The organism is Pseudomonas sp. AM8 (assembly GCF_036346475.1).
GTDB classification, from domain to species: Bacteria; Pseudomonadota; Gammaproteobacteria; order Pseudomonadales; family Pseudomonadaceae; genus Aquipseudomonas; species Aquipseudomonas marginalis.
The window spans coordinates 110,902-168,572 of the sequence record NZ_JAOTNX010000013.1; the positions used below are offsets into that span (position 1 = coordinate 110,902).

Annotated in this window: 49 protein-coding genes (2 of these 49 only partly in view); 29 read left to right on the top strand and 20 right to left on the bottom strand. The window is 60.7% G+C overall.

Annotated features, from left to right (window positions below):
• The 3 genes in view from V3W40_RS27050 to V3W40_RS27060 are tightly spaced (at most 58 nt apart) and all read right to left on the bottom strand, a layout consistent with a single transcriptional unit that may run on beyond the window.
• Positions 1-55: the 5' end (the start) of a class I SAM-dependent methyltransferase gene (locus V3W40_RS27050; RefSeq protein WP_330216015.1), read on the bottom strand. The gene continues 716 nt to the left of window position 1, outside the view; the window shows 55 of its 771 coding nt (coding positions 1-55); its start codon is at positions 53-55; its stop codon lies beyond the left edge, outside the window.
• Positions 56-113: 58 nt separating this feature from the next.
• On the bottom strand, positions 114-1,418 hold the full coding sequence (locus V3W40_RS27055; protein ID WP_065927862.1) for an ATP-binding protein: 1,305 nt from the start codon (positions 1,416-1,418) through the stop codon (positions 114-116).
• A gap of 3 nt (positions 1,419-1,421) precedes the next feature.
• Complete coding sequence (locus V3W40_RS27060; protein WP_027606419.1) at positions 1,422-2,123, bottom strand: response regulator transcription factor; 702 nt, start codon at positions 2,121-2,123, stop codon at positions 1,422-1,424.
• 171 nt (positions 2,124-2,294) lie between these two features.
• On the opposite strand from V3W40_RS27060, the gene V3W40_RS27065 reads away from it, so the two are divergent.
• From V3W40_RS27065 to V3W40_RS27095, 7 genes are all read left to right on the top strand, one after another.
• A complete protein-coding gene (locus tag V3W40_RS27065; RefSeq protein WP_065948647.1) occupies positions 2,295-3,452 on the top strand; it encodes an efflux RND transporter periplasmic adaptor subunit in 1,158 nt (385 codons plus the stop codon).
• 12 nt (positions 3,453-3,464) lie between these two features.
• The gene (locus tag V3W40_RS27070; protein ID WP_330216016.1) at positions 3,465-6,554 is read left to right on the top strand and encodes an efflux RND transporter permease subunit; all 3,090 of its coding nucleotides are present in this window, start codon (positions 3,465-3,467) and stop codon (positions 6,552-6,554) included.
• A gap of 91 nt (positions 6,555-6,645) precedes the next feature.
• Complete coding sequence (locus V3W40_RS27075) at positions 6,646-7,287, top strand: DUF1345 domain-containing protein (protein WP_053135146.1); 642 nt, start codon at positions 6,646-6,648, stop codon at positions 7,285-7,287.
• 72 nt (positions 7,288-7,359) lie between these two features.
• Entirely contained in the window at positions 7,360-8,199 is an 840-nt protein-coding gene (locus V3W40_RS27080) for an AraC family transcriptional regulator (protein WP_330216017.1), read from the top strand.
• A gap of 54 nt (positions 8,200-8,253) precedes the next feature.
• Positions 8,254-8,859, top strand: a complete 606-nt coding sequence (locus tag V3W40_RS27085) for a LysE family translocator (RefSeq protein WP_330216018.1) — start codon at positions 8,254-8,256, stop codon at positions 8,857-8,859.
• A 118-nt stretch (positions 8,860-8,977) separates the two neighbouring features.
• Positions 8,978-9,799, top strand: coding sequence for a hypothetical protein (locus V3W40_RS27090; protein ID WP_330216019.1), 822 nt, complete (start codon positions 8,978-8,980; stop codon positions 9,797-9,799).
• Between the two features lie 48 nt (positions 9,800-9,847).
• Positions 9,848-10,297, top strand: coding sequence for a hypothetical protein (locus tag V3W40_RS27095; RefSeq protein WP_330216020.1), 450 nt, complete (start codon positions 9,848-9,850; stop codon positions 10,295-10,297).
• 62 nt (positions 10,298-10,359) lie between these two features.
• On the opposite strand, the gene V3W40_RS27100 is transcribed toward V3W40_RS27095, so the two are convergent.
• From V3W40_RS27100 to V3W40_RS27110, 3 genes are all read right to left on the bottom strand, one after another.
• The gene (locus V3W40_RS27100) at positions 10,360-12,570 is read right to left on the bottom strand and encodes an autotransporter outer membrane beta-barrel domain-containing protein (protein WP_330216068.1); all 2,211 of its coding nucleotides are present in this window, start codon (positions 12,568-12,570) and stop codon (positions 10,360-10,362) included.
• 344 nt (positions 12,571-12,914) lie between these two features.
• A complete protein-coding gene (locus tag V3W40_RS27105) occupies positions 12,915-14,900 on the bottom strand; it encodes a hypothetical protein (protein ID WP_330216021.1) in 1,986 nt (661 codons plus the stop codon).
• Positions 14,901-15,044: 144 nt separating this feature from the next.
• Positions 15,045-16,997: a hypothetical protein gene (locus V3W40_RS27110; protein WP_330216022.1), complete on the bottom strand. Its 1,953-nt coding sequence runs from the start codon at positions 16,995-16,997 to the stop codon at positions 15,045-15,047.
• A 244-nt stretch (positions 16,998-17,241) separates the two neighbouring features.
• On the opposite strand from V3W40_RS27110, the gene V3W40_RS27115 reads away from it, so the two are divergent.
• The 5 genes from V3W40_RS27115 (at position 17,242) to V3W40_RS27135 (ending at position 22,440) form a co-directional block, all read left to right on the top strand.
• Positions 17,242-18,261 (top strand): LacI family DNA-binding transcriptional regulator, encoded by a 1,020-nt coding sequence (locus V3W40_RS27115; RefSeq protein WP_065927871.1) that lies wholly within the window; start codon positions 17,242-17,244, stop codon positions 18,259-18,261.
• Between the two features lie 144 nt (positions 18,262-18,405).
• Complete coding sequence (locus V3W40_RS27120) at positions 18,406-19,188, top strand: sugar phosphate isomerase/epimerase family protein (RefSeq protein ID WP_137212432.1); 783 nt, start codon at positions 18,406-18,408, stop codon at positions 19,186-19,188.
• On the top strand, positions 19,181-20,122 hold the full coding sequence (locus V3W40_RS27125; protein ID WP_330216023.1) for a sugar kinase: 942 nt from the start codon (positions 19,181-19,183) through the stop codon (positions 20,120-20,122). Before V3W40_RS27120 ends, V3W40_RS27125 begins: the two co-directional genes overlap by 8 nt.
• Positions 20,123-20,167: 45 nt before the next feature.
• Entirely contained in the window at positions 20,168-21,466 is a 1,299-nt protein-coding gene (locus V3W40_RS27130; protein WP_065927874.1) for an MFS transporter, read from the top strand.
• Positions 21,463-22,440, top strand: a complete 978-nt coding sequence (locus V3W40_RS27135; protein WP_330216024.1) for an NAD(P)-dependent oxidoreductase — start codon at positions 21,463-21,465, stop codon at positions 22,438-22,440. Before V3W40_RS27130 ends, V3W40_RS27135 begins: the two co-directional genes overlap by 4 nt.
• Before the next feature lie 70 nt (positions 22,441-22,510).
• On the opposite strand, the gene V3W40_RS27140 is transcribed toward V3W40_RS27135, so the two are convergent.
• Positions 22,511-24,136 carry a methyl-accepting chemotaxis protein gene (locus V3W40_RS27140; RefSeq protein WP_330216025.1) on the bottom strand — a complete coding sequence of 542 codons (1,626 nt, stop codon included), beginning with the start codon at positions 24,134-24,136 and terminating at the stop codon, positions 22,511-22,513.
• Positions 24,137-24,371: 235 nt separating this feature from the next.
• Between V3W40_RS27140 and V3W40_RS27145 the strand changes: the two genes are divergently transcribed.
• Entirely contained in the window at positions 24,372-25,799 is a 1,428-nt protein-coding gene (locus tag V3W40_RS27145) for a nucleobase:cation symporter-2 family protein (RefSeq protein ID WP_065927876.1), read from the top strand.
• A gap of 13 nt (positions 25,800-25,812) precedes the next feature.
• A complete protein-coding gene (locus tag V3W40_RS27150; RefSeq protein ID WP_065927877.1) occupies positions 25,813-26,274 on the top strand; it encodes an LEA type 2 family protein in 462 nt (153 codons plus the stop codon).
• Between the two features lie 298 nt (positions 26,275-26,572).
• Here the strand turns inward: V3W40_RS27150 and V3W40_RS27155 are convergent, their stop codons facing one another.
• Positions 26,573-27,499 (bottom strand): carbon-nitrogen hydrolase family protein, encoded by a 927-nt coding sequence (locus tag V3W40_RS27155; RefSeq protein ID WP_065927878.1) that lies wholly within the window; start codon positions 27,497-27,499, stop codon positions 26,573-26,575.
• Positions 27,500-27,709: 210 nt separating this feature from the next.
• Between V3W40_RS27155 and V3W40_RS27165 the strand changes: the two genes are divergently transcribed.
• Complete coding sequence (locus V3W40_RS27165; RefSeq protein ID WP_330216069.1) at positions 27,710-28,630, top strand: LysR family transcriptional regulator; 921 nt, start codon at positions 27,710-27,712, stop codon at positions 28,628-28,630.
• Here the strand turns inward: V3W40_RS27165 and V3W40_RS27170 are convergent.
• Positions 28,602-28,856: a hypothetical protein gene (locus tag V3W40_RS27170; RefSeq protein ID WP_065927880.1), complete on the bottom strand. Its 255-nt coding sequence runs from the start codon at positions 28,854-28,856 to the stop codon at positions 28,602-28,604. The two genes, V3W40_RS27165 and V3W40_RS27170, sit on opposite strands and share 29 nt — an antisense overlap.
• A 165-nt stretch (positions 28,857-29,021) precedes the next feature.
• Between V3W40_RS27170 and V3W40_RS27175 the strand changes: the two genes are divergently transcribed.
• Positions 29,022-29,342 (top strand): DUF883 family protein, encoded by a 321-nt coding sequence (locus V3W40_RS27175; protein ID WP_032887039.1) that lies wholly within the window; start codon positions 29,022-29,024, stop codon positions 29,340-29,342.
• Between the two features lie 155 nt (positions 29,343-29,497).
• Here the strand turns inward: V3W40_RS27175 and V3W40_RS27180 are convergent, their stop codons facing one another.
• On the bottom strand, positions 29,498-30,532 hold the full coding sequence (locus tag V3W40_RS27180) for an Ldh family oxidoreductase (RefSeq protein WP_330216026.1): 1,035 nt from the start codon (positions 30,530-30,532) through the stop codon (positions 29,498-29,500).
• A gap of 192 nt (positions 30,533-30,724) precedes the next feature.
• On the opposite strand from V3W40_RS27180, the gene V3W40_RS27185 reads away from it, so the two are divergent.
• Positions 30,725-35,887, top strand: coding sequence for a dermonecrotic toxin domain-containing protein (locus V3W40_RS27185; protein ID WP_330216027.1), 5,163 nt, complete (start codon positions 30,725-30,727; stop codon positions 35,885-35,887).
• A 20-nt stretch (positions 35,888-35,907) separates the two neighbouring features.
• Here V3W40_RS27185 and V3W40_RS27190 read toward each other — a convergent pair whose 3' ends face one another.
• A complete protein-coding gene (locus V3W40_RS27190; RefSeq protein WP_065927883.1) occupies positions 35,908-36,177 on the bottom strand; it encodes a PepSY domain-containing protein in 270 nt (89 codons plus the stop codon).
• 140 nt (positions 36,178-36,317) lie between these two features.
• Between V3W40_RS27190 and V3W40_RS27195 the strand changes: the two genes are divergently transcribed.
• The 7 genes from V3W40_RS27195 (at position 36,318) to V3W40_RS27225 (ending at position 42,332) form a co-directional block, all read left to right on the top strand.
• Complete coding sequence (locus V3W40_RS27195; RefSeq protein WP_074846428.1) at positions 36,318-37,313, top strand: FecR family protein; 996 nt, start codon at positions 36,318-36,320, stop codon at positions 37,311-37,313.
• Positions 37,314-37,639: 326 nt separating this feature from the next.
• On the top strand, positions 37,640-38,089 hold the full coding sequence (locus V3W40_RS27200) for a hypothetical protein (RefSeq protein WP_065927885.1): 450 nt from the start codon (positions 37,640-37,642) through the stop codon (positions 38,087-38,089).
• Positions 38,089-38,640, top strand: a complete 552-nt coding sequence (locus V3W40_RS27205) for an adhesin (protein ID WP_141606189.1) — start codon at positions 38,089-38,091, stop codon at positions 38,638-38,640. Before V3W40_RS27200 ends, V3W40_RS27205 begins: the two co-directional genes overlap by 1 nt.
• 67 nt (positions 38,641-38,707) lie before the next feature.
• The gene (locus V3W40_RS27210) at positions 38,708-39,454 is read left to right on the top strand and encodes a hypothetical protein (RefSeq protein ID WP_027606447.1); all 747 of its coding nucleotides are present in this window, start codon (positions 38,708-38,710) and stop codon (positions 39,452-39,454) included.
• A gap of 61 nt (positions 39,455-39,515) precedes the next feature.
• The gene (locus tag V3W40_RS27215; protein WP_065927976.1) at positions 39,516-40,196 is read left to right on the top strand and encodes a C39 family peptidase; all 681 of its coding nucleotides are present in this window, start codon (positions 39,516-39,518) and stop codon (positions 40,194-40,196) included.
• Positions 40,197-40,234: 38 nt separating this feature from the next.
• On the top strand, positions 40,235-40,978 hold the full coding sequence (locus tag V3W40_RS27220; RefSeq protein WP_027606449.1) for a hypothetical protein: 744 nt from the start codon (positions 40,235-40,237) through the stop codon (positions 40,976-40,978).
• A gap of 49 nt (positions 40,979-41,027) precedes the next feature.
• A complete protein-coding gene (locus V3W40_RS27225; RefSeq protein ID WP_065941235.1) occupies positions 41,028-42,332 on the top strand; it encodes a hypothetical protein in 1,305 nt (434 codons plus the stop codon).
• A gap of 81 nt (positions 42,333-42,413) precedes the next feature.
• Here V3W40_RS27225 and V3W40_RS27230 read toward each other — a convergent pair whose 3' ends face one another.
• On the bottom strand, positions 42,414-43,736 hold the full coding sequence (locus V3W40_RS27230) for a sigma-54 dependent transcriptional regulator (protein WP_027606451.1): 1,323 nt from the start codon (positions 43,734-43,736) through the stop codon (positions 42,414-42,416).
• A 344-nt stretch (positions 43,737-44,080) separates the two neighbouring features.
• On the opposite strand from V3W40_RS27230, the gene V3W40_RS27235 reads away from it, so the two are divergent.
• Positions 44,081-44,341, top strand: coding sequence for a hypothetical protein (locus V3W40_RS27235; protein ID WP_065927887.1), 261 nt, complete (start codon positions 44,081-44,083; stop codon positions 44,339-44,341).
• A gap of 65 nt (positions 44,342-44,406) precedes the next feature.
• On the opposite strand, the gene V3W40_RS27240 is transcribed toward V3W40_RS27235, so the two are convergent.
• Genes V3W40_RS27240 through gnd form a run of 3 tightly spaced genes read right to left on the bottom strand, consistent with a single transcriptional unit; the run spans position 44,407 to position 47,776 of the window.
• Positions 44,407-45,231, bottom strand: a complete 825-nt coding sequence (locus V3W40_RS27240; protein WP_330216028.1) for an HAD family hydrolase — start codon at positions 45,229-45,231, stop codon at positions 44,407-44,409.
• Positions 45,228-46,751 (bottom strand): glucose-6-phosphate dehydrogenase, encoded by a 1,524-nt coding sequence (gene zwf, locus V3W40_RS27245; RefSeq protein WP_065948661.1) that lies wholly within the window; start codon positions 46,749-46,751, stop codon positions 45,228-45,230. The genes V3W40_RS27240 and zwf overlap by 4 nt, the downstream gene beginning before the upstream one ends.
• The gene (gene gnd, locus V3W40_RS27250) at positions 46,748-47,776 is read right to left on the bottom strand and encodes a phosphogluconate dehydrogenase (NAD(+)-dependent, decarboxylating) (protein ID WP_223841635.1); all 1,029 of its coding nucleotides are present in this window, start codon (positions 47,774-47,776) and stop codon (positions 46,748-46,750) included. The genes zwf and gnd overlap by 4 nt, the downstream gene beginning before the upstream one ends.
• A gap of 226 nt (positions 47,777-48,002) precedes the next feature.
• On the opposite strand from gnd, the gene V3W40_RS27255 reads away from it, so the two are divergent.
• The 4 genes from V3W40_RS27255 (at position 48,003) to V3W40_RS27270 (ending at position 52,794) form a co-directional block, all read left to right on the top strand.
• On the top strand, positions 48,003-48,182 hold the full coding sequence (locus tag V3W40_RS27255; RefSeq protein ID WP_256097793.1) for a DUF6026 family protein: 180 nt from the start codon (positions 48,003-48,005) through the stop codon (positions 48,180-48,182).
• Positions 48,183-48,342: 160 nt separating this feature from the next.
• Entirely contained in the window at positions 48,343-50,091 is a 1,749-nt protein-coding gene (locus tag V3W40_RS27260) for a phosphoethanolamine transferase CptA (RefSeq protein ID WP_330216029.1), read from the top strand.
• A 123-nt stretch (positions 50,092-50,214) separates the two neighbouring features.
• Entirely contained in the window at positions 50,215-52,440 is a 2,226-nt protein-coding gene (locus tag V3W40_RS27265) for a TonB-dependent siderophore receptor (RefSeq protein ID WP_065927891.1), read from the top strand.
• Positions 52,441-52,584: 144 nt separating this feature from the next.
• Positions 52,585-52,794, top strand: coding sequence for a hypothetical protein (locus tag V3W40_RS27270; protein WP_065927892.1), 210 nt, complete (start codon positions 52,585-52,587; stop codon positions 52,792-52,794).
• Positions 52,795-52,896: 102 nt separating this feature from the next.
• Here the strand turns inward: V3W40_RS27270 and V3W40_RS27275 are convergent, their stop codons facing one another.
• From V3W40_RS27275 to pepN, 5 genes are all read right to left on the bottom strand, one after another.
• Positions 52,897-53,388, bottom strand: coding sequence for a GNAT family N-acetyltransferase (locus V3W40_RS27275; RefSeq protein ID WP_027606459.1), 492 nt, complete (start codon positions 53,386-53,388; stop codon positions 52,897-52,899).
• Positions 53,389-53,561: 173 nt separating this feature from the next.
• Positions 53,562-54,665, bottom strand: a complete 1,104-nt coding sequence (gene zapE / locus V3W40_RS27280; RefSeq protein ID WP_074846418.1) for a cell division protein ZapE — start codon at positions 54,663-54,665, stop codon at positions 53,562-53,564.
• Positions 54,666-54,680: 15 nt separating this feature from the next.
• Positions 54,681-55,016, bottom strand: a complete 336-nt coding sequence (locus V3W40_RS27285; protein ID WP_065927894.1) for a nuclear transport factor 2 family protein — start codon at positions 55,014-55,016, stop codon at positions 54,681-54,683.
• Between the two features lie 51 nt (positions 55,017-55,067).
• The gene (locus V3W40_RS27290; RefSeq protein ID WP_065927895.1) at positions 55,068-55,784 is read right to left on the bottom strand and encodes a helix-turn-helix transcriptional regulator; all 717 of its coding nucleotides are present in this window, start codon (positions 55,782-55,784) and stop codon (positions 55,068-55,070) included.
• A gap of 147 nt (positions 55,785-55,931) precedes the next feature.
• A protein-coding gene (gene pepN / locus V3W40_RS27295) for an aminopeptidase N (RefSeq protein WP_137212422.1) crosses the window boundary here: on the bottom strand, positions 55,932-57,671 show its 3' portion. It continues 918 nt past the right edge of the window; 1,740 of the gene's 2,658 nt are visible here — the last part of the coding sequence; its start codon lies off the right edge, out of view — the gene reads right to left on this strand; the stop codon is at positions 55,932-55,934.

The window sequence follows — 57,671 nt, forward strand, 5'->3', positions numbered from 1 at the left end:
AAGTGACGGCCTGGGTAGAGAAACCTTGTTGAGCAGACGTGTGGACACCAGTCATTGCCAATCTCTCCTCGGGTAAAGCGGGGGCACAGTGTGCGCCTTCCCCGGGAGATTTTCTAATCGGCAGCCGTGGGCAACCACACCCGGAACCGTGCGCCGCCCAACGGCGAGGCCAGTGCGGTCAGGGTGCCACCTTGGGCCTCGAGGGCTCGCCGGCTGATGGCCAGGCCCAGGCCAAAGCCACCGGTGGAGCGGTCGCGGCTGCGGTCGAGGCGGTAAAAGGGCTCGAAGATACGCTCGCGCTGGTCCAGCGGAATGCCGATGCCATCGTCATCCACCCAGATTTCACAGCCTTTGGCGCAGACCTTGACGCCCACCTGAATGCGCTTGTCGCAGTAACGCGTGGCATTGCGCAACAGGTTCTGCAAGGCACGGGCGGTGAGGCGCGGGTCGAGGCTGAAGCGTTCCACAGCGCAGTCGAGTGCCACATCGATGACGATCTCGGGGTTTTCCAGCTCGTCATCGACGCTGCCCAACACGCTGTCGATAAATTCATCGAGCACCACCTCCACACGCTCGGGCAATTGCGTCGGGTTTTGCAGGCGACTGTAGGACAGCAACTCCAGCACCAATTCATCCAGCTCGCGAATATGCGCAACCAGGCCATGCAGGCGCTCGCGACTGGCCTCCGGCAAGTCCTCCGACAGCGCCAGGGCCAGGCCGAAATCCAGGCGTGTAAGGGGTGTGCGCAGTTCGTGGGAGACCGCGTTGAGCAGGTCGCGTTGCTGGTTGAGCAGGTGTTCGATGTCGTCGGCCATGGTGTCGAACACCGACGCCAGGCTGCCGATATTGGAGCTGGGCGGAATGTGCGTGCGCTCGGCCAGGTTGCCCTTGCCCAGTTGCGTGGCGGTGCTTTTCAGGCGTTCGAGATCGCGCCAGTGCGGACGCAGCCAGAACAGCAGGCAGGCCAGCAACGCCGCACCGATCAGCACGTTCATCGACCAGTACAACAGGTTCATGTCCAGCGGGTCTGGCGGAATGGTCAGCTTGACCACGAACTGCTCGTTGAGCGGCGAGCTGATGTCCTCCATCCAGCCAAACTCCCCCAGGTGAATCACGGGGTTGCCCTGCTCCAGCAGTTTGGCTTCCTGCGTGGTGTAGCTCGCGTCCTGGCGCAACAGCAATTGCACTTTGAGGGGCGCGAAGTCACTGCCCAGTTGCTCGGTCACCTGGGACCAGCGCTCCACCGGCGCGCGCAGGTACTGCTTGACGATCAGCTTCTGCATGCCCCGTGACTGCTCGACGTTGTAGTCCAGGTAGCGGTGTTCGAACAGTTGGATCACCAGCTTGGGAATCAGGAAGATCGCCGCGCTGTAGGTGACGATGGTGATCAGGTAAAGACGTAGCAGCACACGAAACATCGATCAGCATTCCCACTCGGAACGGCTGAACAGGTAGCCCTTGCCCCACACGGTCTTGATCTTGCGCGCTTCACCGGCGTGGTCGTCGAACTTGCGGCGCAGCTTGGAAATGGCCACGTCCACCGAACGGTCGGTGCCGTTGAACTCGATACCGCGCAGCCGTTGCAGGATCTGGTCGCGGCTGAGCACTTCGCCAGCATGCCGGGCCAGCACCACCAGCAGGTTGTATTCGCCGCTGGACAACTCCACCGCCTGTTCGCGCCAGGTCACCGTGCGTTCCGACAGGTCGATGCACAGGTTGCCCATCAGGATCTGGTCATTGGCCACCTGGGGCTCGGACAAACTGCTGCGCCGCAGCAAGGTGCGCACCCGCGCCAGCAGCACACGCGGCTCGCAGGGTTTGGTCACGTAGTCGTCGGCGCCCATTTCCAGGCCCAGCACCTGGTCGTGGCTGTCGTCGCGGGCGGTGAGCATCAGGATCGGCAGGCCCGCCGAGTCGGCGCGCAGCAGGCGGCACACTTGCAGGCCGTCGAGGCCGGGCAGCATCAGGTCGAGGATCACCAGGTCCGGCGGGTCGAGGCGCGCGCGCTCACGGACGTGGTCGCCACGGCTGAGCACACTGACGTGGTAGCCGTTGCGTTCCAGGTAGCTGGCAATCAGCTCGGAGAGTGCGGCGTCGTCTTCCACCAGGAGGATGTTGGGCATGGTGTTTCCAAATAATGCGGTTTGTTGGTGTGTTGCAGGATTGTGCAAGGATATACGCCCTCGGCGCCCCGCGCGCCGCACCTTACATTTCTTCACAGACGACCTACATAGCTTCACAGCACCACAGCGCCGGTGCCCTTAGGATGCGCCAGTCAATATTGGGATAAGAGCATGTCGAAGAATCTGTTTGCGCCATTTTGCCTGTTGGCCCTGATGCTGGCCCTGAGTGCCTGTGACCAATCGGCCGACGAAGCGCCGCAAATGCCCCTGGCCAAGGTGCGCATCGAAACCCTTGAGGCCAAGCCCCTCTCCATCACCAGCGAATTGAGCGGACGCATCGCCGCGCCACGCATTGCCGAAGTGCGCGCACGGGTGGCCGGGGTGGTGATGCAACGGGTCTTCAAGGAAGGCCATGACGTCAAACAGGGCGACGTGTTGTTTCGCATCGATCCGGCACCGTTCAAGGCTGACCTGGACAGCGCCCAGGCCAACCTGAGCAAGGCCGAGGCCAATGCGTTCCAGGCGCGCCTGCAGGAGCAGCGCTACAGCCAACTGGTGGAAGGCAATGCCATCAGCGGCCAGGACTACGACAACGCCCGCGCCAACCTGCGCCAGACCAACGCCGAAGTCGCCGCCAACAAGGCCGCCGTCGAGCGCGCCAGGTTGAACCTGGGCTATGCCACCGTGACCGCGCCGATTTCCGGACGCATCGGCCGCGCCCTGGTGACCGAAGGGGCACTGGTAGGCCAGAACGAAGCCACGCCCCTGGCGATCATCCAGCAACTGGACCCGATCCACGCCGACCTCACCCAGTCCACCCGCGAGCTCAACGACCTGCGCCGCGCCTTCCGCGCCGGCAGCTTGAAGCAGGTCGGCCAGGACCAGGCCAAGGCCACGTTGATCCAGGACGACGGCAGCCTCTACCCGCTGCCGGGCAAGTTGCTGTTCGCCGAGATCAGCGTCGACCCGGGCACCGGGCAGATCATCCTGCGCAGCGAGTTCCCCAACCCGGACCTCGACCTGTTGCCCGGCAGCTTCGTGCGGGTACGCCTGGAGCAAGCCGTCGACAAACAAGGCATCAGCGTGCCGCAACGCGCCATCACCCGCGACAGCGCCGGCATCCCCATGGTGCTGCTGCTCGACGCCGAGCAGACCGTCAGCCAGCAGCCGGTGGAACTGGGTGCGGTGATCGACGACCGCTGGGTGGTCAGCCATGGCCTCAAGCCCGGCGACCGTATCGTCGTCGAAGGCCTGCAGCACGCGCGCCCCGGTGAAAAAGTCGAGGTCGATGACAGCCCCACACCCGTTGCCCAGGCTTCCGGCCAATAAGGATCTTTGACAATGCCGCAGTTCTTTATTGACCGCCCGATCTTCGCCTGGGTGGTCGCCCTGTTTATCCTGCTGGCCGGCTTGCTGGCCATCCCGCAGTTGCCGGTGGCCCAGTACCCCAACGTCGCGCCGCCGAAGGTGGAAATCTACGCGGTGTACCCGGGCGCCTCGGCCCAGACCCTGGATGAAAGTGTGGTCAGCCTGATCGAGCAGGAGCTCAACGGTGCCGATCACCTGCTGTATTTCGAATCCCAGAGCAGCCTCGGCTCGGCAACGATTACCGCCACGTTCCAGCCCGGCACCCACCCGGAAATGGCCCAGGTCGATGTGCAAAACCGCCTCAAGGCGGTGGAGCCGCGCCTGCCCCAGGCCGTGACCCAGCAGGGTTTGCAGGTGGAGAAAGTTTCCGCCGGCTTCCTGCTGCTGGTGACCCTCACCTCCAACGACGGCAAGCTCGACGACGTGGCGCTCAGCGATTACCTGGCGCGCAACGTGATGAACGAGCTCAAGCGCCTGGACGGGGTCGGCAAAGCCCAGTTGTACGGTGCCGAACGCGCCATGCGCATCTGGATCGACCCGCAGAAACTGATCGGCTTCAACCTCACGCCGGCCGACGTGAATGCGGCGATCAGCGCACAGAACGCCCAGGTTTCGGCCGGCAGTATCGGTGACTTGCCGGGAACCAGGACCCAGGAAATCACCGCCGCGATCCTGGTCAAGGGCCAGCTGTCCACGCCGGCGGAATTCGCCGATATCGTGCTCAAGGCCAACCCGGACGGCTCCACCGTGCGCATCGGCGATGTGGCGCGGGTAGAAGTGGGCAGCCAGGAATACCAGTTCTCCACGCGCCTGAACGGCAAGCCGTCCACCGCCGTCAGCGTGCAGCTGGCACCGGGCGCAAATGCGCTGAACACCGCGACCCTGGTGCGGGCGAAGATGGATGAACTGTCGCGCTATTTCCCGGCCAATGTGGAGTACAAGATCCCGTACGACACCTCGCCGTTCGTCAAGGTCTCGATCACCAAGGTGGTCTATACCCTGCTCGAAGCGATGGCGCTGGTGTTTGCGGTGATGTTCCTGTTCCTGCAGAACGTGCGCTACACCCTGATCCCGACGCTGGTGGTGCCGATCGCGCTGATGGGCACCTTCGCCACCATGCTGTTGCTGGGCTTCTCGATCAACGTGCTGACCATGTTCGGCATGGTGCTGGCCATCGGTATCCTGGTGGATGACGCCATCGTGGTGGTGGAGAACGTCGAACGGATCATGGTCACCGAGGGCCTGTCGCCCAAGGAGGCGACGAAGAAAGCCATGGGCCAGATCACCGGCGCCATCGTCGGCATTACCCTGGTGCTGGTCGCGGTATTCCTGCCGATGGCGTTCATGGCCGGCTCGGTGGGGGTGATCTACCAGCAGTTCTCGCTGTCGATGGCCACCTCGATCCTGTTCTCGGCCTTCCTCGCCTTGACCTTGACCCCAGCCCTGTGCGCCACGCTGCTCAAGCCGATTGCCAAGGGCGAGCACCATGCCAAGGGCGGGTTCTTTGGCTGGTTCAACAAGCGCTTCGAGCAGCTCACCGACCGTTACGAAGGCTGGGTCGCCTATGCCCTCAAGCGCAGCGGCCGTTACCTGCTGATCTACCTGGTGCTGTTGGTGGGCCTGGGGCTGATGTTCAGCCGCCTGCCCTCCTCGTTCCTGCCGGTGGAAGACCAGGGCTACACCATCACCGACATCCAGCTGCCGCCCGGCGCGAGCAAGAACCGCACGGTGCAGGTGGCCGAACAGATCGAAGCGCATAACGCCGGCGAGCCTGGGGTGGGCGACACCACCATGATCATGGGCTTCAGCTTCTCCGGTTCCGGGCAAAACGCGGCGTTGGCGTTTACCACGCTCAAGGATTGGTCGCAACGCGGCAGCGATGACTCCGCCGCCTCGATTGCCGACCGCGCCAACATGGCCTTCAGCGAGCTCAAGGACGCGATCGCCTATGCGGTCCTGCCGCCTCCCGTGGATGGCCTGGGCACCTCCAGCGGTTTCGAGTTCCGCCTGCAGGACCGCGGCGGTGTAGGCCACGCAGCCTTGATGGCGGCACGTACCGAACTGCTCGACGCCGCCGGAAAAAGCCCGATCCTGGCCAACGTGCGCGAAAGCGCCCTGGCCGAGGCGCCGCAAGTGCAGTTGGAGGTCGACCGCAAACAGGCCAACGCGCTGGGCGTCTCGTTTGCGGATGTGGGCAATGTGCTGTCTTCGGCCATCGGTTCGGCCTATATCAACGACTTCCCCAACCAGGGCCGCATGCAGCGCGTGGTGGTGCAGGCTGAAGGTGACCAGCGCAGCCAGGTGGCGGATTTGATGAAGATCCACGTTCGCAACAAGGATGGAAAGATGGTACCGCTGTCGGCGTTTGTCGAAGCCAAATGGACCCAGGGCCCGGCGCAACTGACGCGGTATAACGGCTACCCTGCCATCGCCATTTCCGGCGAGGCCGCACCCGGCCACAGCACCGGCGAGGCGATGGAGGAAATCCAGCGCCTGGTCAGCCAATTGCCGGCAGGCCTGGGCCAGGAGTGGACTGGGTTGTCGCTGCAGGAACGTTTGTCCGGCTCACAGGCGCCGATACTGTTGGGGCTGTCGCTGCTGATCGTGTTCCTGTGCCTGGCGGCGCTGTATGAAAGCTGGTCGATCCCGACGTCGGTGTTGCTGGTGGTGCCGTTGGGCGTGCTCGGCGCGGTGCTGGCGGTGACCTTGCGGGGCATGCCCAACGATGTGTTTTTCAAGGTCGGCCTGATCACCATCATCGGCTTGTCGGCGAAGAACGCGATCCTGATCATCGAGTTCGCCAAGGACCTGTATGACCAGGGCGAAGACCTGATCGACGCCACCCTGAAAGCCGCACGACTCCGGTTGCGCCCGATCATCATGACGTCGCTGGCGTTTATCCTCGGCGTGGTGCCCTTGGCGATTGCCACCGGTGCCAGTTCGGCGAGCCAGCAGGCGATTGGTACCGGGGTAATCGGCGGGATGATCACCGCGACCCTGGCGGTGGTATTTGTGCCGGTGTTCTTTGTGGTGGTCATGAAGCTGGTGCGCAAAAAGCGCTAAGGCTTTTTGGGGGACACTGTAACGGTGGCGGGCCCGCTTGCCACAACAAAAATGCGCTAAGGTGCTCACAGGTAACCATCTGTGAGCTGCCATGCCTTTTCTAGCCCGTACCCACCCTCGCCTCTCCGCCGCCGCTGTGCTCGGCCTTGCCGTCGGCATCCTGGCGCCGGCCGACACCCTCGCCAGCAAAATCCTCATCGGCTGGAACGCCGGGGTCTGGACCTACCTGGTACTGATGCTGTGGTTGACCAGCCGTGCCAGGGCCGACGATGTGAAGCGCATCGCCGAAATCGAGGACGAAAACGCCGGGCTGGTGCTGTTCACGGTGTGCATCGCCGCCATCGCGAGCCTCGCCACCATCACCTTCGAACTGGTGGGCAGCAAAGACCTGGCCACTTCCGAGCGCCTGCTGCACTACGGGTTTACCGGGCTGACGGTGATCGGTTCATGGCTGTTGATCGGGGTGATTTTCAGCGTGCATTACGCCCGCCTGTATTACACCTGGAACGGCAAGGAACCGGCGTTGCGTTTTGCCGAAGGACTGTTGACGCCGAACTACTGGGACTTCCTGTATTTCTCCTTCACCATCGGCGTGGCGGTGCAAACCTCTGACGTCGGCGTCGCCACCCGCGGCATGCGCAAGGTAGTGCTGGGGCAATCGCTGATCGGTTTTCTGTTCAATACGGCGATCCTGGGGTTCTCGATCAACATCGCCGCCGGGCTGTTCGGCTAGGCTGCACAAACCTTCTAGACGCCCTGGTGCCGTTGGGCGCTAATACCCTTACACATTCCGTCCCGGTGTTTTATGGCTGCGCATAATTGGATCGATCTGTCCCAGGACGCCGACACCGGCATCGAGACCCTGCGCGCGCATTTCGAGGGTCACGCCTATGACCCCCACTGGCATGACAGCTATCTGGTCGGCGTCACCGAACAAGGCGTGCAGCAGTTCAACTGTCGCCGCGCCCGCCACAACAGCGTGCCCGGCCAGGTGTTCCTGGTGGAGCCCGGTGAATTGCATGACGGCGACGCGCCCACGCCGGACGGCTTTACCTACCACATGCTGTACCTCGACCCGCAGTGGCTGGCGCGAGAAGTGAGTGCGGTGTTCGAAGAGGCGCCGCCCCATAGTCAATTGAGCTTCGCCACCACCTTGACCAGCGACCCGCGCCTGGCCCTGGTCACCAGCCAGGCCTTCCAGACGCTGCACAGCGGCGAACTGCGCATCGTGCGCCAGCGCGCCATGGACCAATTGCTCGAACACCTCACCGGCCAACTGTATTGGCGCAGCCGTTACCGTGAAGACCCACGCCTGCCGCAGGTGGCTCACAAGGCCCGGGAGTACCTGCACGCCCACCTGCATCACGATGTCGGCATGGGCGAACTGGCCCTGGCCTGTGGCGTCGACCGTTTCCGCCTGAGCCGCGCGTTCAAGAGCGCCTTTGGGTTGCCGCCCCACGCTTACCTGGTGCAATTGCGCCTGGCCCGCGCCCGGCACGCATTGGCCAGGGGCGAGCAACCGGCCGACGTAGCGATGGCCCTGGGTTTTGCCGATCAAAGTCACCTGGGCCGCTGGTTCGTGCGCGCCTATGGACTGACACCGGCGGCCTACCGCAAGCGCTGCTCAAACCTTCCAGACAGGTAAGCCACAGGCTTGTGAAGATGGACAGCCCTGATCTGTTCATTGGAGTCCGCCTGTATGCCATCCACCTTCCTGCCCTTCCTGTTATTCGCCTTCGTTGCCTCCATCACCCCCGGGCCCACCAATATCCTCGTACTCAGCAACAGCGCGCGTCATGGGCTGCGGGCAGCCGTACCGATCATCCTCGGGGCGTGCGCCGGTGCGGCGGGGATCGTGCTGGCGGTCGGTTCAGGCATCGGCGAATCACTGGTCCATCTGCCGCAAGTGCAAACCGCCATGCAATGGATCGGTATCGCCTGGCTGAGTTACCTCGCCTGGCAGATATTCAGCGCGCCGGCCCAGGCCATTGACACCGATGCCCCACAGAAACGCCTGGGCCTGCTCGGTGCGGCCAGCCTGCAACTGGTCAATCCGAAGACGTGGCTGATGGCGTTGGCGGTGGTCAGTGTGTTTGCCGGGCAGGGAGAGGGGCGTGAGGCGCGGGTGTTGGCCTTGTCCCTGGTGTTTTTTGCGGTTTCTCTGCCATGTCTTGGGATGTGGGCGTTGCTGGGCGCAGGCTCCGCCCGCTTAGTGGGGTCGGCCAAGGCCATGCAACGCTTCAATCGATGCATGGCGATCCTATTGCTGGCGTCTGCCTGGCTGGGGATGTGGCACCCGGCGTAGACAACCGACGAATGGCACGGGGAACCTGTTAGTTCTGACAGTTGTGCGTTCGGCGCAGATGGCGCTGAATTGAGTCGCACACCACAGCAACCCATTTAAAGGGCGCGGGGGTTGATTCATGTCAGAACAACCGATGATCAATAATCTGGTTCTAAATGGCACCTTCGCCAGGCACGGGACCTCCTGGACCGCCACGGCCACCGCTCCAGGCCGGGTGGATTTTTCACGTCAACACTGCATCATCACTGCCACGGGACGCGCGGAACAGGAGGTGCCTGCTTCCGGCGGCACCTCCTACACCTTCAGTGCCTATACGTTGATTACCCATGAGGGTGCCGGTTCTGCCCGGCTGACATTTCGACCGTCGGATACAAGTGAATCCATCGGGCTGACGGGGAACCACGGCTGGACCCACCGAACGATCACATTCAACACCCCCGCAGGCACGACCGGTATCACCGTACAACTGATCGGTGACGCCGGGGATGTGTGGTTCGATAACGTCAGGCTGGTGGAAGATGAAGGCACCGTCATCCCCATCGAACTGATCCGCAATGGTGATTTCGCCGAAAACGGCAAGGATTGGAGTATCACGGAAATTCCTCCTGGATCTGTCTCGATCCATGACAACAGGTGCCAGGCAACCCTGGGTGGATTCATTGAGCAGGTGATTACCGTCACACCAGGACAAACCTACGATTTTTCCATTGAGGCAATGACCCCCTCAGGCGGTCATGGATTCGCAATATTCGAGCTCACACCGGACAGCGTGCAGCAAATAGAACTTCGCGGCGGCGGCGGCTGGGACACTTACACTCACTCGTTGACCATTCCGGAAGGAATACCGGAGTTCACGCTACGGATTCTGGGCGAGACCGCCCTCGTGGTCGACAACCTGTCCCTGAAATTATTCACCGCCTCAGCAAACACACCCAATTAGCGCGCTCATCACACACACGGGTACAACCCATCGCAGGAGAACTCAATCATGACCACTGCAACCGTACGAAAAGCTAAATCCGAAGAAACGACTAAGCAATATTTTCAAGGCGTGATCGGCGATAAGACTTTCAAGGCAGACTTTATTGAGCATGAATGGAAAAACAACTTTTGGCTGACTGAAGGCGCCATGAAAATCCCACCGGGTGAAACATCGAGACAAAGGGTGATTTTCAAATACCACAGCGAAGACTTGCCGTCCGGTCGTCATTCAATTCCAGACACCCAATCCCCCTCTCGATACTCGGTGATTCTCTTGACCGTCAACGACACGCCCGGCCCGGCTTATGAGGCACACCAGGGTAACATCGAGTTTTTTCACGACCCGAACGACAGTACTGTCAACGGCGCACTCGACGTTGACCTCCTGGATATCCACGGCAACGAAATAAATATGCAAATCCTGTTCAACACAAAAAAGACCTCAGATGAGTCCTGACAAAACGCCCCGGATCCGGGGCGTTTTGTTAAACCTGTTTAAAGCGTACCGCCACTGTCGGATTACCAGTTATAGCGCACGCCGACATTCGCCCCCCACGGTTGATCAACATGCTTGCCCTGGCCGTAGTCGAAGTCGGCATGCACCTGCAGGTTCTGGGACAACGAGACCGAGAACCCCGCTCCCACTTCGATGCGGGAACCTGAGAGGTTATTGTCGAATGTCTGGTTGTTGACCATGACTTTGTTGTTCTTGACAAATTCATGGGCCACGCCGGCGCGCAAGTACGGCTGAAGCACGCTGCCATCGTCCAGTACGAAGTCACGCCCCACCGTTACGCCCAACTTGCCCAGTACCGAGTCGGTGTGATCGTTCTTGGCTTTCAGGCCGTTGTCCAGGCGATAACTCTTGCCTTGTACCGTCACCACGGAGGCCTGGGCGAACGGTTCGACAAAGAAGTCGTCGTCGAGTTTGATATGACGACCGACCTCCACGGACGCACCCAGCGCATTGGTGCTGTAGTTACCTTTGGTTTGCTTGCCGTCACTCAAACCGACCTTGGCATTGTTGTTCAGGCGGTTGGCCTTGACCACCCCATCCAAGTAATACCCGCTCTCTTCATCCAGCCAGGTGGCATACAGGCCCGCATAGTAACTCTGCACCGTACCCGAGGTACCCCGGCTGAGATCCAGGTCGGAAGTACTGTGACCGGCCATCACCCCCAGCAACCATTGCCCGTCGCCTACCGGTGTATCGGCACCCAGAGAGAAACCGCGCTGGTTTTGATCGTAGGCTCCGCCGTCCCCACCGCTGATTTCGTACTTATTGCCGTAGGCACGCAGCCAACCGCCGGCTTCGACACCGCTATAGCGAAGGTCTCCCATGCGGCTGCGCAGGGAGGTCATTTCGCCATACCACACGGTCGGCGCCGTATTGAACAACGCCAGTACCGAGCGGGTACCTGGGCTGACGGTACGATTGTTCGGGTCGAGGAACCAATCGTTGCCTTCCTGCTTGAGTCCATAAGACCAGGCCCCAACGTCCACCGCCCCGCCCAGCAACTCGAACTGCGCGTCACCGCCACCGGTATGGACGATATGCACCGCGCCAGGATTGCCGGGCTCTGCACCGCTACTGGCGAGCAACAGGCCATGATGACCGGTGGCCTCACCGCTGATATTCAAAAAGTCAGTCAGGCCCCGGGCAAAATCAGTGCCCATCGCAAAGGTGCCCTGGCCCGACAGGCGCTCCAGGTCCAACCGATAAAAAGCGTCATCGTCGCCGAACTTGACCACGCCGTCGGCCAGTCTCAGATCGCCGACCTGACTATGGCCGGTCATGATCCACAGGGACTCATCACCTACTTCCAGGGATGAAACGTTCTCCATGCGGCCGATCAATGAGGCCCGATCATTAAGCTTGAGATGAGCCTGGCTGCCGGACTCGACAATGACGTCACCTTGAAGCCAGCTGTTCTCGACCCTCATGTTCGCCGTGGAGTTGCCTTTTACTTCCAGCAAATGGCCATTGCCGCCGGTAAGGGTCGAGCCATTGCGTACCACAATATCCGCCACGGCGCCCTGGCCCCTGGCCCCCTGTACCAGCAGCGCAGCACCGGTGACGCCGGTCACGTGGGTTTGGTCCAGAAGCAGCGTATTGGCCCCCGGCGCATATCGGTCATAAGACATTTCCACGCCGTTGCGCCCACCAGTGATGTTGCTTTGATAGGCACGCGCCGTGGCGCTCTGCAGGCTCAACCCGAAACTGTCCGCGCCGGTACCGACTACCTGGCTATTTACGGTTTCCAGCAGGCTACCGCCGGTAACGGCGGCACCACCGGTTGCGCCCACGATGACACTGCCGTTTGCGGTTGCCGTGGACGCCTGGGTTGAGGTGGTAAATTTACCGACCACCATCCCATGGTAGTCAGCACTGGAAATCACACTGTCGTTGATCTGTGCTGTGCTGCTGAGCAAAGTGATGCCGGTCTGGAACGCGCCGGAAGCGGTGACGCGACTGGCGCCTACATTCACATTCGAGCCGCCTTGGGCGACGACAGTGCCCATGATCAAGCTGTTCTGGCTGACATTCAGGCTCGAAGCATTGGCATAAACGTCCAGTGTCCGTCCGTCTATTACGTTGAGCGTGGCATTTTGCAGCTCAAACGTATCGATATAGGCGTCATGGTCAATGGTTTCAGTGCCATTCTCGATGAGCCTGGCATGGGCCCCAGGTGCCAGAAACAATAACGTTACAACAGACGGCACCTGCATCATTGCAACTAACGGTTTTAACTTGAAAAACGAATTGATATTCACAACACACCACTCATTCAACAGACATTCCGCGACGGAACGGTTCGGCCTATTTCCAGAGGGTTGGAGCCAGGCCACTCAAGGCCGCAAAACTACAGATTGGAATTACCTGCATATGTAGGACTAATCCCAATCTATCTGTATGAATGAATGCTTGCCCCATGAGCGCATGGGTATCTACACAACTTCCAGTGAATACGGAATCTATGGCAATTAGGCTTCTGTGGTGAGCGGGCTTGCCCATGAGCGTGTGCACTGGGATATTGGAACCGAGGGGTGCGCAAACACCCCCCGTAGACTTTTTAGGCCACGCCATCCTCTTGGGTGGTAGGGGGTTGATTTTCGCAGAACACGCCATTCAAGTCCGTGAACCGAGTGCGGGTCCACGCTCTCACGGAGGGTTGCTCTCCCTCTCCGGGGATGGGAACGAAGTAGTGAAAGTCCGCCGAGTTCCGGACCGCTGGCCGTATGACAGCATAGGGGACAGTTATAGTGAATCCGTTGGCCACCATGTCTGGCGTCAATGGCGGCGAGTGGATCGTCGTGGTCTCGCCCAGCTGGCTATCGCCGGTGATATCGCTGAACACCCGCACCTCACAGCGGATCACCATAAACTCCCTGAAGTAAGTCATATTTCCGGGAACCCTGACAGTGCCCGCAAACGTCGTGCGATTGAGATCGGTACACGACCAGAATGTGGTCGCCTTGGAAAAGGTTGCCGGCTCCAGTACGACCTTATTGGCATTGACAACCACCGGCTGTGGCGCAGAGCGCTGGATGTTGTCGTTGGTCGCCCACTCCAGCGTGTAGAAGACGTTGACTGTACCGTTACCGACAGCACGAATTATCGACCAGGGTACGCTCATTGAAACCGTATCCCCCGGTCCTTCGGTCGTGATCGGCACAACGTCGAACGCATATTCAAAACTGCCCCAATACCCCCTCAGCACCGTGCCTGGCGCCGGAATAGGCGTGTCCCACAGTACGATTTCAACCGTAGCTTCCTTCTCGAAGTCATCTTCGGTCAGCTGGTTTTCCGCGTCTGGATCAGAGCCGTAGACCAGCACGGGATTGAGCAGCGGATTCTCCGGGTCGGTTCCAGGCGTGGGACCTGGCGCGGAAAAATCAATTTTGATGTCATGGGTAGGCGCATCGAATGGACTGCCGTTACGGTCGATAAAATAATCAATTGAGGTATCCAGTTCACCTGTGTTCGTACCGTAATGGGCCAGAAGCGCGGTCCTGCTGACGGGAAGCATTAACGGAAAGGGCAGATAAAAATTAACCGCGAAACGCTGTGGCGGCTGGCTACCGAGCGTCAGTTCGATTACATCGATCGTCGGCAGATTGTTGGCATATTCGCGAATAGCGACGTAAACCCCGGTCGGCTCATAAAGGTCCTCCAAGTCAAGCAGGCCATCATCAGGCAGAAGCGCCAAAGGTACATACGCTTCCAAGGGCTCTGGTTCAGCGGTCAGATTCAACTTAACGCGCGCAGGGGCTGAGTCTTTGCTGATGTTGCCGGCGAGATCGATCAATTGGTAAAACAGGTAGTTGAGTCCCGCGCGGTTGCCGATAATCAACGCCCACGGCACGGTAAAACTCAACGCGGCGGTTATGGGATAGGTGTCAATCGGCTCAGACAATTGTGAAGAGAAGTCGGGAGAAAAATACACGGCGATGCTAACGCCCAACTCGGCACCACCCGGAGCATCCGGAAAGGTGCACACCATACCGTCCGGGTTGTCTTCAATATGTTGCTCAGTGATTTCATCTGTCAAATAGCCCGGAAAACTGGGCGCAGGCGGATAGTTGGGGCGTAGAGGCTCGGTTCGGTCGACCTCCAAGGGCGCCCCCACCATCAGCGGCGTGGGGGATGCGCCTTCATAAAGGATGTAGCCGATCTCATGCTGCCCTTCCGTCAACCGGGAGACAGGCATGTCCCGGATAAAGGGTTCGTCAATAGGCTGGCGATCAGGGAATAAGGGGGTTCGAAACTGCACGCTATACATCGCCGCCCCCCAATTCGTGGAGCCTTTGCCGCGCATATGTATGTCGAGTCGGGTGGTTGCCGGATCAAGATCTTCTTCCTCCGCCAACTCTGAAATATCAAACGTTACAGGAAGCGGTTTTCTCGCATTGATCTCCAAAATCAACCCGTTTTCATTCAGGGAGTCAAAGGTAGGCAGAGGCAGCGCCAAGCCCCCTGCTCTACGCCGGGACAAGAGTTCTTTATTAACCTCGCGCGATTGAATGGCAGCCTTCTGCTTTTTACTTAACGTTGTCATCTGTATTCTCCTTTTGCACTTGAAGTCACTCTTACAGCCGGATAAACCATTGCCTCACATGACACTCATCAAGTCGCACAGCTGCTTCATCGCCACCACCAAACGCCGCAATTTATATCAGCCATCACTTTAAAGTGCCCTACACTACTTGCCCGCCGAATCCTCTCCGTCCGGACCGCAGTAACTCCCTCCTGAGTACTTCTGGTCAATCTTCGCGTAGCGTTCCCTTGACGAGCCTATGATTCTTTTCTTACGCCACAAGGTATACGTGACGCCCACCGAACTCCCCGGACTGTTGGGGTGCGGTGACCTGATCGGTTTGATTTTTTCTTCATAGTTGGATTGCTTGAACGTATATCCCTCTTGGGCCTGCTGCTCCGTCAAGCGGTGCGTCAGGGTGTCCGCAGTCAATGTTATGGCCTTGCCACCGCCTCCGAACTCTTCATAGCCCTGCCATGTCACAACAAGATCATCGTCTTTCCTGAAGGCGCCCTCAGGAAGAATCCGAATGGGAATGTGGTCCCACATCGCCGGGCTGGAGCCACAGTTAATAAACATGTTGTCATTGGCGCTGGGGTACTCGACACGCTGAAAGACCAAGGGAGGCACTACATCGACATTGACTTCAGTAAAGTTGGAAAGCTGTTCATTAACGCCATTAAATGTCGTGTAGTACACCTGCATCTTTTCATCATTGCCGGCACCGACAATAACTTCCCACGGAATATCACTGAACTCCACGCGCACGCCCTCTGCATCACCCTTATCGGTATCGACGACATAACGCGCAATCGGGTTATCCATGTTGGGAAAATCCCCCCAATACAATTCCAATACTTCGCCGGTGCGCGGGTGGTGATACAGCGGGACACTGGCATACACGCGCTTGCCCTTGTCACGACTATCAATGTGGTTTTCAGTCATGGAGCCTTCACCCCATACCGTTACCCTGGGCAGGTTAAGGTTGAGCAGTGCGGGGGCATCGAGATGGTCCTGCCCGGCGACTCTGAAGTCCCAGCGGATCAATGCCGGCGGGCTGGGCGGGGTGGGCGTGTCGCTACCGGACCGGGTAATGGTGTAAGTGGCCACGCCTTCTGCGAGTCCCAGGCCATCCTCTATCAACCTGGGCCACGGGATGACGACATCGAAAGGCAACTCGGGGACGGACTGGCGGGTAAGCACGGTTTTTCCCCATCGGACTGTGACCCGGTCACCGGCTTGCCAATTGTCGTATTGCACCTTGGCGACTACGCCGATCCGAGCGTCATGCCGATTGATCAGGCCGCTCGCCATCGCAGGAATGACAAGGGGCTGCAAATCAGACGGAACCGCCGACAACTGGACTTCCACAGGCGACTGCTCAGACCTGGGGCCGCGGTTGCTGGAGCGGTCCTGAAGCCGGATATGAACGTACTGAGTACCGTTGGGGTACAGGCGAAACAAATCCCCAGGCACAGGGAGGACAAGGGGCGTGTCTTCGAAGGGAAACTCTACATAGCCACTCGGCGCAGCGTCCGGTGGCGGGTTTTGGTCCGTAATCCAGTAATAGATCCTGTCCCAGGATCGACGACCGTTGTAGGGCGGCACTACCAGGTCAACGGTTGGATGCGTGGCCAGATAGCCTTCATCAATCAACCCCACCGGAAAAGCCGGGGACGGAGGGGTAACGTTATTGTTGGGTGGGCTCCGATCAAGCACCAGGGTCCGGAACTCCGACGTAGTCGGCAGACCGGTTTCATCAGTGATCCGATAAGCCAAGCGGACTGTGCCGTCGTTCTCCAGATAGTCTCGCGGCACACTGATCGGAAAAGGGAATGCCTTGGTAATCGGGCCATCCCACCGCTCCCGGAACGGCGGGACACCCTCACCGCCACTGCGCGACCAAACGATTTCGACAATATTGAACTCACCGGCTTGCGCAGCATCCTCCCACAGTTCCGGGATCACCACTTCCAGGTCGCTGTCGAGATATTGGTGAGGGATATACCCCTCCACGATCGGTGGGACAACATCGTCCAGAATGGGCACCCGAATATCGGCCAAGCGCAAAATGCCGTTATACAGCCGCCTACTTTCGGGGGTTTTATCAGCACTCATCGGAGCCTCCCGTCATACCCATGTCGCACACCGCCACGGCGCGTCTGGTATTCATTAAACGCTCAATGCCTGGCGTCGAATACTGTCAGAACTAACAGGTGGGTATCGCCACTTGTCGGATATCAAGCGATGCCGAGGGCATGAGACGCTTGACGAAATGAGCGAGTTGATGTCTTCTGAAACCGGTTTCAGCCTGCCAAGCCACGGCTGAAACCGACTCATCCAATAAGAAAGGCCTGCGACCGTGACTCCTTTTTCCGCCGCCCAGCGCACCCGCGTCACCATGCTCGACGTCGCCCAACACGCCGGCGTCTCCAAGGCCAGTGTGTCGCGCTTTATCGGCGACGACCGCGCCCTGCTCTCCGATGCCATCGCCCTGCGCATCGAACACGCCATCGAACAGCTCGGCTACCGCCCCAACCAGATGGCCCGCGGGCTGAAACGTGGCCGCACGCGCCTGATCGGCATGCTGGTGGCCGATATCCGCAACCCCTACTCCATTGCCGTGATGCACGGCGTCGAAACCGCCTGCCGCCGGCATGGCTACAGCCTGGTGGTGTGCAACACCGACCGCGATGACGAGCAGGAGCGCCAGCATTTGGCGGCGCTGCGCTCGTACAACATCGAAGGGCTGATCGTGAACACCCTCGGCCATCACCTCGACCAATTGCTGGAACTGCAGCGGGAAATGCCCCTGGTGCTGGTAGACCGCAAGGTCGAGCCGCTGCACAGCGACTTGGTGGGGCTGGATAACCCGGCGGCGGTGCGCATGGCGGTGGAACACCTGGAACAGCAGGGTTACCGCGATGTATTGCTGGTGAGCGAAGCCTGCGATGGCACCAGTTCACGGCAGGAGCGCCTGGACAGCTTCAAGAGCGAAATCGCCCGGCGCCCGGCGCTGACCGGCGCGGTGCTGGCGCTCGATGACGGGCTGGAACAACGCCTGCAAGCCTTTCTCGCCAAACCCGGGCCCAAGGCGGTGTTCTGTGCCAACGGCGTCGCCACACTGGCCTGCACCCGTGCGCTCAAGGCGCTGGACTGCAAGCTGTTCGACGACGTAGGGCTGATCGCCCTGGATGACCTGGACTGGTACCCGCTGGTGGGCAACGGCATCACCGCCCTCGCCCAACCCACCGAAGCGATTGGCGCCAGTGCGTTCGACTGCCTGCTCAAGCGCTTGCGCGGTGACACCGAACCGACCCGAACCCTGGACTTTTTGCCCCAGTTGATCATCCGAGGCTCAACCCAGCGCCCCTGCACGTAGCAGCTGCCGAGCCTTGGCGAGGCTGCGTCGGCGGCGTACCTGACACACCGCAAACGCAGCCTCGCCAAGGCTCGGCAGCTGCTAAGGCAGAGTCGATTAGATATTTAACGCAAAAAATGAAACCGGTTTCAGAGGTAAACAACAATGCACAAATACCCCGTCTCCATCAGCCTTTCCAGCTACGGCGCCGACCTGGTCCGCCAGCAAGGCCAATTGAGTTTTGTCGAATTGCTGGCCGCCGCCGGTGCCCGGCGCATCGAGTGGCGCGAAGAACTGCTGACCAGCGAGCAACCTGCACAACTGGCCCAGGCTGCCGCCGAGCAAGGCCTGGAGTGTGTGTTCTCATCGCCTCTGGAATTGTGGATCGCCGGCCGCGCCCAGCCGAATGCCGACCTCAACGCAACCCTGGACCGCGCCCAGGCCTTTGGTGCGCGCTGGCTGAAAGTCTCCCTCGGCTACTTCACCGACACCAACGACCTGGAAAGCCTGCACGCCCTGCTCGCCCGCCATCCGGTCAAGCTCTTGGTGGAAAACGACCAGACCCTGCACGGCGGGCGCATTGAGCCGATGCAGCGCTTCTTCACCGAGGTCGAACGCCTGGGCCTGCCGGTGAAGATGACCTTCGATATCGGCAACTGGCAGTGGCAGGACCAGTCCGCCCTGACCGCCGCGCGCCTGCTCGGCCGGCACGTCGACTATCTGCACTGCAAGGCCGTGGCCCGTCGCGCGGACGGCAAGCTGGTGGCGCTGCCGCCCGGCGCCACCGACCTGCATCTGTGGGAACAACTGCTCACGCACATGACTCAAGGCATTACACGGGCGGTGGAATTCCCGTTGCAGGGCGATGACCTGGCCGACGTCACCGCGCAACAGGTCGCAGCCCTCGCCCTCCTTGGCCAACCCCGTGGGGAGAATGCCCATGTCTGAGATCGATATCCTCTCGTTTGGCGAAACCATGGCGATGTTTGTCGCCGAGCAGACCGGCGACCTGGCCCAGGTGGCACAGTTTCACAAACGCATTGCCGGCGCCGACAGCAATGTCGCCATCGGCCTGTCGCGCCTGGGCTTCAACGTCGCCTGGCTGAGCCGGGTGGGCAATGATTCCCTCGGGCGTTTTGTGGTCGACACGCTGAAAAAAGAAGGCCTGGATTGCCGGCACGTGGCGGTCGACCCGGCGCACCCCACCGGCTTTCAACTCAAGTCCCGCGAAGAAGCCGGCGATGACCCGCAGGTGGAGTATTTCCGCAAGGGCTCGGCCGCCAGCCATTTGTCCACTGCGGCCATCAGCCCGGCGCTGTTGCAGGCCCGCCATCTGCATGCCACCGGCATTCCGCCGGCCTTGTCCGAGGCCACCCGCGAGCTGTCCCGCGAGTTGATGACACAGATGCGCAAAGCCGGTGGCAGCGTGTCGTTCGACCCAAACCTGCGTCCGTCGCTGTGGACCAGCCAGGAACAGATGATCCGCGAAATCAACGCCCTCGCCGGTCTCGCCGACTGGGTCCTGCCGGGCCTGGGCGAAGGCCGTCTGCTCACCGGTTTCGACGACCCGGCGGATATCGCCGCCTTCTACCTCAACCAAGGCGCCGAAGCCGTGGCGATCAAGCTCGGCCCGGACGGCGCCTACTTCCGCACCCAGCTGGACCAGGGCTTTGTCGCCGCCGTGCGCGTGGACAAGGTGGTGGACACCGTCGGCGCCGGCGATGGGTTTGCGGTGGGCATGATCAGCGCCCTGCTGGAAAACCTCAGCTTCCCCGAGGCGGTACAACGGGGTAACTGGATCGGCAGCCGCGCCGTGCAAAGCCGCGGCGATATGGAAGGCTTGCCTACCCGCTCCGAATTACCCACCCGATCCGTCGCTTGACCCACACCCTGTTGCCACAACTACAACAAGCTCAGGAGCAACCTTATGGACACCGTGAAACTCGCCACCCGCCGTTGGTGGTACATCATGCCCATCGTCTTTATCACCTATAGCCTGGCGTATCTGGACCGCGCCAATTACGGCTTTGCCGCCGCCTCCGGGATGGCCGAGGACCTGATGATCACCCCCGGTATGTCGTCATTGCTGGGTGCACTGTTTTTCCTTGGCTACTTCTTCTTCCAGGTGCCGGGTGCGATCTACGCGCAGAAGCGCAGCGTCAAGAAGCTGATTTTCGTCAGCCTGATCCTCTGGGGCGGGTTGGCCACCCTGACCGGCGTGGTGTCCAACGCCTACATGCTGATCGTCATTCGCTTCATGCTCGGCGTGGTCGAGGCCGCCGTGATGCCGGCGATGCTGGTGTACCTGTGTCACTGGTTCACCCGTGCCGAGCGCTCGCGGGCCAACACCTTCCTGATCCTCGGCAATCCGGTGACCATGCTGTGGATGTCGGTGGTGTCCGGCTACCTGGTGCAGCATTTCAGCTGGCGCTGGATGTTTATCATCGAAGGCCTGCCGGCGGTGCTGTGGGCGTTTATCTGGTGGAAACTGGCGGATGAAAAACCCGCAGATGCCAAGTGGCTGAGCGAACAGCACAAAAAAGACCTGGAAAGCGCGCTGGCCGCCGAACAGGTCGGTATCAAGGCGGTGAAGAATTACGCCGAAGCGTTCCGTTCGCCCAAGGTGATCATCCTGGCGCTGCAGTTTTTCTGCTGGAGCATCGGCGTGTACGGCTTCGTCTTGTGGCTGCCGTCGATCCTCAAGAAAGGCCTGCAGATGGACATGGTCGAAGCCGGCTGGCTCTCGGCCCTGCCCTATCTCGCTGCCGTGATCGCCATGCTGGCGGTGTCGTGGGGCTCGGACAAACTGCAAAAGCGCAAACGCTTCGTATGGCCGCCACTGCTGGTTGCCTCCATCGCGTTCTATGCCTCCTACGCCCTGGGCGCCGAACATTTCTGGTGGTCCTACACCCTGCTGGTCATTGCCGGAGCCTGCATGTATGCGCCGTACGGACCGTTTTTTGCCATCGTCCCGGAAATCCTCCCCGCCAACGTCGCCGGTGGCGCCATGGCGCTGATCAACAGCATGGGCGCCCTCGGCTCGTTCGGCGGCTCCTACCTGGTGGGCTACCTCAATAGCAGCACCGGCTCGCCCGGCGCCTCGTACCTGCTGATGAGCGGCGCGCTGATGCTGTCGGTGGTGCTGACGATTTTCCTCAAGCCCGGCGCCAGTGACCGTGAACGCGCGCCCATCTCGACCCTCGAATTGAAGGTGAAAACCCCATGAAAAAGTCTGTGGTTCTGTACAAGAAGCTCTCCGCACCGTTAATGGCGCGCCTGCATGAACAGTGCGACGTCACCCTGATAGACGCACTGGACGAGACTGGCCTGGCCAAGCTGCGCGATGCACTGCCCAACGCCCACGGCCTGCTCGGTGCCAGCCTGCGCCTGGATGCCGGGTTGCTGGATCTCGCACCGCAACTGGAGGCCGCGGCCAGCGTGTCCGTGGGGGTCGACAACTACGATATCGACTACCTGACCCGGCGCGGCATCCTGCTCAGCAACACCCCGGACGTGCTCACCGAAACCACCGCCGATACCGGCTTCGCGCTGATCCTGGCCACCGCCCGGCGTGTAGTGGAGCTGGCCGACATGGTGCGCGCCGGCCAGTGGAACAAGAATATCGGCCCCTCACACTTCGGCAGCGACGTGCATGGCAAGACCCTGGGCATCATCGGCATGGGCCGCATCGGCGAAGCCTTGGCCCAGCGCGGGCATTTCGGTTTTGGCATGCCAGTGATCTACCACAGCCATTCGCCCAAGCCGGCGGTGGAACAGCGCTTTGGCGCGCAGTACCGCAGCCTTAACGATTTGCTGCAACAGGCCGATTTTGTCTGCCTGACCCTGCCGCTCACGGCTGAAACCGAAAAGCTGATCGGCGCCGAACAATTTGCGCGGATGGGCCCGGAGACGATCTTTATCAATATCTCGCGGGGCAAGGTGGTGGACGAGGCCGCGCTGGTGGAGGCCTTGCAGCAACGTACGATTCGGGCGGCGGGGTTGGATGTGTTCGAAAAGGAACCGCTTGATCACGGCTCACCGTTGCTGCGTCTGAACAACGTCGTGGCGACGCCACATATCGGCTCGGCGACCCATGAGACGCGGGAGGCGATGGCCAAGTGTGCGGTGGACAATCTGTTGCAGGCGTTGGCGGGTGAAAAACCGAAGAACCTGGTCAACCCAGGGGCTTGGAAACAATAAACACATGTGGGAGGGGCGGTGCGACGATTCGACTTGCCCCCTCCCACATTTTTGCCAGTATTCCAAATACTTAGATAACGAACCTCGCCACCATCCCATTCAAATCCACCGCCAGGCGCGACAGCTCGTGGCTGGCGGCACTGGTCTGGTTGGCCCCCGCCGCCGACTGGGTGGCCAGGTCGCGGATGTTGACCAGGTTGCGGTCCACTTCGCGGGAGACCTGGGCCTGTTCTTCCGACGCGCTGGCGATCACCAGGTTGCGTTCGTTGATCAGGCTGATGGACTGGGTGATCTGCTCCAGGGCCACGCCGGCGGCGCGGGCCATTTCCAGGGTGTCCTGGGTGCGCTGGTTGCTCTGTTGCATCGACTGCACCGCTTCACCGGTACCGTTCTGGATGCCGGCGACCATCTTCTCGATTTCCTGGGTCGACTGCGCCGTGCGATGGGCCAGCGCCCGCACCTCATCCGCTACCACCGCAAAGCCGCGGCCGGCTTCACCGGCGCGGGCCGCTTCGATGGCGGCGTTGAGCGCCAGCAGGTTGGTCTGTTCGGCAATCGCGCGGATCACGTCCAGCACCTTGCCGATGTCACGGCCCTGGGTGGCCAGGCCTTCGATCATCGCGGCAGTGTTTTGGACGTCCTGGGTCATGGTCTGGATCGCGCCAACGGTTTCCATCACCCGGTCGCGACCTGACCGCGCGGCCTGGTTGGACTGGTTGGAGGCCTCGGAGGTGGACACTGCATTGCGCGCCACTTCTTCCACCGCCGCGGTCATCTCGTTGACCGCCGTGGCGGCCTGATCGATTTCATTGTTCTGTTGCTGCAGGCCCCGGGACGCTTCCTCGGTCACGGCGCTCAACTCTGTCGCCGCCGAGGCCAGTTGCGTGGCCGAACCGGCAATGTGCTGGATGGTCTGGCGCAGGTTGGTTTGCATGGTCGACAGGGCGTTGATCAGGCGCGCGGGTTCATCGTTGCCATTATCTTCAACGACGCTGGTCAGGTTGCCACCGGCGATGGTTTCAGCCACCTGAACGGCTTTGCGCAACGGCGTGACAATGCTGCGGGTCAGCAGCCAGGCCAACAGCACCGTGAGCAGTGCAGCGCTGACCGAGACCACGATAATCCCGGTGATGGCGCTGGTGTAACTGTGCCCTGCCGCGTCGCTGGCTTGCTTGGCGTTGGCGGCATTGATCGCAATCAGCTTGTTCAACTGCTCGCCCATCTGGTCGGTGCCTTCCTTGATCCGGGTATTGATCAGGGTCCGCATCTGCTCGACGTCGCCTTGCTTGGACAGCGCCAGCATGTCCGCCTGGGCCTTGAAGTAGTTATCCAGGGTGCTGACAAACGTCTTGTACAACGCCGCTTCCTCCGTACCGGCGGGTAATGCCGCGTAGCCGGTCTGGGCCGTCTTGACCTTGTCGACCAGCACGCCGATGCGGGTTTCGGCTTCCTGCAGGCCGGCCGGCTCGCGGTTGACCAGCACCCGAAATGACAGGATACGCATGCGCAGGACGTTCTCCGTCATCTGGGCCAGGTACGTCACGCTGGGCAGCTGGTTGCTGCTCATGTCCACCGAGGCCTGGCGGATCAACGTCATGCGGTTGGCCGCAAACCCGCCCAACACCACCACTAACAGGGCGATGAAGGCGAAACCGAGGGAAGCGCGAGGGGCGATATTCAGGTGACGGAGCGACATAAGGGCGATCTCGAAATATAGAGTGGCGGCGCGCGTCCATGCCACGAAACGATCAGCCAGCGTCAACGCACTGCCTGACACCGGCCATCACTGTTGTTTTTGATAGATGGGCCTATAAGCAGTATCGGCAGGAATCGGGGTTTTATGCAGGGTCTTTATAAATATTTTTTTACACTTCTGACGCTGGGCCGTTTCTGGCATCCTGCGCCTCCATTTTCTGACCCGAGCCCTCATTTTGTCTGACGCTCAAGCCCCCCGCCCCCGCTATAAATCCGACCTGATCTACGGCCTGGAGGATCGCCCGCATTTCAGTGCGGCGATATTTGCCGCGTTGCAGCATGTGCTGGCCAGTTTTGTCGGCATCATCACCCCGACGCTGATCGTCGGTGGTGTGCTCGGTCTGGAAAGCGAAGTGCCCTATCTGGTGAGCATGGCGCTGTTTGTGTCGGGGCTCGGCACCTTCGTCCAGGCGCGCACGTTCGGCCCCATTGGGTCGGGGCTACTGTGCCTGCAAGGCACCAGTTTCTCGTTTATCAGCGTGATTCTCAGCGCGGGGTTCATGGTCAAGGCCCGGGGCGGCGGCACCGATGAGATCCTCTCGACGATCTTTGGCATCTGCTTTTTCGCGGCGTTTATCGAAGTGGTGCTCAGCCAGTTCATCGGCAAGCTGCGCAAGCTGATCACCCCGGTGGTGACCGGCACCATCATTACCCTGATGGGCCTGTCGCTGATCAAGGTGGCCGTTACCGACATGGCCGGCGGCTTTGGCGCCAGCGACCTGGGCGCGGCGAGCAATATGGGCCTGGCAGCACTGGTGCTAGTGACCATCGTGGTGCTCAACCGCTTCAACAACCCGTTCCTGCGCCTGGGCTCCATCGTGATCGGCCTGACCTTGGGCTTTGTGGTGGCGTGGTGGATGGGTCGTGTCGACCTGGCCGCCCTGCCCCACGTGCCACTGATCAGCGTGCCGGTGCCCTTCAAGTACGGTTTCTCGTTCGACTGGGTGGCGTTTATCCCGGTGGCGGTGATCTTCCTGATTTCGCCGTTGGAAGCAGCCGGTGACCTGACGGCCAACTCGATGATTTCCCAACAGCCGGTCAAGGGCCCGCTGTACATCAAGCGCATCAAGTCGGGCCTGTTGGCCGACGGCCTCAACTCGGCGATGGCGGCGACCTTCAACAGCCTGCCAATGGTGACGTTCGCCCAGAACAACGGCGTGATCCAACTGACCGGCGTGGCCAGCCGCTACGTGGCGTACTTCATCGCGGGTTTGCTGGTGCTGCTGGGGCTGTTCCCGATGATCGGCGCGGTGCTGCAACTGATGCCCAAGCCGGTGCTGGGCGGCGCGACCCTGATCATGTTCGGCACCGTGGCGGTGGCCGGCATCAAGATCCTCGCCGAAGCCGGGCTGCACCGCCGCAATGTGCTGATCGTGGCGATCTCCCTGGGCATGGGCCTGGGCGTGGCCGCCGTGCCGGAAGTGTTGCGCGACCTGCCCAAGGCGCTGCACAACATCTTCGAGTCGCCGATCACTGTGGGCGCGTTCTGTGCAATCCTGCTGAACATTTTCCTGCCGGAAGCGTTCATAGAGCTGCAGGAAGATGAATTTGATCCGGAGTCCTCTACCCTCAAAGTGATGCAGGACCCGGACGTCACGAAATAGGAGCACCCTTTGCATGCGCAAGCTCATGGTTCTATCGCTGCTACTGCTGAGCTTGAGCGCCTGTGCGCTGTTCCCCAACCGCGACCCGGTGAATATCAATGTGGTGGGCATCGAGCCGCTGCAAAGCCAGGACCTGGAAGTGCGCTTCGCCGTGAAACTGCGGGTGCAGAACCCCAATGAAACGGCGATCGACTACAACGGCGTGGCCCTCGACCTGGAGGTCAATGGTCGGCCGCTGGCGTCGGGGGTGAGTGACCAGCGCGGCAGCATCCCGCGTTTTTCCGAAACCGTGCTGATGGTGCCGGTCAGCGTTTCGGCGTTTTCCGTGCTGCGCCAGACCTTAGGCCTGAGCCAGACCCAGAGCTTGAACAACCTGCCCTACGTGCTGCGGGGCAAACTGGCGGGCGGGCTGTTCGGCACGATGCGCTTTGTAGACCGTGGCACGCTGGACTTGCCGAATACCGCGACCTGGTAATGACACCATGCAACCGACACTTTTTACCGAACGCCTGATCCTGTCTGGGAAATGACCCGCGAGGAATGGCTGGAAACCCAATCGCCCAAAGGCTGAGAGAGCCAAAGGTGGAAGGGGCTTGCCAGAATGCCGTTCAGTTGGCTTTTTGTAGGAGCGAGCTTGCTCGCGAAGCACTCAGGGCCACCGCGTTTATCGAGAATGAACGCGTTGCCTGAGCGTTTTTCGCGAGCAAGCTCGCTCCTACAGGGATTAACTGAACGGCGTTAGGGCTTGCCCCCTCCCACATTTCGACCGTGTTTCAGTCGGTGATATAGCGCACGCCTGGCTTGGCCCGCTCATCCACCACAAGCTCGAACACATCCGGGCGGGCGTAATGCCCCACCACGTCATAGTCGTACCGCGCTCGCACCAGGTCATCGGTGTCGATCTGCGCCGTCAGCAGCCCGACCTCCCCCACCAGTGGCCCGGCCAGGATGTCGCCCATCGGGCCGACAATCACGCTGCCGCCGGCGATCAACGGGCGCTCTGCAGGCCAGTTGGCGACCTCGATGCCCAGTGCCTGGGGCGAGGCCTGCACCTGGCACGCACTGACCACAAAGCAGCGCCCTTCATGCGCCACATGGCGCATGCTCACCTGCCACATCTCGCGCTCATCCACCGTTGGCGCGCACCACACCTCGACGCCCTTGGCGTACATCGCGGTGCGCAGCAGCGGCATCATGTTTTCCCAGCACACCGCACCGCCGATACGCCCTGCCGCCGCGTCGATCACCGGCAAGGTCGAGCCGTCGCCCTTGCCCCAGATCAGCCGTTCGGTGCCGGTGGGCATCAGTTTGCGGTGCTTGGCCACCAGGCCGCCCGTGGGTTCGACATACAGCACGGTGCAATACAAACTGCTGCCACTGCGCTCGATCACACCCAGCACCAGGCTGGCGCCGGTACGTGCCGACAGGCCGGCCAGAGCCTCGGTCTCGGCGCCTGGCACATCGATAGCGTTGGCAAAATAGCGGGCAAAGGCTTCGCGGCCTTCGGGCAGGCGATAGCCCAATTGGGTGCCAAACCCTTCACCCTTGGGATAGCCGCCGAGCAGCGCTTCGGGCATCACCACCAATTGCGCGCCGCTGCGCAGGATCTCGTCTTCATAGGCGAGGATTTGCGCCAGGGTCTCGGCCTTGCCGCCAGGCAGGGAACCGATTTGCAGGGCCGCCACAGTAGAAACGGGCATCAGGATTACTCCAAATAGGGGGGCAGTTGCTCTGTAGGAGCGAGCTTGCTCGCGAAGGTCGGTAACGATGACGCGGGAAGCCTGGATAAACGTGGCGCCCTTGCGTTTTTCGCGAGCAAGCTCGCTCCTACAGGGGTCAGGGGTTGCCCATTCTCTCGCCAGGCTCGATCATGAATAAAGCCCACCTCAGTGCTGAATGATATGAGCCAGATGAATATCGCCCAGGTCGACCTGAACCTGCTGAAAACCTTCGAAGCCCTGCACGATGAGTCCAGCGCCAGCCGCGCGGCATTGCGCCTGGGTGTCACGCAGTCGGCCATCAGTGCAGGCCTGCGACGTCTGCGCGACGTCTATGGCGACCAATTGTTTGTGCGCACCGGCCGTGGCCTGGCGCCGACGCTGCGGGCCAACCAATTGAAACCGGTGATCAGTGAGGCGCTGGAGCGCTGTCGGCAAAGCCTGGCGATGGTCAATCCGGACAACCCGAACTATCAAGGCCGCTCGGTGGTGGTGGGCCTGTCCGACGACTTCGAGATTGCCTATGGCCGCCGGTTGATGGACGCCATCGCACAGCGCCTGCCACAGTTGCGGGTAATCTTCCGCCAGACCCACAGCCAGATCGTTGCCGGTGCCCTGCTCGACCGCAGCCTGGACCTGGCGATTACCGCAGGCGGCTTTGCACAAAGCCGGTTGAGTCGGCAGGTGCTGGGAGAGGGGGATTATCGTTGCGTCGTGGACCCACGCAGCCTGGCGCCGGGCCAGGAAAGCCTCAGCCTGGATGAATTTGTCACCCGCGAGCATGTGTTGGTGTCGTCAGGCGGGTTCATCGGCATCACCGATGAAGGGCTGGCAGCGCAGGGCCTGAGCCGCCAGGTGTGCGCCTCGACCAGTCATTTTGCCGCACTGCCGTTTCTGCTCAAGGGCAGCCAGGCGGTAGCGACCATTCCCGGGCATGCGGCGCAGGCCATCGCCGAGATGACCGGCCTGCGGGTCCTGCCCTGCCCGTTGGCACTGCCGCGATACCCGGTGGAACTGGGTTGGCGCACCCAGGCCCAGCTTGATCCGATGTTGCTTAAAGTACGCGAAGCGATTGCCGCCGGCTTTACTTCGCCGCCGCCATCAGTTTGTTGACTTCACTGCGCACCATGTTGGAAAACTCCGGTGGCGACATGCCGTCCAGTTCGGCGCGGACCCATTCGGACCACCTGCCCTTGCGCTTGGCGCGCTCACCGAACAACCGCGCGGCTTCGCCCTTGGCCTTGCCCAGGTTGGTCTGCCACAGGTCATAGAGGCGGGACTTTTCATCTTCCAGCTCGGCGCGTTCGGCGAGGGTCTTGTTGGCGAGATTGAAGCTCATGTTGAAATTCCTGCTGCACAAATAGACGACATCTTACACTGTAGGTCGATTTTTCCGGATTCGGATTTCGTTCGCCAGTGCCGACCCGGCAAAAAAACTGCAACTTTTGCCACCGCCCGGCACTCCATTGTTCACTGTCACATTCACTTGCAAGGAGTCACACCCATGGCCCGCAAAACTGCCGCCCAAGCTGTTGAAGATCAAATCAAGGATCAAGCATTCAGTGAACTGACGGCCCTGATCGAAGAATCGGACAAGCTGCTCAAAAGCAGCGCTGCCCTGGTGGGCGAAGAAGGCGAAACCCTGCGCGAACAGGTCGCCATCAAACTCAAGCAGGCACTGGATTCGGTATCCAACGTGCGCGAGCGTAGCAAGCCAGTAGTCGATGCCACCGAGACCTACATCGGTGGCCATCCATGGCAGACCGTCGCGATCTCCGCAGGCTTCGGCCTGGTGGTTGGCCTGTTGTTGGGTCGCCGTAACTGACATCGTCCGTATAGCGCTATGCGTGCGGAGCAGCTGCCGAGCGCAAGCGAGGCTGCGTCAGGCGCACTGCCGATTCAAGCTCGGGGCGCGGCCGACGCAGCCTCGCTTGCGCTCGGCAGCTGCTACGGAATTGCGCGGAGCGGGATAGACAGCCTCTACGTAGCCCAGTCCCGCAGCTGGTTCAGCGCTTCCAGATCCACCATCACGCCCTCCTCCAACGACTTCGCCCGCGTGCGATGACGTCGATCCCCCGGCAACCGCCGCAGCCCCGCCGCATGCATCTGCCGCACCAGTTCCTGGCTGCGCTCGGCAAAGTTCTGCCCGGCGGTTTTGCTTGGGTCGATCAGGATCAGCAATTGCCCGGTCCAGGGTGTGCGCGCTCCCGGATGGTCGGCCCAGTTGAACTCAAAGGAGAAGTTACCGCCGGTCAAGGCCGCTGCCAGCAACTCGACCATCATCGACAACGCCGAGCCCTTGTGCCCGCCAAACGGCAGCAGCGCCCCGCCTTCCAGCACGGCTTTGGGGTCGGTGGTCGGTTGGCCAAGGCTGTCGACGCCCATACCCGCAGGCAAGCGTTCGCCTTTGCGCGCGGCGATCTGCACATCGCCATGGGCAATGGCGCTGGTGGCCAGGTCGAAGACGATAGGTGCGCCGTCGGCACGCGGTGCGGCGAACGCGATGGGGTTGGTACCGAACAACGGCCGGTCGGCCCCATGGGGCACCACGCAAGTCATGCTGTTGACCACGCTCAGCGCCACCAGGCCTTCTTCGGCGAACGGTTCGACATCGGGCCACAGGGCGGCGAAGTGATGGGAGTTGTGCATCGCCAGCAGCGCAATGCCGGCACTGCGCGCCTTGGCCACCAGCAGCGAACGGGCGGCCTGCAACGCTGGCTGGGCAAACCCGTTGCCGGCGTCGACCCGCACAAAGCCGGACGCCACGTCCGTGACGACCGGCACGGCCTTGCCGTCGACCCAGCCGCTGGCCAGGGTGCTGAGGTAACCGGGAATACGGAAGATCCCGTGGCTATGGGCACCATCGCGTTCGGCGCCGGCGCAGTTGTGCGCCAGGATCGCGGCGACGTCCGGCGAAGTGCCGTGCTTCACGAATACCGCGTGCAACAAACTCACGAGGTCGTTGAAACCGATGAGCGCTGTAGCGTTGTCAACTATCGGGGACTGGGCAGACATCTGTAGCTCCGATTTTATAATTGGAAGAGACAACAAGAATCCAGACCCCCGATTAAACAACGCCTCAGGTGCCTGCTGTCAACGGGCGCTTGACGTCTGCGGCGGTTTGATCGCGAGTTATCTACCCCCCTGCACTCCCGCGCAATCCTTAACGTGGGCGCTCGTAAACGTCTATCTGATGGAGAGTGCCCTATGTCGACGGTCATCCCGCCCTACTTCTTCGACGAGTTCCTGCTTCCCGTAAAACGCAAGGAGCCGACACCACGGGAGCGTGCCCTGGGGTTCACGGTCAAGGACCTTGAATGGTTGCACACGCTGTACTACGCCACCGACGCAGCCCGCCAGGACCCCGCGGTGCAAAGCAACCCCATGCACGTAGAACGGTTGTTGATCAACCCCGGCGGTCAACCCGCCATCCCACTGGCGGGCGCGTTCATGATGAGCCCGACGCCGGACGACAACAAAGCCGTGCTCTATACCCCCTACGGTGGCCTGGAACTGTTCGACAGCCGTGCCGGCCTGCTTGGCGAGGTGCAGGAACGCTTGACGCAACCGAGCAGGCGCAGCGAGTTGCTCCAGTTTCTGTCCATTGCCGAACGGGACGCGTTGCCGATAAACGTGCGCCTGACGCTGACCACCGCCACGATTGCGGACGCCGTGATGGCCGACCAACGGAGGATCATCCTGGCTAACCAGCAAAAAAATGTACGGGCGATGCTCGATGAACTGCGCAAGCTCCCCGGTCTGAACGACATGCTCGACACCTTGCTCGGCATCATGGCCCGCTCCTATTTCCCTGGGTTGAACCCGGCCGACACTCGCGTGAACTTCTTCAGCCGCCCGGCCACGGGCGAAGAGGCCCGCTGGGTCGACTCGCTTCCCTTGCGTGATGCGTTGCTGCGGTTTTATGTCAGGCATGCCTGGCCAACCGACCAGACTCATTCGTTCTTCAACATCGGCCGAAACACCACAGCCTTCAGCCAGCAGCAACTGGCCGAGGACCAGCAGCGATGGAACAGCGTGGTCGAGCAAACCAGCGGCATTCTTTCCAAGCTATTGAACAGCCTGCTCCAGTCGTACTGGAACCAAGAGGTCAACGCGGACCAGTCGCGCCAACGGTTTTGCGCCCGCGTCATGAGTGACAAATGTCGCGCAGACCTGCTGTTCAAGCATCAGGACATGATCCTGAGCAGCGAAGAAAGCGAGCAACTGCGCGCGCTGTTCCTGGCAGACAAGACCGCGCGCGCGGCCTATACCCACCACCTGAACGTCGAGAGGGTGCGCATCCATGCGCCCTTTCAGCACTATGTCCATCTTGGGGGCACCTTGATGATCAGCAATGCCCACGCGTACCTCTACACGCAATCACGCGGCTTGCAGGTGCTCAAGGACATCGATGATCTGAAGGACATCCTGTTGACCATGCTCAAAACCGCAGGGCATGAAGATGAGTTGCTCAATTTCCTCTCCTTGGACGAGCGTAGCGTGTTCATTGGCAGTGATCAGATAGAAGTGACCGGCAAGCCGGTTGCGGGCGATGCGTTCCAGGAGATGGTCGAAGACATTCTCGCCAAACAGTTCGACAACCTGGAATATGCGCTGGGGCTCTATCGGCGTAGCGCAGGTGAGATCGACCTGGCCGCGCTGCTCGACAATGCCCTGGACGTGCGCACCATGCTCGACAGCCGTTTGCAGGCGCTGGACGCCGGCGGGCGCTGGTCCGTCCATCCCATCACCAGCGGCAACGGCCGCCCCTCTACCGTCCATGCCGAAAAGGCCAAGGCACAGCTGAAGACGCTGGAAACGGTCGAGGCGGCGATGGCGATGGAGCGCAGCAAACACCCGACCCTGCGCGAGTTGGTGGGCCGAGCATTGAACGTCGAGCTGGGCAAAAGACAGTTGAGCCTCAAAGCCGACAACGTCTACATCAACCGCTACGCCACGCCAGCCAGCGAGCGCGAAGAGCGATTGCCCCTGGCGTCGACAAGCATGGTGGAGCACTTTATTGCGCGCCTGGCCAAGCAAGCCGAGGCCTTGACCGACTCGCCCCTGACCTGGTTTTACGGCAAGCGCCGCTCAGGCGTCGCCAACCAACTGCACAACCTGACCACGAACAGCTTCAATGCGGTGATCGAGCAGGTCCTGACCACCTTTGCAGAACATGACCTGCGGACGCTGCCGCATCTACTCCTGGAACATAACCGCGCGCACCTGAGCCATGGCATGTTGCTGGGGCTCAGTGGCGAAGCACAACTGAGGCGATTACAAAAGAGCCTGCCGGTCGCCTGCCTCGACCTGCTGGACAGCGCCCTTCACGCCGAAAACATGACCCGACTCACCCGGCGTGGCCTCAACGGGTTTATCCCTGACGCGTTTGGCTTGACCCTCAACCTCGGGGCTGACGCCGTACCCGAAGCTCTGACCAACTGTTTTGTACTGACCGAGCGTGGTGGCACCGACCCCGACCATTCAGGGCTGGCAATGCTGTGGACGCCGCGTGCCGGCTATGAGGCCTTTGCGTCGTTCAACGTCTTGCGCGAAGTGCTGGAACAACGCTTGCTGAGCCCCACCGCACGGTTACCGCTGATCGAGAACCTGAGGCCCTCCAAGCGCATACCCCACCAGTCCTATCGGCTCGGCCCCCTGCAACGTATCGACGAGCATCTGCTGCACAATCGCCAACAGACTTACAGCGACTTCATGCGCGACAAGATCGACCATGTACTGTCGATGAAATTGAACGCTCAACGCTTTCAGGACTTCATGGACAGTTTTATCCGCCAGGCCACACCGACCAACCTGCCCAGGGCGATGGCCATTGCACGTGCCATGATCCATCAACAGGCACTGCCGGTCTGGCTGGGGATGGCGCGGCCACATGAACAAATCCTGCATGCCGAACTGCTTGAGCAATACCGCGCCAGCGTAACGGATGAGCAGGATTACCTGCACAGCCTCACACCCATGCGCGAACAGGTGGTGAGTAGCTTATCTACCTTGCTCAATGCGCGGTTTCCCGGGCAAGTGGTCAACCCCGACGCCATATTGATACCTGGCCGTATCGACCTGCAAAACCACACCCAGACCCTGACCGACTTCGCCCTGGGGCACTTGCCTGAACTGAACGCTGACGATATCCGGCCGCGATCGCGTACAGACACGCCCTTGCCAGCAGCACTCGATGGCAGCACCGTGGTGCAACTGGTGCGCCAACTGGACTTGAAAAGTCTCTACCAGACACAACTGACCACCCTGCTCAAGGGCCAGACCGAAGACACCCGTCGCCGTCGTCGATTGTTTTGTCGGCAACTGCCGTGGCAATTGCTGCAATACGCCCATGAACAAACACTTCAGGAGCGCCTGTCGGCATCAGCCTGGAGCTTTATCCAGCAAGTCTTTGATATGCCCGATGCCCTGGCGCGCAACAGCGTAAGCGGCGTCACGGCGATGGTTCGCCCGCTCGAACTGATCGCCACGCCGGGGGCGGCGCTGGTCAAGGCTCTGGGCTGCTACCTGATCGGCCCGAAGGGCGGCGCGACGGGCCCGTTGATCCTGTATGCGCCCTATAGCCCCAGCCACCTGTTGAAGGAATACGCAAATGAAGCGGCGTTCATCAGCGAATTCACCACCCCCGGGGCGCTGCAAGAGTGGGTGGTCAGCCAGTTGGAAGAATCGCAACAAGCCACTTACCGCAATTTGCTCAGCCAGAACTGGCGTCATGGGCTTTCGGAAATCCGCGTGGGTGCCAACCCGATTGTCGGCAACCTGCTCAAGCGCCTGTTCAAGGACAATATTGAGTTGCTGCTGCAGATGCTCGCCTGCCAGTTCTCTGAGTCGGGCAAGGTCAAATGGGACGGGATCACCAGCCTGTTGACCCGGGAGATTCCCAAGGGTTTGCAGTTCATGGCCGGTAAACTTGCTTACCCGCTAGTGGTGTGGCGCAGCTACAAACTGTTCCTGGCCTCCGCAGAAGACCTGCAACAGCACCGCTGGCAACGCGCGCTCAAGGCCTTTGCCGGCGGAGTGGCCGAATTGGCCGCGTTGCGCAAGGCGCTGGACAAGCTCTTGCCCCAGGACGCGCCAGTCACGGAGCCGCCCCCCGTTGAGCAGTGGTTGCAAGCCCCCGCGCCTGCTGCGGATACCCTGGCAGACCTGGACCTGACCGCACCCGCACGGACACACCTGCAAGTATTCGAAGACCACGATATTGCGCTGGCGGACCTCACCCCAGGCAAGCCTACCGGCCTTTACAGGGATCAGGCCGGCACGCGGCAGTTCATCCCCTTGTCGGGCAAGGTTTATCCGATAAAACAAGCCGGCAAACACTGGCGGTTGATCAAGGACGAGCTACCGGGCCCTTATGTGCAGTGCAACACCCAGGGGGTGTGGACACTGGACCTCGACCGGCATTACCCGCGCTACGGCAAAACGTTAAGCCGCTACGCCGGCAAACTAACCACCCGTGCAGCCGAGCGCGATGCCATCAATATCGAAGCGGTGGGCATGCGAGAGATTGCCGCGCTATCCAACTGGAAGGCCCAGTGCATTGATGAAGCGCTCAATGTCGCGACGTACTATTCGGTCAACTGCAAACGCAACCTGCTGCACTTCGCGACACATTTGGCCCCCAATAGCCGGCTCGGGCGGTTTTTCAGCGAACTGTTCGGCATCGTCACGCTGACGCCCGAGCAGGTGCAGCGAGTCGAGCGACGGGTCGACGAGATACTCGATGAGTTGACGAACCATACCCTCATCAGCCCCGATTCGATGCGGTTTGTCAGCGGCACCCATCGCTACAGCCCGCGCAACACCTTTGCCTTTGTGCTGCCCGATGACCAGGAGCAGAAAATCTATTTGCTCGACCGCTTTTTCGACCCCTCACTGGATAACTATCAAAACCGCCTGACCACGCCGTTCAACATCTCGGCCCACGCACGGGCAACGGTGCTGATTCACGAGATATCGCACATCAAATCCTTGACTGAGGACCTGGCCTACCTGGACAGCATGCGCCCGTTTCACGACCTGATTAATGTGAAGATCCAAGGTGCCAGGCTGATGCAGACCGACCTGGCCGACTTGCGTGATACCGCGCTGTCCACGCTGACGCCCGCCACGCTGTTGTTCAAAACCTGGGATGAGTTCAGCGAAGAATGGGAGGATTTCGGCAGCAGTCGGGCGACCACGCCGCAAAAAGATAAAGTCCTCGGCATCACCGGCTGCCGAACCCTGAATGAGGCACGGGACATGTTCATGAGCAATCCAGACAAACGAATCGACACGATTCTGGCCAATGCCGATTCGGTCACCTACCTGATCAGCCAACTCGGGCGAGAGCTGGATGCGGGAGCCTGAGCAGGCTCCCGGCAGGTACGTCAGTCTTTCTGGTCGCGCAGGATGTTGCCGGAGGCCCCATCGATACGGGCTTCGTACACGGTACCGTCGGACTTGCGTCCCTTGACTTCCCAGTAGCCATTGTCATCGGCTTCCGCCGCATAGACCTCGACATAACCCGCCTTGGTCTTGGCAACGTCGATGGCTTTTTCGATGGTGATCCAGCCTGCGCCTGGCTTATCGGCCAGGGCAGCGCCCGCACTAAGCAGAGCAGTGGTTGCACACAGCGCGACTAAGGTTTTCTTCAGCATTTTCGTACTCCATTGTGGGAATGTCCTGATTTTTAGGTGCTCCCAAACGAGAATAAGTTCCAATTGATGTGCAATCGCCATGACGCCTGTTCTCGCGGTCCACCTCGGGAGGTTAGAATGTGCGAAATCAGGATGAGTTAATGAGCGAAAAGTCCATTTCAGAAGCCGAATATGACGCCATCACCGACGCCGCCGCGCATTGGTGCATGCGCCTGCACGCCAGTGATTGCACAGCGGATGAACGTCAGGCTTTTGCGCAATGGCATGACTCCCATCCGCTGCACGCCTTTGAATACGCGGCCATGCTGGAAATCTGGGACGTCGCCGACCACCTGCCGCGCCACGAGATCCCGTCGGTGGTGGTGCCGTTCAAGCCGCGCAGCCGACTGCGCACCTATGCAGTAGCGGCCGCGATCTGCCTGGTCGCCTTGCCCCTGGCCGCTTTCACTGGCTGGGAAGCCGGCTGGCTGCCGAGTTCCTATGAGCGTTTCCAGGCCGCCAACGGCTTGCGCCAAGTCATTCTGGGCGACGGCAGCCAGGTGGAACTCAACCTGGGCACCGAGCTGGTCTACAGCAACTACAAGGATCAGCGCCGCGTCACGTTGAACAAGGGTGAGGCGTTCTTCAAGGTCAGCCATGACAGCGCGCATCCGTTTATCGTGCACGCAGGCGAAGGCCAGGTGCGCGTCACGGGCACCCAGTTCAACGTCTGGAAGTATGAAGACCAGGTGCGGGTGATGTTGCTCGAAGGCTCGGTGCAGATTGCCAGCGACTCGTCACACGGCAGCGTGCCCCTGACGCCGGGCATGCAGGCCAGCTACCAACAGGGCGATGCAACGCCGCGTATACAGGCAATCACCGCCAATGACAGCGCCCTGGCCTGGCGCCAGGGCAAGCTGGTGCTCGACAACCTGGCGCTGGTGGATGCGTTGCCGTTGATCAACCGCTACCTGAACAGACCGGTGATGCTGGCAGACGCCAACACCGGGACGATTCGCATCGGTGGCATCTACAACATCACCGAGGTCAATAACCTCATCCCCTCCTTGCCCAAGGTCTTGCCGGTCTATCTGACCCAGAACCAGGATGGCAACCCCGTACTCAATTCCATCCCGCGTAAATCCCCCAAAGGCTGAGCCTGCACCCCGGCCGGGGCATCGTTGCGCCTGAAGTGTCCATTTTTGAAACACTCGACTCCCCTGGACCGCCCGTGTGGTGCGGATTCATCGTTTTGTCATAGGCAGTGTTACAGCGCTGATACAGCTTGGTGAATCGTTTGTGGTACGCCGCTGTGTGTATGCCTTGGAGGCAGGTGTCTCAGCGCTGAAACAGCACTGACATCACTTCGCCCACAAACAAATCCAAGCCATTGAATAACAACGGCAAATAAAAAGCGGCACGGCTTCTGCTCTATCCCTTGCAGCGCTGTTTAGGGTCAGCGCGACGAATAAGGAATGCCGCCGTGGCCACACTCACTCAAGGTTCGATGAACGTGCTGCTGATCAGCTGTGTACTCAGCGTCGGCATCAGTGTTCCCAGCTTTGCAGAGGATGGCGTGATCGTGACAGGGCGCAACGTACAGGCTCATATGTACGGCCGCGCCGCCTTCGGTAAAGACCCCTACCCCACCACCGCCAACGCCAACCCCAGCCGGGACATCATCGGTGCCACTGGCGAGCTCAGTGATATGGATATCGGCGGCATCAGCAGCGGCTCAAGCATTGTCCGCGCAGTTCAGACCAACGGCACCTTGACCGGCCTGCACGCCACGCAAAACAGCATGTCCACCTTGGGGGCCGGCTCTGCCGCCGGCCACGGTGCGGGCAGCAGCATGGGCGGGCAGATCAGCGACTCGGTCCAGCGCGGCATGGCGCCGTTGAATAACATCGGCAGCATGCTGGGGGGCAAGTGATGAATCGTTCCCTGCTCGTTCTCGCCCTGTTGGTCAGCGCCCCGGCATTCGCCGACGACACGGCGGTGATCCACAACAGCGGCCAACAATACCAAGGTGTCGTGTCGATCAACCAGGCGGCCGGCAACCAGCAACAAATGTCCAACAGCCGCGCCATCGCGCTCGGTGGCCAGGCCACCAACGTCAACATCCAGCGCCTCGACGGCAGTGTCGACCCGTCCCTGAACGCCAAGGCGGCGATCCAGGGCAGCTCATTTACCAACGGCAACGGTGTACTGGGCATCAACCAGTCCGCCGGGGCCAATAACCAATCCATCAATGCCGTGCGGATCAGCATCAACCCTGGCCCGCAAAGCATCGATGACAGCGTCCTGTTGCAACAGAACACCACGACGCTGGCAACCGACTCAGGGCTCACCCCCACCACTGGCAGCCGCCTTGTCGTTACAAGCGACCAGGCCTTCACAGGCAGCCGAGGAGTGATTCAGGTGAACCAGAGTGCCGGGGTGGGGAACCGAGTGGCTAACACCCTGGGCATCACTATCAAGTAAACGCTTGGTAGCACTCGTTAGACCGTACCAACACTTAACCAACTAATTAGAAGCAAGGAGAAACACCATGAAACCTCAAATGGCTCTGAAACCACTGGTTTTCGCACTGGCCGCACTCATGGCTGCTGCTGCTCAAGCAGGTGGTGGCTGGCACCCTGCACCTCAACCCACCGGTGTGGTTGCCTCTGTCGTGACCGATGTGCAAAACAGCGTGGGCAACAAGTTCGATGACACCAAAACCGAAAACAACGCCTCTGCCGACGGCTCGGTAACCAGCAACAGCGGTAACACCGGGGTCAACGTACAGGCGGGCAGTGGTAACCAGGCCGACAACTCCGGCGCCATCTCCAGTGCCAAAGGTGACTTTGCAACGGTATTCGCTGTCGTCGATGTCAATCAAAACAGCGGGCTCAACAACTTCGTCAACAAAGGCACCCAGAACAACGCCTCGTTGGATAACTCGGCTAACGGGAACTCCGGCAACCTGGGTTACAACGGCCAGGCCGGTCAAGGCAACCAGGGTAAAAACAACCTGGCAATCACCACCGCTGATGGCAAAAACATCGCAGCGGCCGCCAACACCGAGCAAAACTCGCTCGCCAACAGCTACCTGAACACTGCCGCTACCAGCTACGGGTATGGCCATGGCAGCAAAGCCCAATACGTGTCCAACAACTCCAGCCTCGACAACTCGGTTAACCGCAACTCCGGCAACGTGGGTGTGAACCTGCAATCCGGCTCGGGCAACCAAGGCAGCAACAGCCTGTCGATCGGTCAAGGTTGCAGCGTCTGCGCCAGCGGCGTGCGCTTCTGATCCAACGGGGCCTTGGCAACAAGGCCCTTTTTTATTCCAGTGTCCAGCAGGTCACATGATCATGCGCCTCGCGACCCTCACCCTCCTGATGCTGCTCACCGGCCCGACCTGGGCAGGCACCATGGCGATCTCCGCCCTGCCTGGCGGTGCAGTGATCTACAAGAAGGTCGAGAGTATTCGTGAACGCCGGTTCGCCAACCTGGTGGAACAGAAAACCGATTTCAGCTGCGGTGCTGCGGCACTCGCTACCATTCTGCGCCAGGGTTATTGGCTGGATGTAGACGAAGATCACGTCATCAAAGGCATGCTGGTCAATTCCGACCAGGACCTGGTGCGTACCCAGGGCTTTTCCATGCTGGACATGAAGCGCTACCTCGAAAGCATCGGCATGCGTGCCCGGGGCTACAAAATCGCGCCAGAAACACTGGTCACCGTAAAGATCCCCGTGGTGGTCCTGCTGGAAATTCGTGGCTACAAGCACTTCGTGGTGATGCAGCGGGCCGACAAGGACTGGGTCTATATCGGCGACCCGGTACTGGGCCATAAGCGCTATTCCCATGATGACTTCGTCAAGGGCTGGAACGGCATCGTGTTCGCCGTGCTGGGTGAAGGTTACGACAAGGCCAACGCCCTGCTCGACCCGCCCACGCCACTGACCGCCAAGAACCAGTTGAATGAGTTCAGGCCCGTAGGCGATGCCGAGCTGATGGATTTCGGTTTTATCCAGAGCGACTTCTTCTAAGAAGCGCAATAAGGGGCAGGACGCTCCAGGAGCAAAAGATGAACACTTCCCGTTGGCTGACGGTCTTGTGTCTGGCAGCCTCAATGCCCGCTTATGCTTCGTCGGGGTTCAAACCCATCGAGCTCAAGGATTCGGAAATGGCCGACCTGCGCGGTCGTTACGTGATGCCGGGGCGGATCATCAGCTTCGGCATTGTCATGAGCAGCACCTGGACCAACGCCGTGGGTGACACCATCACCGGCAAGGCCAGCATGCAGATCGATTCGTCGACCATCACCCCGCAATTCTACGTACAAACCACCGGCTCGACCGGCAACGGCACGAACCCGAACACCGGCACCGGCACGGTCACCGGCGGCGCCGGCCTGGGCAGCGGCCAGGGTGTGACACAAAGCGTACGCACCGCCGGCGATGGCAACACCGCCTACAACAATGTGGGCATCACCGTCGAGAACGGTTTTGCGCCGTCCAACATCGTGCAATCGGGGCAAGTGCTGGTCGCCGGCGGTACGGTGACCGGTGACAGCGCAGCAGGCCGCGTGAGCGTGTCGGCCAACAACGGTGGCTTGCAGATGGCGATCCAGGCCAACCACAACCAGGGCAACAGCCTGCAGCAGATCGGTGGTGGGAATGTGCTGCAAGGCACGGTTCTGACTGGCAACACTAACTTCGTCAACAACATGACCCAACTCAACGTAGTGATGAACAACAACGGTTTGAACAACGGCGCATTGAACTGCAATCTGGATCAACTCAAAGCCCTACGCACGCTCGGTTATTGAACTACGCTGACCGTCGACACTTACGCATTAGAAAAGGACGGCTTATTTCATGCATCGATCGTTATCGCTCCGTGCTGTGATCTGTTTAAGTACGCTCTTGCCCGCATCCGTTCTGTATGCAGCGCCAGATAGCGACATCGAAACCCTCAAACAGGAACTCCTGGAACTCAAGCAGCGGTACGAAGTGCAGCAAAAAGCGCTGGCCGTGCTGGAGCAGCGCGTGCGTCAGGTCGAAGACCAACCGGCCACCCCGGCCCCCAAACGCCTGGCCAAGTCCCCGGCAGACTTTCAAAAAGCCAACGGCACCACCGTCGCGGGCACGGGGGCCGCGGCGGCTTCCGGTGGTGCGGGGGGCGGCGGCAGTTCCTACGGCCAGTCTCTCAAGGATGATTCGGCCCCGGCGCAAAGTGTCAGTAACCTCTATAACGAAGCCAGCGGCTTTTTCGGCAACGGCAAGTTCAGCTTCGAAACCGGCGTTACCTATGCCCGTTACGACGCCCGCCAGTTGACCCTCAACGGGTTCCTGGCGCTGGACTCGATTTTCCTCGGCAATATCAACCTGGACCGTATCAAGTCCGATAACTGGACCCTGGACCTGACCGGGCGCTACAACGTCGATAACCGTTGGCAGTTCGACGTGAACGTGCCGGTGGTGTACCGCGAGTCGACTTACCAGTCTGCCGGTGCCGGCAACAACGGCACCGCGACATCGGAACAGTCGGTGACCCGCGACCCGACCATTGGCGACGTCAACTTCGGCGTGGCCTACAAGTTCCTCGACGAAACCCCCACCCTGCCGGATGCGGTGGTATCGGTGCGGGTCAAGGCGCCCACCGGCAAAGAACCGTTTGGTATCAAGCTGATCAATACACCCGGCAACGACAACCTGTTCGTGCCGGAAAGCCTGCCTACGGGCAATGGCGTGTGGTCGATCACGCCGGGCATTTCCCTGGTCAAGACCTTCGATCCTGCCGTGTTGTTTGGCTCGCTGTCCTACACCCATAACTTCGAAGAATCCTTCGATGACATCAGCAGTGACGTCAACCAGAAGGTCGGCGGCAAGGTCAGCCTGGGCGACAGCTTCCAGTTCGGGGTCGGCGTGGCCTTTGCCCTCAACGAGAAAATGAGCATGTCGTTCTCGGTGTCCGACCTGGTGCAGCGCAAGAGCAGGCTCAAGCCCAACGGCGGCGACTGGCAATCGGTGGTTTCCAGCGATGCCAACGCCGGTTATTTCAACGTGGGGATGACCATTGCCGCGTCGGATAACCTGACCATCGTGCCGAACCTGGCAATCGGCATGACAGACGATGCGCCGGACTTCACGTTCAGCCTGAAATTCCCGTATTACTTCTAACCCGACCGCTACAGAATCCGGCGCACAAGGAAAAGCCCCGCAACGATAAGGGTCGTTGCGGGGCTTTTCGGTTTACCCGCCCTAGCGGATCTGGTGTTTGTGCAGCAACCGGTAGAACGTCGGCCGGGAAATCCCCAGCACACGGGCCGCGACACTCAGGTTGTCGCTGTGCCGGTTGAGCACATCGCACAGCGCCTGGCGTTCAGCACGGTGCTTATAGTCTTCCAGTGTAGCCATGGGTGGCGAAATTGCCTGTTCGCCCAGCAATCCCAGATCGGCGGCTTCGATCTGGCGCCCTTCGGCGAGTACCAGGCCGCGGCGCACGCGGTTGGCCAGTTCGCGCACATTGCCCGGCCACGGGTGTTGCCCCATGGCCACCAGGGCGTCATCGCTGAAGCTGCGGGGGCGGCGGCCGGTTTCCTGGCTGTAGAAGCGTGAAAAGTGGTTGGCCAGCATCGCCACATCACCATGGCGCTCGCGCAAGGGCGCGGTGACCACCTGCAGCACATTGAGCCGGTAGTACAAGTCTTCGCGGAAAGCCCCCTTGGCGACGGCCGCTTCAAGGTCGACGTGGGTGGCCGCCAACACCCGCACGTCCACCGGAATCGGCTGGCTGCCGCCGACCCGCTCGACCTGCTTTTCCTGGAGAAAGCGCAGCAAGTTGGCTTGCAGTTCCATGGGCAAATCGCCGATTTCATCGAGGAACAGGGTGCCGCCATGGGCCGCTTCGATGCGCCCGACCTTGCGTTGATGGGCACCGGTAAACGCGCCCTTCTCATGGCCGAACAGTTCGGATTGGATCAGGTGTTCGGGAATGGCGCCGCAGTTGATCGCGACAAAGGGCCTGGCATGGCGCTGGGATTGGCGGTGCAGGGTCTTGGCCACCAGCTCCTTGCCGGTGCCGCTGTCGCCACGGATCAGTACCGGGGACTCCGTGGGCGCCAGCTTGGACAATAATTTGCGTAACTCACGAATGGGGCGGCTTTCCCCCAGCAACTCGTGCCCTTCATCTACCGGGGTGTGACCCTTGCCACGCAGGCGCGCCATGCCAAACGCGCGGCCCAGGGTCACCTGCACCCGCGCCACGTCGAATGGCAGGGTATGGAAGTCGAAAAACCACTCGCAGACGAAGTCCCCCACATTTTGCAGGCGCAGCACATCCTGGCTGAGTACGGCGATCCACTCGGTGCCACTGCGGCTGATCAGTTCCTTGACCGCTTCGGGCCGCTCCAGATGATAGGGCTGCAGGCGCAATAGGCCGACATCGCATGAGCGCTCTCCTACCGATTCCAATGTGCAGCTGTCGACATCCCACCCGGCCGTACGCAAACCGGGCAGCAACCCGTGGCAGTCGTCACAGGGGTCAACCACGAGCAAACGACGTTGGACGAGGGGCACACCCATGACTGATCCTTGGCGTCAAAAATCACTAAAGTTATTTAGAAACAACAGTTTGTAATGGTTGCCGATAACCCTAGCAAGATCTTGACAGCGTGCTTGTATCGTTTCGCTATAAGTGCGGACAAAAAGCCACTACTCGTGTTTGCAGGTCAAAAAGTTGCGTCTTCGCAAAACTTTCAATCAGCTTTCAAAACAGCCGCTTACATGACGTCCATCAGGAAAAGTTGAAATTTGTTGCTCTAACATGTGACCCGTACCCCGTCATCGCGCATCAGTACAAGTAACCCGCCGCACGGTCAGCCCAACCGCCGGTACTCACTTGAATGGGCATTTAGAGAGAGACCCACATGAACGCCCCGCTCCGCATCAACGAAGCTCTTTTGATCGCAGACCGTGCTTTCCAGCCCTTTCAATGCGTGGCCTGGCACGATGGCAATGGCGCCCTGAGCCTGAGTGTCATCGACCGCACCAATAACCGTATCGGCAGCAAACAGCTGTCGTCGAACACCTATAGCGACCCGGCGCAATTGGAAGACTTGCTGTTGCGGGCCCGCGCCGAACTCGACAAAGATGGCTACCAGTTGCAGTCCTGGGCCATGCCGAAGTAGATCGCGGCTAACTTGCGATCACTGCAAAACAGTGATCGCAAGTTGCACAATCGAACTTAAGACGCTTATCGCGCCGCGAGAATAAACCGTTCGATTGCTTCCGCAGCGCCCTCCTCGACATTACTGCCGGTGACCACGCTGGCCTGGCGCTTGACGGCTTCTTCCGCCTGCCCCATGGCAATCGACAACCCCGCCACCTGAAACATCGCCGGGTCATTGCCCCCATCCCCGATGGCCGCCGTCTGCTCCAGCGGCACCCCAAGGTGCGCCGCCAGGGTCTTCAACGCCTCGCCCTTGTTGGCCAGCATGGCCGTCACATCCAAATAAATCGGCTGCGAACGCGATACCTGGGCCAAGCCCTGGATCTTGGGCTGCAATTGCGCTTCCAACGTCACCAGTAATTGGGTGTCGTTGCTCGCGGCGACGATCTTGTCGATACGCTCCAGGTAGGGTTCGAAACTTTCCACCACCACCGGCCCATACCCCAGGCCATGGGCTTCGCGCGGTTCCACCGGCCCTGGCGGACCACGGCGCAGCCAGTCGCCGTCGGCAAACACCCAGACTTCCACATCCGGCTCGGCCGAGAACAGCGCCAAGGTCACCAGCGCCGCCTCCGCTGGCAAATGGTGGGCAACCAGGATGCTGCCATCCGGGTTGATCAAGGTGCCACCGTTGAAGCCCGCCACCGGCACATCGATCCCGAATGTCTCGATCAGGTGCAGCATGGCCTTGGGCGGTCGCCCGCTGGCCAGGCTGAAAAACACCCCGGCCTCGCGCAGGGCGCTCACCGCGTCGACGGTGCGCTGGCTCAGGCGATGATCCGGATGCAGCAAGGTGCCGTCCACGTCGCTGAGGATAAAACGGATGGGATGAATCGCTGCGTCACTCATCCGAGCGAGTGCCAGGTGCGGCCATCGCGCGCCAGCAACCCATCAGCCGCTGCGGGCCCGTCTTCACCGGCCTTATAGGTCTGGATCCCGTCGTCCTCCTTCCATGCATCGAGGAACGGTTGCACTGCTCGCCAGCCGTTTTCGATGTTGTCGGCGCGCTGGAACAAGGTCTGGTCGCCGGTCATGCAGTCGTAGATCAGGGTTTCATACCCGGTCGACGGTTGCATCTCGAAGAAGTCCTTGTAGGCAAAACCCAGCTGGATGTTGGCCATATCGAGGGTGGGCCCGGGCTTTTTCGCCAGCAGGTCGAACCACATGCCTTCATTGGGCTGGATCTGGATCTTCAAGTAGGTGGGCTTGACCTCGTCCACCTCGGTGTCACGGAATTGCGCATAGGGCGCCGGCTTGAAGCAGATCACGATCTCGGTGTCGCGCACGCTCATGCGCTTGCCGGTACGCAGGTAGAACGGCACGCCGACCCAGCGCCAGTTATCGATCATCACCTTGAGGGCGACGAAGGTCTCGGTGCTGCTGTCGGGAGCGACGTTGGCTTCTTCGCGGTAGCCGGGCAGTTGCTTGCCGGCGATTTCGCCCGCGGTGTATTGCCCGCGCACCGAGTTGGCCCGCGCGTCTTCCAGGGACCACGGGCGTACCGCGCCGATGACCTTGGCCTTTTCACCGCGCACCGCATCGGCACCAAAGGCGGCCGGGGGCTCCATGGCCACCATCGCCAGCAGCTGGAACAGGTGGTTGGGCACCATGTCGCGCAGGGTGCCGGTTTTTTCGAAGAAATTGCCTCGCGTCTCCACGCCGACGGTTTCGGCGGCGGTGATTTGCACGTGGTCGATATAGTGGTTGTTCCAGAACGCTTCGAACAGCACGTTGGAGAAACGGCTGATGAGGATGTTCTGCACCGTCTCTTTGCCCAGGTAATGGTCGATGCGATAGATCTGCTTCTCGCTCATCACCTTGAGCAGGCTGGCGTTCAACGCTTCGGCGGTGGCCAGGTCGGAGCCGAAGGGCTTCTCGATCACCACGCGACGGAAACTGTCATCGGTTTCCGTCAGCAGGCCGGCACTGCCCAGGCGCTGCACCACCTCACTGAAGAAGCGTGGTGCGGTGGCCAAATAGAACACCGCGTTGCCGGTGCCGCTGGCAGCGATCTTCTTGCCGATGTCGGCGTAGGTGCTGTCATCGAGGAAATCGCCCTCGACGTAGCTGATGCCTTTGGCCAGTTGCGCCCACAATGCCGGATCGAGGGCGTTATCCCCATTGCCCTTGACCTTACTCGCGGCCTCGGTGCGGATAAAGTCCTCGAGTTTCTTGGCGAAGTCGGCATCACTGATCGCGTTGTGATCAACGCCAACGATGCGCAAGCCATCGCCCAGCAAGCCATCACGACTGAGGTTGTACAGCGCCGGCATCAGCAGGCGCTTGACCAGGTCGCCATGGGCGCCAAACAGAAACAGGGTGGTGGGTGGAGCAGGTTCGGCCTTGAGTTTCTTGCCGTTGGCGGTCATTTTTTGGAAGTCTCCACGTGGCCGCCAAAGCCAAAGCGCATGGCAGACAGCATCTTGTCACCGTAGGTGCTCTGCTGGCGCGAGCGGAACCGCGCGAACAACGACGTGGACAGTACCGGCACCGGCACGGCTTGTTCCATGGCGGCTTCGATGGTCCAGCGGCCTTCGCCGCTGTCGGCCACGGAACCGGAGTAACCGTCCAGCTTGGGGTCGGTGGCCAGGGCGTCGGCAGTCAGGTCCAGCAACCAGGACGAGACCACGCTGCCACGGCGCCAGACTTCGGCGATATCGGCAACGTTGAGGTCGAAGCGCTGGTCTTCGGGCAGGTTTTCCGAGTTCTTGGTCTTGAGGATGTCAAAACCTTCGGCAAACGCCTGCATCATCCCGTACTCGATGCCGTTGTGGATCATCTTGACGAAATGCCCGGAACCCGCCGGGCCGGCGTGGATGTAGCCCTGCTCGGCACGCTTGTCAGCCGACGCGGAACGGTCCTTGGTGCGCGGGATGTTGCCCAGGCCCGGTGCCAGGCTGGCGAAGATCGGGTCGAGGCGCTGCACAGTCTCGGTGTCGCCGCCGATCATCATGCAGTAGCCACGCTCCAGGCCCCAGACCCCGCCGGAGGTACCGACATCGACATAGTGCAGGCCCTTTTGCGCCAGGGCCTTGCCGCGACGCACGTCATCCTTATAGTTGGTGTTGCCGCCGTCGATGATCACGTCACCGTCTTCCAGCAGCTCACTGAGTTCATTGATGGTGTTTTCGGTGGGGTCGCCTGCCGGCAACATCACCCAGACGGCACGGGGTTTCTGCAGCCCGGCCACCAGGGCCTTCAGGTCGGCAACGCCGGTGGCGCCCTCTTCGCTCAAACCTTTGACAAATGCTTCGTTACGGTCGTAAACAACGGTGGTATGCCCATTGAGCATCAGGCGCCGTGCAATATTCCCGCCCATGCGGCCTAGTCCGATAATCCCCAGTTGCATGTGCTGATGCTCCCAACTACTGAATAAATGTGTGACATAGTTTATAGCGCAATGAGGCTAATGAGGGTTAGTCCAGGGCAGATCCGTGTAGTTTCATGGGAAAAAATTGCCATCGTTTCACCATCACGCCTCCGAAAGTCACATGACCACCAAAAATAAAAAAGTTCCATTGATGGGAAAAAGAATTCAGAATTGCTTCCGACTGTTGCCGAGAACCTCGACTCAAGCGTTCTGGCACACCGCGACACACCGGCTATTTGCGAGGCAAGCAATGAGCACAGCACAGATGACCCGTCCTCCACAGACCCTCTACGTCACACTCCGTCGCGATGAATTGCGCCAGTTGAAAGACGAACGCGATCAGTTGCAGCTTGAGGTCATGCGCCTGCGTGCCCATATCATTCAAGCCCAGCTGGACCAGCCTTCCGGTGCGCAGCCCGCGCTCTGCTGAGCCCGTCATCACTTTGTAAGATAACGGCTACATAAATCTCACAAAGTTTTCACATGCCCTTCCCGATACTCCCGCCCCCAAGGGCCATCCCATGCAAGGGTGGCCTCTGTTGCGTGCAGCCCTGCGCGTCAACTGAAAAATTACCGGGTTGGAGCGCTGGATGGCGATGTTCGAACGCAGCAGCAAGTCTGCGAAAGGCTTTGATTGGGCCGGTCTTGGCTGGCTATTCGTGTTTTTCTGGTACTTCTCCGGCATTACCCAACTGCTGATCCAACTCAGCGGCACTTCCGGCTTCAGTGGTTTTCGCCAAGCCTTCTTCATGAGTGCGATATGGCTCGCACCCCTGCTGGTATTCCCCCGGCGGACGCGCTTGCTTGCTGCCCTGATCGGCGTGGTGCTGTGGGCCTGCTCCATGGCCAGCCTGGGTTATTTCTTCATCTACCAGCAGGAATTTTCCCAAAGCGTCATCTTCATCATGTTCGAGTCGAACATCTCTGAAGCCGGCGAGTACGCCACCCAATACTTCGCCTGGTGGATCGTGCTGGCGTTCATTGCCCACACCGCCGTGGCTATTTTCCTGTGGACCCGGGTACGCCCGGTATACTTGCCGCGCGGCCAGGCCCTGGTGGCGGCAACGGCGATCCTGGTGGCGATCATCGGTTACCCGCTGGTCAAGCAGATAGCCCGCAGCGACACCCTGGACGACGCCATCGACCGCTTCGAGTCGCGCATCGAACCGGCCGTGCCCTGGCAGATGATCGTTGCCTACCGCCGCTACACCGAACAACTGGACAACATGCAAGGCATGCTCGACAGCGCCAGCCAGATCCCCCCCTTGACCAACCTCAAGGACACCATGGCCGGCCAGCCGTCGACCCTGGTGCTGGTGATCGGCGAGTCCACCAACCGTCAACGCATGAGTCTCTACGGCTATCCGCGCAACACCACGCCGGAACTGGACAAGCTGCGCGACCAACTGGCGGTGTTCGACAACGTCATCACCCCGCGCCCCTATACCATCGAAGCCCTGCAACAGGTACTGACGTTCGCCGACGAGGAGAACCCCGATCTCTACCTCAAGACACCGTCGATCGTCAGCGTGATGAAACAGGCCGGGTACAAGACCTACTGGATCACCAACCAGCAGACCATGACCAAGCGCAATACCATGCTCACGACCTTTTCCGAACAGGCCGACGAGCAGGTGTACCTGAACAACAATCGCAACCAGAACGCCCGCCAATACGACGGCGATGTCCTGGAGCCATTCTCCAAGGCCCTGGCCGACCCGGCCGAGCGCAAGTTCATCGTGGTGCACCTGCTCGGCACCCACATGAGCTACCAGTACCGCTACCCACCGACCTTCGACAAATTCACCGACCGCCAGGGCGTGCCTGCCGGGATCAGTGACGATCAACTGCCCATCTACAACAGCTACGACAACGCGGTGCTGTACAACGATTTCGTGGTGTCGAGCCTGATCAAGGACTACGCCAAGACCGATCCCAACGGCTTTTTGCTGTACCTGTCGGACCATGGCGAAGACGTATTCGATTCCGCCGGCCACGCCACCCTGGGACGTAACGAAGGCAAACCGACGGCGCCGATGTACACCATTCCGTTCATGGCCTATGCCTCGCCGAAATGGCGCGAAACCCACGACTGGAAGTTTGCCGGCGACTTGCAACGCCCTTACAGCAGCTCGCAATTGATCCACACCTGGGCCGACCTCGCCGGGCTGAGTTTCAACGAACTGGACCGCAGCAAGAGCGTCGTGAGCGACAGCTTCACGCCGCGCCCGCTGATGATCGGCAACCCCTACATGCGCCCGCAAAAGGCCTTGATTGACTTCAGCCTGATCAAGCCCAAGAAGGTTAATCCGACCGATGTGGTCCTCCAGGAAAACTAGGTTCTGCAACAGAAAGATAACAATCATTCTCGTTTAGCCCTAAAGTTCCCCCGCTCCTTTCGTCTTTGAGCCAAGGCCTTCCCTTTCCGGGGTGGCCGCAAAGACGACAAGGAGTCTTCCGCGATGTTCGCGCCTTTTACCCGCTCCATGACCCTCACGCTCGGCCTGTGCGGCGCCGCCCTAAGCCCGGCCCTGCTGGCTGAAACCGACCCTGAACACACCCCGCTCGAACTCGGCGCGACCAACATCTCCGCCGAAGGCCTGGGCGCCACCACCGAACACACAGGCGCCTACACCACCGGCTCGATGAGCACCGCCACCCGCCTGAACCTGTCGGTCAAGGAAACCCCACAATCGATCTCGGTGATCACTCGCCAGCAGATGGATGATTTCAATCTCAACACGTTGACCGACGTGCTGCGCCAGACCACCGGGATCAACGTCCAGCACAACGACTCCGACCGCGTGTCCTATTCCTCCCGCGGCTACGGCATCACCAACTTCCAGATTGACGGGATGCTCAATACCTTCGGCTACATGAAGTCCGACGCCGATACCATTATCTACGACCACATCGAGGTGGTACGCGGTGCCACGGGCTTGACCACCGGCGCCGGCGACCCCTCGGCCACCATCAATATGGTGCGCAAGCGCCCGACGGCCCAATGGCAGGCGAAAACCGGCGTCAGCGCCGGCAGCCATGACAACTATTACAGCTACGTGGACGTGGGCGGCCCGCTGGCGTTCGACGGCAAGCTGCGCGGGCGTACGGTGCTGGCCTACCGTGACAGCCAATCGTTCCGCGACAACTATGGCCTGCAGCGGGCGGTCGGCTACGGCATCCTGGAAGGCGATCTTTCCGACGATACCGTGCTGGCCGTAGGTTTCGATTACCAGAACAAGCAGGTCCAGGGCACCTCATGGGGCACCGTGCCGTACTGGAACAGCGAGGGCGGCAAGGCCGGGCTGTCGCGCTCCACCAATATGGCGGCGCACTGGAGTTCCTGGCCGCTGACGGACAAGACCACCTTCGCAACCCTCGACCATCGGCTGGGCGGCGACTGGCACGTGAAGGCCGCCTACACCCATCGCCAGAGCGACACGGATGGCAAGGTGTACTACGGCGGTGCGGGGTTCCCCAACGATGACCGCAGCGGCATGACCGCCTGGGCCAGCCACATGCGCGGCACATCGAGAATGGAGGCCGTCGACCTCAACCTCGCCGGCAGCTATGCACTGCTGGGCCGCGAACATGCACTGATGATGGGCTATGGCGAGGCCACGCAGCGGGACGTCTCCCCCGTGATGCGCAGCAACCTACCCGCCGGCTATTACACCATCGAAGACTGGAAATACATGGGCGGGATCGCCAAGTTCGGCGACACCGTCACCGACCTCAAGGGCGAGCACAGCAGCAAGCAACAGAAGGCTGGCTATCTGGCCACGCGACTGAGCCTCACCGACCGCTTGCATGCAGTGCTGGGCAGCCGCTATGGCAGTTGGGAACTGAAAAGCGCGGCCCCCGAATACAACGCCAACGACCAACTGACGGCCACCAACAAGACCTCCCAGACCCACAATGATATGTGGACGCCCTACGCCGGCCTGCTCTACGACCTGACGCCGGAGTACACCGTCTACGCGAGCTATACCGACATTTTCAAACCCCAGAGCCTGCGGGATGCCAACAAGAAGTACCTGGAGCCCGTGGTCGGCAGCAACTACGAGGTGGGCCTCAAGGGCAGCGTGCTGGAGGAGCGCCTGAACCTGGCGGCGGCGTATTTCTGGAGCACCCAGGATAACGTCGCCGAGCGGGACGATTCGGTGCCACCAAACCCCATCACCGGCGAGGAGTACTACAAGTCCGGCGGCAAAGGTAACAAGGTCAACGGCTTCGAATTGGAAGCTGCCGGGGAAATCATGCCCGATTGGAACCTGACGGCCGGCTACACCTACACCCATTCGGTCAACGGCTCGGGTAAACGCAACAACACCGGGCAGCCGCTGAACCTGCTGAAAGTCTCCAGCGCCTACCGGTTGCCGGGGGCGTGGCGCAACCTCACGGTCGGCGGTGCGGTGAACTGGCAGAGCGACATTTACGATTGGAGCAATCGACCTACAGGGGTACGCGTCGGCAACACACCGGTGACCGAACGGGCGAAGATCACACAACAGGCATACACGGTGGTCAACCTGATGTCCCGCTATCAATTCGACGAGCACGTCTCAGCGTCGCTTAACGTCAACAACCTATTCGATAAAAAGTATTACGAGCGCGTTGGCTTTTATAACGGCGTGTATTGGGGCGACCCACGCGCCATTACGCTGGCCGTTGACTGGAAGCTTTAAAGCCGACCATCCGAAGTTAACGATATTGTTAACTTCGGATGTTTCTCGCATTAATTCCCACTTAATAAGACCGCACCAGAATCGCCCCACGATTCTGATCAAGGACAGAGCAGATAACCGATCACACTTAATGAGTAAACACAGATGAAACTCTCGACCTTGATGCTTGCCAGCCTGATGACCCTGGGCTCCGCCGCAGCGTTTGCCGAAGGCGGCTCGGAGCGCTCGAAGGAGTTCTACAACAACTTCACCTTCACGCAACAGACGCTTCACGGCACGGTTGAACAAACGGCGTCCGCCGACGGCAAGACACCGAACACCAACACGACCGAACAGGAACAACCCAAGAGTTAAGTTAATCGTTAGTTAATCCGTAACACCCTGGGCCATACCGCTCCGTTGGCAAAGGTTTATTGGGCGCCCTCCGCTGGCGCCCTTTTTTTCGCCGGTTATTTATTAAAGCGGCTTGTTCCAGAACAACATGCGCCCATGGGCGGGATCAAACTTCGCATCATCAAAACCAAACTTGCGATACGCCGACTGGGCGACGGCATTACCTTCCAGCACCTCCAGGGTGATCTTGCAGCAACCACGCTGGCGGGCGATGTCCTCGACCTTCAGCAGCATTTTCTGGCTCAGCCCCAAGCCGCGAAACTCATTCATCACCACCACGTCGTGCACGTTGACCAAGGGGCGGCAGGCAAAGGTGGAAAACCCTTCAAAGCAATTCACCAGCCCCGCCGGCTCACCGCCAACAAACGCCAGCACACTGAACGCATGGGGGCGCTTGGCCAACTCGGCCGGCAGTTGCTCCAGTAGATCAGCGGGCAGGCTATGGCCGCCGCCCATGGGGTCTTCTGCGTAATGGTTAAGCACCTTGGCAATGGCTTCGGCATGTACAGGATTGGTGTAGCTGGCTTGCAGCACCAGGATATCTGGGGTGTCCATTTCCGTCCTCGATCACGACTACAAGGGAACCGGTTCCCTTTGAGGGGCACGATTGTAAGCGTGGAGTCAGCACCAGATGAAGGAGATTAACTACAAATGTGCGCCCGAAAGCGCGAAGGCTTTGGCATTAAAAAACCCCAAAGTGTCCATTCAGGGCTTTTTTCGTACAGGTCTCAGTTGAAGCGCTGCAGCTGCATTTCTTGCAAGCGGCTCAAGGTGCGACGGAAAGGAAACGCCAGGTAACCGTTGGTATACAGGCGCTCCAGCGGCACCTGGGCGTCGATGAACAGCGGCACCTTGCGGTCGTAGCACTCGTCCACCAGGGCGATGAAGCGACGCACACTGTCGTCGTGCACCGACAACTGCGGCAACTCGCGATCACCGGCCACCACGCGCTCGACCCCATCCTCGGTGCCGCGGGCAATCCGGCCTGGGCGCTGTTGCGCACTCAGGTTGGGCACCTCCCCCAGCAGGATCGCCTTGAAGCGGTCGCACAGCAGGATGAAATCCATTGCCGCCAGGGGTTGTTCGCAGAGGTCGGCATAGCGGCACCACAGCACGCTGTCACTGGCCTGCACGCACACGATAGAACGATGGCCGACGGTGACCGGACCAAGACTCACCGTCTGGCCTTCGGCCAATTGTGCGAACACGTTCGCCAGCGCATCGGGCTGGTTCACCCAATAGCGCTGCCGGCCCACACCTGGATGCAAGCGATGATCCTCGCCACCGTCGACCGCCACCACGTGCATATGCCGCTCGATCGCCGCAATGCCCGGCAGGAAGCGCTCCCGATTGAAGCCATCGGCATACAGCTGGGCCGGTGGTTGATTGGAGGTGCAGACCATCACCACACCTTCCTCGAACATGACCTGGAACAGCCGGCCGAGGATGATCGCGTCACCGATGTCACTGACGAACAGCTCGTCGAAACACAACACCCGCACCTCCCGGCTCAGCTCCCGCGCCAGGGCCTGCAACGGGTCATGGGTGCCGGTGAGCTGGAACAGACGCTGATGCACCCAGCCCATGAAGTGATGAAAATGCTGACGCCGTGCGGGCACCCGCAGGCTTTGGTAGAACTGATCCATCAACCAGGTCTTGCCGCGGCCCACCGGCCCCCACAGGTAAACGCCAGTCACGGGCGAACGGCCCTGATGCAGGGCTGCATGGCAGGCTTGCAGGGCATCCACCGCCCGGCGCTGGGCGTCGTCGGCAACGAAACCCTGTTGGGTAATGGCGTGTTGGTAAGCAGCGAGGGGCGAGTCGAAAGTCATGCCCGCGATTATGACCTACAGGGAGATGTCCAGCCGTGAAATCTTGCCCTGCGCGTCCAGGCGAAAGGTGTAGCGCAACTCCAGCGGACTGCCAGGAAAATTGCCGGAGACCACATTGCTGACCAGCACCTTGCCGGTACGGTGCTGCACCTTGAGCACCTCGACACGCGGCTGGTAGCGGCGCCCGGTGTCTTCCATCCAGCGTGCAATGGCGGCGGTGCCCACCTGGTGCTGGCCTTCATCGAACACATTGGCATCGTCGGCAAAACACTGGGCAATGACCGAGGTGTCGCGGGTATTGGTCGCCGCGATATAGGCGGCGATGGCGGGGGCCAATTCAGGCTGGGACATGGCAAAGCTCCTTTTCAGGTGGTTGTAGCAGCATGCTAAGCCAGGGGTGTGTCAGTTTTTGTCAGGAGTGAACGGCCCGGATTCATTCTGCTCCATCAGCTTGCGCCAGGCCCGCAGCCAGTCGCTGCGCCGCCCCGGATAGCGTTCGCCGACGACCTCGGCACTCGCCACGCGGTCGGTGCGAAAGGTGCGATACGCGCCGCGCAGCTCACACCAGGCCACGATCACCCGCACCTCATTGAGAAATCCCAGGGCCAGGGGCCAGATCAGGCGTTGACTCTGGGTCTGGCTGGCATCCGCGTAGTCGATATGCAACTTGTCCTGATGCCGAATCGCTTCGCGAAATACATCCAGCGGCACGCGGTTTTCCGGGTAGCCAAACCCTGGCGGGCCGGGCAGCAACGTCGGGTTTCGCAAGGCTTCCTGCGCCGCCGGGTCGAGCACATCAGCGATTTTCGCCAAGGCGTTGGCGGCGGCACGGCTGAGCACGTCATCGCCGCGCTGGTCCACATAACGCAAGCCCAGCACGATCGCTTCGGTTTCTTCGGCGTTGAGCATCAAGGGCGGCAAAAACAGGCCGCTGCGCAGCACATACCCTACCCCGGCCTCGCCGAAAATCGGCGCGCCCAGGGCGGTCAACTCGGCAATGTCGCGGTACAGCGTACGCTCGGACACTTCCAATTGCGCCGCCAGCACGGCGGCGGTCACCGGGCGTTTCTTGCCTCGCAGGGCCTGCAACAACGTCAGTAAACGAGTGGTACGCGACACGTTGATCCCACCGAATAAGGAAAAGTGCCGCAGCTTAGCAGAGCCTTCTGCCAGGAAACGTCAGCAGCAAAAAAGCGCTCCTTGAACGAAGCTCCGAGGCAAAAAAAACGGCCTGAACAGGCCGTTTTTTTTACCGAAGCGATTTATTTAAGCAAGACTCTTGCTCACCACCTCGAACACATCGCTGGACAACTCACCCGACCCACGAATGCGCTCCAGCTCCGCCTTCATCAACGCCTGGCGCGCGCTGTCGTATTTACGCCAGCGGGTCAGCGGCGCCAACTGGCGCGAAGCGATCTGCGGGTTGAACGCATTCAACTGGATCACCAGGTCCGCCAGGAAGCGGTAGCCCGAACCGTCGGCGGCGTGGAAGTTGATCAAGTTCTGCCCGGCAAACGCGCCGATCAGTGCACGCACCTTGTTCGGGTTCTTGAGCGTGAACGCCGGGTGCTCCATCAACGCCTTGACCCGCTCCAGCCCGCCCGGCAACGGGCTGCCGGCCTGCACGCTGAACCACTGGTCCATGACCAAAGGGTTGTCCTTGAAGTTCTCGGCAAATACCGCCAGCGCCTGGGCCTTCTCCGCTTCGAACGGCGAGTTCACCAGCACCGCCAGCGCGGTCAGGCGCTCGGTCATGTTGTCGCTGGTGTCGAACTGCTCAAGGGTCGCCGCCAGCACTTCGGGCTTGCCGCTGAGCATCAGGTACGACAGCGCGATGTTCTGCAAGGCACGCCGGGCGAAGTGCTCGGCCGCCGCCACATAAGGCGTCTGCTTGGACAGTTCGCGGTTGGCCTGGTAACGCAACCACAGCGGCTCATGCAGGTTGTCAGCCAGTTGCCTGCGCGCAAACTCACGCGCGGCGTGGATGGCATCCACGTCCGCGACGTCGCTGATTTCCGTCAGGTAGGCTTCGCCCGGCAACGACAGCATTTCCGCAACCATGGCCTGGTCCAGGCTTTCGTCGCTCAACACACTGCGCAAGGCCGTGATCAGGCGCTGGTCCATCTGCAACGCCTGGCCCTGCTGATGCTGGCCGATCAGTTCCTGCAACACCTGCACCGACAGCTGCTGGCCCGCATCCCAGCGGTTGAAGCCGTCGCTGTCATGCTGCATCAGGAACATCAGTTGGTCGCGGTTATACGGGAAGCTCAGTTTCACCGGCGCCGAGAACCCACGCAGCAGCGACGGCAACGGCTGTTCGGCGATGTCGACGAAGGTGAAGGTCTGCTCCGCTTCGGTCACCGAGATCACACGGGACGTGGCGCCGGCTGTGGCTTCACCGGCCAGGCGCAAGGCCATGCCCGCGCCCTGCCCGTCCAGCAGGCCCAGCTCGACCGGGATCACGAACGGCAGTTTCTCGACCTTGTCCGGGGTTTCCGGGCAGCTCTGGCGGAAGGTCAGGCTGTAGGTCTTGGCCGCAGCGTCGTAGGACTCGCTCACCGCCAGGCGTGGCGTACCGGCCTGGCTGTACCAGCGCTTGAACTGGCTGAGGTCGGCACCGTTGGCGTCTTCCATGGCCTTGATGAAATCGTCGCAGGTCACGGCCTGGCCGTCATGGCGTTCGAAGTACAGGTCGCTGCCTTTACGGAAGCCTTCGGCGCCGAGCAAGGTATGGATCATGCCGACCACTTCCGAGCCTTTTTCGTACACGGTCAAGGTGTAGAAGTTGGAGATCTCGATAAAGCTGTCCGGGCGCACCGCATGGGCCATAGGGCCGGCATCTTCCGCGAACTGGTGGGTACGCAGGTAGGCCACGTCCTGGATGCGTTTGACCGTGGCGGAGTTCATGTCGGCGGAGAAGCCCGAATCACGGAACACGGTAAAGCCTTCCTTCAGCGACAGCTGGAACCAGTCGCGGCAGGTCACGCGGTTGCCCGACCAGTTGTG

Bases quoted from the DNA above. Each gene is read 5' to 3' on its own strand.
- V3W40_RS27055 (WP_065927862.1), bottom strand. From the start codon at position 1,418: ATGTTTCGTGTGCTGCTACGTCTTTACCTGATCACCATCGTCACCTAC.
- V3W40_RS27060 (WP_027606419.1), bottom strand. From the start codon at position 2,123: ATGCCCAACATCCTCCTGGTGGAAGACGACGCCGCACTCTCCGAGCTG.
- V3W40_RS27065 (WP_065948647.1), top strand. From the start codon at position 2,295: ATGTCGAAGAATCTGTTTGCGCCATTTTGCCTGTTGGCCCTGATGCTG.
- V3W40_RS27070 (WP_330216016.1), top strand. From the start codon at position 3,465: ATGCCGCAGTTCTTTATTGACCGCCCGATCTTCGCCTGGGTGGTCGCC.
- V3W40_RS27075 (WP_053135146.1), top strand. From the start codon at position 6,646: ATGCCTTTTCTAGCCCGTACCCACCCTCGCCTCTCCGCCGCCGCTGTG.
- V3W40_RS27080 (WP_330216017.1), top strand. From the start codon at position 7,360: ATGGCTGCGCATAATTGGATCGATCTGTCCCAGGACGCCGACACCGGC.
- V3W40_RS27085 (WP_330216018.1), top strand. From the start codon at position 8,254: ATGCCATCCACCTTCCTGCCCTTCCTGTTATTCGCCTTCGTTGCCTCC.
- V3W40_RS27090 (WP_330216019.1), top strand. From the start codon at position 8,978: ATGTCAGAACAACCGATGATCAATAATCTGGTTCTAAATGGCACCTTC.
- V3W40_RS27095 (WP_330216020.1), top strand. From the start codon at position 9,848: ATGACCACTGCAACCGTACGAAAAGCTAAATCCGAAGAAACGACTAAG.
- V3W40_RS27100 (WP_330216068.1), bottom strand. From the start codon at position 12,570: ATGCAGGTGCCGTCTGTTGTAACGTTATTGTTTCTGGCACCTGGGGCC.
- V3W40_RS27105 (WP_330216021.1), bottom strand. From the start codon at position 14,900: ATGACAACGTTAAGTAAAAAGCAGAAGGCTGCCATTCAATCGCGCGAG.
- V3W40_RS27110 (WP_330216022.1), bottom strand. From the start codon at position 16,997: ATGAGTGCTGATAAAACCCCCGAAAGTAGGCGGCTGTATAACGGCATT.
- V3W40_RS27120 (WP_137212432.1), top strand. From the start codon at position 18,406: ATGCACAAATACCCCGTCTCCATCAGCCTTTCCAGCTACGGCGCCGAC.
- V3W40_RS27125 (WP_330216023.1), top strand. From the start codon at position 19,181: ATGTCTGAGATCGATATCCTCTCGTTTGGCGAAACCATGGCGATGTTT.
- V3W40_RS27130 (WP_065927874.1), top strand. From the start codon at position 20,168: ATGGACACCGTGAAACTCGCCACCCGCCGTTGGTGGTACATCATGCCC.
- V3W40_RS27135 (WP_330216024.1), top strand. From the start codon at position 21,463: ATGAAAAAGTCTGTGGTTCTGTACAAGAAGCTCTCCGCACCGTTAATG.
- V3W40_RS27140 (WP_330216025.1), bottom strand. From the start codon at position 24,136: ATGTCGCTCCGTCACCTGAATATCGCCCCTCGCGCTTCCCTCGGTTTC.
- V3W40_RS27150 (WP_065927877.1), top strand. From the start codon at position 25,813: ATGCGCAAGCTCATGGTTCTATCGCTGCTACTGCTGAGCTTGAGCGCC.
- V3W40_RS27155 (WP_065927878.1), bottom strand. From the start codon at position 27,499: ATGCCCGTTTCTACTGTGGCGGCCCTGCAAATCGGTTCCCTGCCTGGC.
- V3W40_RS27165 (WP_330216069.1), top strand. From the start codon at position 27,710: ATGAATATCGCCCAGGTCGACCTGAACCTGCTGAAAACCTTCGAAGCC.
- V3W40_RS27170 (WP_065927880.1), bottom strand. From the start codon at position 28,856: ATGAGCTTCAATCTCGCCAACAAGACCCTCGCCGAACGCGCCGAGCTG.
- V3W40_RS27175 (WP_032887039.1), top strand. From the start codon at position 29,022: ATGGCCCGCAAAACTGCCGCCCAAGCTGTTGAAGATCAAATCAAGGAT.
- V3W40_RS27180 (WP_330216026.1), bottom strand. From the start codon at position 30,532: ATGTCTGCCCAGTCCCCGATAGTTGACAACGCTACAGCGCTCATCGGT.
- V3W40_RS27185 (WP_330216027.1), top strand. From the start codon at position 30,725: ATGTCGACGGTCATCCCGCCCTACTTCTTCGACGAGTTCCTGCTTCCC.
- V3W40_RS27190 (WP_065927883.1), bottom strand. From the start codon at position 36,177: ATGCTGAAGAAAACCTTAGTCGCGCTGTGTGCAACCACTGCTCTGCTT.
- V3W40_RS27195 (WP_074846428.1), top strand. From the start codon at position 36,318: ATGAGCGAAAAGTCCATTTCAGAAGCCGAATATGACGCCATCACCGAC.
- V3W40_RS27205 (WP_141606189.1), top strand. From the start codon at position 38,089: ATGAATCGTTCCCTGCTCGTTCTCGCCCTGTTGGTCAGCGCCCCGGCA.
- V3W40_RS27210 (WP_027606447.1), top strand. From the start codon at position 38,708: ATGAAACCTCAAATGGCTCTGAAACCACTGGTTTTCGCACTGGCCGCA.
- V3W40_RS27215 (WP_065927976.1), top strand. From the start codon at position 39,516: ATGCGCCTCGCGACCCTCACCCTCCTGATGCTGCTCACCGGCCCGACC.
- V3W40_RS27220 (WP_027606449.1), top strand. From the start codon at position 40,235: ATGAACACTTCCCGTTGGCTGACGGTCTTGTGTCTGGCAGCCTCAATG.
- V3W40_RS27225 (WP_065941235.1), top strand. From the start codon at position 41,028: ATGCATCGATCGTTATCGCTCCGTGCTGTGATCTGTTTAAGTACGCTC.
- V3W40_RS27230 (WP_027606451.1), bottom strand. From the start codon at position 43,736: ATGGGTGTGCCCCTCGTCCAACGTCGTTTGCTCGTGGTTGACCCCTGT.
- V3W40_RS27235 (WP_065927887.1), top strand. From the start codon at position 44,081: ATGAACGCCCCGCTCCGCATCAACGAAGCTCTTTTGATCGCAGACCGT.
- V3W40_RS27240 (WP_330216028.1), bottom strand. From the start codon at position 45,231: ATGAGTGACGCAGCGATTCATCCCATCCGTTTTATCCTCAGCGACGTG.
- zwf (WP_065948661.1), bottom strand. From the start codon at position 46,751: ATGACCGCCAACGGCAAGAAACTCAAGGCCGAACCTGCTCCACCCACC.
- V3W40_RS27255 (WP_256097793.1), top strand. From the start codon at position 48,003: ATGAGCACAGCACAGATGACCCGTCCTCCACAGACCCTCTACGTCACA.
- V3W40_RS27260 (WP_330216029.1), top strand. From the start codon at position 48,343: ATGGCGATGTTCGAACGCAGCAGCAAGTCTGCGAAAGGCTTTGATTGG.
- V3W40_RS27265 (WP_065927891.1), top strand. From the start codon at position 50,215: ATGTTCGCGCCTTTTACCCGCTCCATGACCCTCACGCTCGGCCTGTGC.
- V3W40_RS27270 (WP_065927892.1), top strand. From the start codon at position 52,585: ATGAAACTCTCGACCTTGATGCTTGCCAGCCTGATGACCCTGGGCTCC.
- V3W40_RS27275 (WP_027606459.1), bottom strand. From the start codon at position 53,388: ATGGACACCCCAGATATCCTGGTGCTGCAAGCCAGCTACACCAATCCT.
- zapE (WP_074846418.1), bottom strand. From the start codon at position 54,665: ATGACTTTCGACTCGCCCCTCGCTGCTTACCAACACGCCATTACCCAA.
- V3W40_RS27285 (WP_065927894.1), bottom strand. From the start codon at position 55,016: ATGTCCCAGCCTGAATTGGCCCCCGCCATCGCCGCCTATATCGCGGCG.